Source organism: Sphingobacterium sp. UBA5639 (assembly GCF_002421245.1).
Classification (GTDB): domain Bacteria; phylum Bacteroidota; class Bacteroidia; order Sphingobacteriales; family Sphingobacteriaceae; genus Sphingobacterium; species Sphingobacterium multivorum.
Genome location: NZ_DIJR01000029.1, coordinates 397,854 through 455,524, shown reverse-complemented (window position 1 = coordinate 455,524; position 57,671 = coordinate 397,854). Strand labels below are relative to the sequence as shown.

The 57,671-nt window shown below is 39.4% G+C and carries 45 protein-coding genes (1 of these 45 only partly in view); 13 read left to right on the top strand and 32 right to left on the bottom strand.

Going from position 1 to position 57,671, the window contains the following annotated elements:
* A protein-coding gene (locus B4Z90_RS18755) for a branched-chain amino acid aminotransferase (RefSeq protein WP_115046575.1) crosses the window boundary here: on the top strand, positions 1 to 175 show its 3' end. 896 nt of this gene lie to the left of the window's left edge; the window shows 175 of its 1,071 coding nt (coding positions 897-1,071); the start codon falls outside the window, past its left edge; it ends in the stop codon at positions 173 to 175.
* A 181-nt stretch (positions 176 to 356) separates the two neighbouring features.
* Here B4Z90_RS18755 and miaA read toward each other — a convergent pair whose 3' ends face one another.
* The 4 genes from miaA to pdxA form a co-directional block, all read right to left on the bottom strand.
* Entirely contained in the window at positions 357 to 1,277 is a 921-nt protein-coding gene (gene miaA / locus B4Z90_RS18750; protein WP_286802961.1) for a tRNA (adenosine(37)-N6)-dimethylallyltransferase MiaA, read from the bottom strand.
* Between the two features lie 45 nt (positions 1,278 to 1,322).
* A complete protein-coding gene (locus B4Z90_RS18745) occupies positions 1,323 to 1,916 on the bottom strand; it encodes an IS1096 element passenger TnpR family protein (RefSeq protein ID WP_112374903.1) in 594 nt (197 codons plus the stop codon).
* A gap of 45 nt (positions 1,917 to 1,961) precedes the next feature.
* The gene (locus tag B4Z90_RS18740; protein ID WP_286802960.1) at positions 1,962 to 3,395 is read right to left on the bottom strand and encodes a CCA tRNA nucleotidyltransferase; all 1,434 of its coding nucleotides are present in this window, start codon (positions 3,393 to 3,395) and stop codon (positions 1,962 to 1,964) included.
* Positions 3,396 to 3,565: 170 nt separating this feature from the next.
* Positions 3,566 to 4,621 carry a 4-hydroxythreonine-4-phosphate dehydrogenase PdxA gene (gene pdxA, locus B4Z90_RS18735; RefSeq protein WP_286802959.1) on the bottom strand — a complete coding sequence of 352 codons (1,056 nt, stop codon included), beginning with the start codon at positions 4,619 to 4,621 and terminating at the stop codon, positions 3,566 to 3,568.
* An 81-nt stretch (positions 4,622 to 4,702) separates the two neighbouring features.
* Between pdxA and rsmA the strand changes: the two genes are divergently transcribed.
* From rsmA to B4Z90_RS18720, 3 genes are read left to right on the top strand one after another with little or no spacing between them, the layout of a single operon-like run.
* Positions 4,703 to 5,482, top strand: coding sequence for a 16S rRNA (adenine(1518)-N(6)/adenine(1519)-N(6))-dimethyltransferase RsmA (gene rsmA / locus B4Z90_RS18730; RefSeq protein ID WP_046671619.1), 780 nt, complete (start codon positions 4,703 to 4,705; stop codon positions 5,480 to 5,482).
* A 1-nt stretch (position 5,483) separates the two neighbouring features.
* The gene (locus B4Z90_RS18725; protein ID WP_286752642.1) at positions 5,484 to 6,668 is read left to right on the top strand and encodes an FAD-dependent monooxygenase; all 1,185 of its coding nucleotides are present in this window, start codon (positions 5,484 to 5,486) and stop codon (positions 6,666 to 6,668) included.
* Between the two features lie 58 nt (positions 6,669 to 6,726).
* On the top strand, positions 6,727 to 7,659 hold the full coding sequence (locus B4Z90_RS18720; protein ID WP_112374906.1) for an NAD(P)-dependent oxidoreductase: 933 nt from the start codon (positions 6,727 to 6,729) through the stop codon (positions 7,657 to 7,659).
* Between the two features lie 134 nt (positions 7,660 to 7,793).
* Here the strand turns inward: B4Z90_RS18720 and B4Z90_RS18715 are convergent, their stop codons facing one another.
* Positions 7,794 to 8,672, bottom strand: a complete 879-nt coding sequence (locus tag B4Z90_RS18715; RefSeq protein WP_112374907.1) for a hypothetical protein — start codon at positions 8,670 to 8,672, stop codon at positions 7,794 to 7,796.
* Positions 8,673 to 8,856: 184 nt separating this feature from the next.
* Here B4Z90_RS18715 and acs point away from each other — a divergent pair, with 184 nt between their 5' ends.
* Positions 8,857 to 10,773, top strand: coding sequence for an acetate--CoA ligase (gene acs / locus B4Z90_RS18710; protein ID WP_286802957.1), 1,917 nt, complete (start codon positions 8,857 to 8,859; stop codon positions 10,771 to 10,773).
* A gap of 150 nt (positions 10,774 to 10,923) precedes the next feature.
* Here acs and B4Z90_RS18705 read toward each other — a convergent pair whose 3' ends face one another.
* From B4Z90_RS18705 to B4Z90_RS18605, 21 genes are all read right to left on the bottom strand, one after another.
* Positions 10,924 to 11,916 (bottom strand): energy transducer TonB, encoded by a 993-nt coding sequence (locus B4Z90_RS18705; RefSeq protein ID WP_112374909.1) that lies wholly within the window; start codon positions 11,914 to 11,916, stop codon positions 10,924 to 10,926.
* A gap of 258 nt (positions 11,917 to 12,174) precedes the next feature.
* Positions 12,175 to 13,158 carry an energy transducer TonB gene (locus tag B4Z90_RS18700; protein WP_286802954.1) on the bottom strand — a complete coding sequence of 328 codons (984 nt, stop codon included), beginning with the start codon at positions 13,156 to 13,158 and terminating at the stop codon, positions 12,175 to 12,177.
* Positions 13,159 to 13,425: 267 nt separating this feature from the next.
* Complete coding sequence (locus B4Z90_RS18695; protein ID WP_201640092.1) at positions 13,426 to 13,857, bottom strand: nuclear transport factor 2 family protein; 432 nt, start codon at positions 13,855 to 13,857, stop codon at positions 13,426 to 13,428.
* Between the two features lie 231 nt (positions 13,858 to 14,088).
* Positions 14,089 to 14,871 (bottom strand): hypothetical protein, encoded by a 783-nt coding sequence (locus tag B4Z90_RS18690; RefSeq protein WP_286767781.1) that lies wholly within the window; start codon positions 14,869 to 14,871, stop codon positions 14,089 to 14,091.
* Between the two features lie 686 nt (positions 14,872 to 15,557).
* Positions 15,558 to 16,568, bottom strand: coding sequence for a hypothetical protein (locus B4Z90_RS18685; protein ID WP_112374913.1), 1,011 nt, complete (start codon positions 16,566 to 16,568; stop codon positions 15,558 to 15,560).
* 245 nt (positions 16,569 to 16,813) lie between these two features.
* The gene (locus B4Z90_RS18680) at positions 16,814 to 17,476 is read right to left on the bottom strand and encodes a hypothetical protein (protein WP_112374914.1); all 663 of its coding nucleotides are present in this window, start codon (positions 17,474 to 17,476) and stop codon (positions 16,814 to 16,816) included.
* 196 nt (positions 17,477 to 17,672) lie between these two features.
* Positions 17,673 to 18,536: a DUF4302 domain-containing protein gene (locus B4Z90_RS18675; RefSeq protein WP_112374915.1), complete on the bottom strand. Its 864-nt coding sequence runs from the start codon at positions 18,534 to 18,536 to the stop codon at positions 17,673 to 17,675.
* Between the two features lie 6 nt (positions 18,537 to 18,542).
* Positions 18,543 to 19,457 (bottom strand): zinc-binding metallopeptidase, encoded by a 915-nt coding sequence (locus B4Z90_RS18670; RefSeq protein ID WP_239468758.1) that lies wholly within the window; start codon positions 19,455 to 19,457, stop codon positions 18,543 to 18,545.
* Positions 19,444 to 21,057: a RagB/SusD family nutrient uptake outer membrane protein gene (locus B4Z90_RS18665; protein WP_112374916.1), complete on the bottom strand. Its 1,614-nt coding sequence runs from the start codon at positions 21,055 to 21,057 to the stop codon at positions 19,444 to 19,446. Before B4Z90_RS18665 ends, B4Z90_RS18670 begins: the two co-directional genes overlap by 14 nt.
* A gap of 3 nt (positions 21,058 to 21,060) precedes the next feature.
* Positions 21,061 to 24,639, bottom strand: coding sequence for a SusC/RagA family TonB-linked outer membrane protein (locus B4Z90_RS18660; RefSeq protein ID WP_286802950.1), 3,579 nt, complete (start codon positions 24,637 to 24,639; stop codon positions 21,061 to 21,063).
* A 258-nt stretch (positions 24,640 to 24,897) separates the two neighbouring features.
* Complete coding sequence (locus tag B4Z90_RS18655; protein ID WP_112374918.1) at positions 24,898 to 26,049, bottom strand: FecR family protein; 1,152 nt, start codon at positions 26,047 to 26,049, stop codon at positions 24,898 to 24,900.
* Positions 26,050 to 26,095: 46 nt separating this feature from the next.
* Positions 26,096 to 26,623 (bottom strand): RNA polymerase sigma factor, encoded by a 528-nt coding sequence (locus B4Z90_RS18650; RefSeq protein WP_112374919.1) that lies wholly within the window; start codon positions 26,621 to 26,623, stop codon positions 26,096 to 26,098.
* 479 nt (positions 26,624 to 27,102) lie between these two features.
* Positions 27,103 to 27,543, bottom strand: a complete 441-nt coding sequence (locus tag B4Z90_RS18645; protein ID WP_112374920.1) for a hypothetical protein — start codon at positions 27,541 to 27,543, stop codon at positions 27,103 to 27,105.
* Positions 27,544 to 27,572: 29 nt separating this feature from the next.
* Positions 27,573 to 28,133 carry a hypothetical protein gene (locus B4Z90_RS18640; RefSeq protein ID WP_146753068.1) on the bottom strand — a complete coding sequence of 187 codons (561 nt, stop codon included), beginning with the start codon at positions 28,131 to 28,133 and terminating at the stop codon, positions 27,573 to 27,575.
* A 282-nt stretch (positions 28,134 to 28,415) separates the two neighbouring features.
* Positions 28,416 to 29,459: a hypothetical protein gene (locus B4Z90_RS18635; protein WP_146753069.1), complete on the bottom strand. Its 1,044-nt coding sequence runs from the start codon at positions 29,457 to 29,459 to the stop codon at positions 28,416 to 28,418.
* 70 nt (positions 29,460 to 29,529) lie between these two features.
* Positions 29,530 to 30,861 (bottom strand): DUF4302 domain-containing protein, encoded by a 1,332-nt coding sequence (locus tag B4Z90_RS18630; RefSeq protein ID WP_112374923.1) that lies wholly within the window; start codon positions 30,859 to 30,861, stop codon positions 29,530 to 29,532.
* Between the two features lie 3 nt (positions 30,862 to 30,864).
* Positions 30,865 to 32,235, bottom strand: coding sequence for a substrate import-associated zinc metallohydrolase lipoprotein (locus tag B4Z90_RS18625; RefSeq protein ID WP_146753070.1), 1,371 nt, complete (start codon positions 32,233 to 32,235; stop codon positions 30,865 to 30,867).
* 4 nt (positions 32,236 to 32,239) lie between these two features.
* A complete protein-coding gene (locus B4Z90_RS18620) occupies positions 32,240 to 33,712 on the bottom strand; it encodes a RagB/SusD family nutrient uptake outer membrane protein (RefSeq protein ID WP_286802946.1) in 1,473 nt (490 codons plus the stop codon).
* Positions 33,713 to 33,723: 11 nt separating this feature from the next.
* Entirely contained in the window at positions 33,724 to 37,344 is a 3,621-nt protein-coding gene (locus B4Z90_RS18615) for a SusC/RagA family TonB-linked outer membrane protein (protein WP_172462405.1), read from the bottom strand.
* Positions 37,345 to 37,577: 233 nt separating this feature from the next.
* Positions 37,578 to 38,729 carry a FecR family protein gene (locus tag B4Z90_RS18610; protein WP_112374927.1) on the bottom strand — a complete coding sequence of 384 codons (1,152 nt, stop codon included), beginning with the start codon at positions 38,727 to 38,729 and terminating at the stop codon, positions 37,578 to 37,580.
* A 52-nt stretch (positions 38,730 to 38,781) separates the two neighbouring features.
* Positions 38,782 to 39,303, bottom strand: coding sequence for an RNA polymerase sigma-70 factor (locus B4Z90_RS18605; protein WP_112374928.1), 522 nt, complete (start codon positions 39,301 to 39,303; stop codon positions 38,782 to 38,784).
* Between the two features lie 380 nt (positions 39,304 to 39,683).
* Between B4Z90_RS18605 and B4Z90_RS18600 the strand changes: the two genes are divergently transcribed.
* From B4Z90_RS18600 to mnhG, 7 genes are read left to right on the top strand one after another with little or no spacing between them, the layout of a single operon-like run.
* Positions 39,684 to 41,993, top strand: a complete 2,310-nt coding sequence (locus B4Z90_RS18600; RefSeq protein ID WP_286802944.1) for a putative monovalent cation/H+ antiporter subunit A — start codon at positions 39,684 to 39,686, stop codon at positions 41,991 to 41,993.
* A gap of 56 nt (positions 41,994 to 42,049) precedes the next feature.
* The gene (locus tag B4Z90_RS18595) at positions 42,050 to 42,472 is read left to right on the top strand and encodes a Na+/H+ antiporter subunit B (protein ID WP_046671608.1); all 423 of its coding nucleotides are present in this window, start codon (positions 42,050 to 42,052) and stop codon (positions 42,470 to 42,472) included.
* A complete protein-coding gene (locus tag B4Z90_RS18590) occupies positions 42,472 to 42,828 on the top strand; it encodes a Na+/H+ antiporter subunit C (RefSeq protein WP_046671609.1) in 357 nt (118 codons plus the stop codon). Before B4Z90_RS18595 ends, B4Z90_RS18590 begins: the two co-directional genes overlap by 1 nt.
* Entirely contained in the window at positions 42,825 to 44,333 is a 1,509-nt protein-coding gene (locus tag B4Z90_RS18585) for a proton-conducting transporter membrane subunit (RefSeq protein ID WP_112374930.1), read from the top strand. Before B4Z90_RS18590 ends, B4Z90_RS18585 begins: the two co-directional genes overlap by 4 nt.
* Before the next feature lie 19 nt (positions 44,334 to 44,352).
* Positions 44,353 to 44,811 (top strand): Na+/H+ antiporter subunit E, encoded by a 459-nt coding sequence (locus tag B4Z90_RS18580; protein WP_227550155.1) that lies wholly within the window; start codon positions 44,353 to 44,355, stop codon positions 44,809 to 44,811.
* Positions 44,808 to 45,083, top strand: a complete 276-nt coding sequence (locus B4Z90_RS18575) for a monovalent cation/H+ antiporter complex subunit F (RefSeq protein WP_046671612.1) — start codon at positions 44,808 to 44,810, stop codon at positions 45,081 to 45,083. Before B4Z90_RS18580 ends, B4Z90_RS18575 begins: the two co-directional genes overlap by 4 nt.
* Positions 45,076 to 45,426, top strand: coding sequence for a monovalent cation/H(+) antiporter subunit G (mnhG, locus tag B4Z90_RS18570; RefSeq protein WP_046671613.1), 351 nt, complete (start codon positions 45,076 to 45,078; stop codon positions 45,424 to 45,426). The genes B4Z90_RS18575 and mnhG overlap by 8 nt, the downstream gene beginning before the upstream one ends.
* Positions 45,427 to 45,484: 58 nt before the next feature.
* Here mnhG and B4Z90_RS18565 read toward each other — a convergent pair whose 3' ends face one another.
* Positions 45,485 to 46,576: a lactonase family protein gene (locus B4Z90_RS18565; RefSeq protein WP_172462406.1), complete on the bottom strand. Its 1,092-nt coding sequence runs from the start codon at positions 46,574 to 46,576 to the stop codon at positions 45,485 to 45,487.
* Positions 46,577 to 47,056: 480 nt separating this feature from the next.
* Between B4Z90_RS18565 and B4Z90_RS18560 the strand changes: the two genes are divergently transcribed.
* Positions 47,057 to 48,406 (top strand): peptidylprolyl isomerase, encoded by a 1,350-nt coding sequence (locus B4Z90_RS18560; RefSeq protein WP_112374932.1) that lies wholly within the window; start codon positions 47,057 to 47,059, stop codon positions 48,404 to 48,406.
* 80 nt (positions 48,407 to 48,486) lie between these two features.
* On the opposite strand, the gene B4Z90_RS18555 is transcribed toward B4Z90_RS18560, so the two are convergent.
* From B4Z90_RS18555 to B4Z90_RS18535, 5 genes are all read right to left on the bottom strand, one after another.
* Positions 48,487 to 49,461: a DUF4440 domain-containing protein gene (locus B4Z90_RS18555; protein WP_239468760.1), complete on the bottom strand. Its 975-nt coding sequence runs from the start codon at positions 49,459 to 49,461 to the stop codon at positions 48,487 to 48,489.
* 30 nt (positions 49,462 to 49,491) lie between these two features.
* A complete protein-coding gene (gene cysS, locus B4Z90_RS18550; protein WP_112374933.1) occupies positions 49,492 to 50,958 on the bottom strand; it encodes a cysteine--tRNA ligase in 1,467 nt (488 codons plus the stop codon).
* A 21-nt stretch (positions 50,959 to 50,979) separates the two neighbouring features.
* Positions 50,980 to 52,281, bottom strand: coding sequence for a ribosome biogenesis GTPase Der (der, locus tag B4Z90_RS18545; RefSeq protein WP_112375434.1), 1,302 nt, complete (start codon positions 52,279 to 52,281; stop codon positions 50,980 to 50,982).
* 169 nt (positions 52,282 to 52,450) lie between these two features.
* Entirely contained in the window at positions 52,451 to 54,196 is a 1,746-nt protein-coding gene (locus tag B4Z90_RS18540; RefSeq protein WP_112374934.1) for a RagB/SusD family nutrient uptake outer membrane protein, read from the bottom strand.
* Positions 54,197 to 54,219: 23 nt separating this feature from the next.
* Positions 54,220 to 57,309 (bottom strand): SusC/RagA family TonB-linked outer membrane protein, encoded by a 3,090-nt coding sequence (locus B4Z90_RS18535; protein ID WP_286802939.1) that lies wholly within the window; start codon positions 57,307 to 57,309, stop codon positions 54,220 to 54,222.
* Positions 57,310 to 57,671 lie beyond the last annotated feature (362 nt).

Below are 57,671 nucleotides of genomic sequence, written 5' to 3'. Positions count from 1 at the left end.
AGCTGGTACTGCAGCCACAATTACGGATATCAGCCGTATCGGTTTTGAAGGACAAGATTATCACTTGCCACCAGTAGCGGGCCGCGAGTTTTCAAATCGTGTTTTGAATTACCTCAACGACTTGCGTTATGGTAAAGTAGAAGATCCATTCGGATGGAACTATTTAGTGAAGTAATTTCCAAGATGAAATAAAAAAAGCCTTTGTTATGAATAACAAAGGCTTTTTTTATTTCATCTATTTAAATTGCCTGTATACGATAGGTATGCTTTGAAACACAGGCCATATGCTTGGTTTGAATCTGCGATGCTTCATTTGAATCTTCGCGGATAACCCCAAGTTCTCTCCTATCAGATCCTTAGGAATGTTCTCCCCTCAGCTCCTTTTGAATAAAATCAATGATAGCGGCAGTTTCCTGGGGTTGGAACCAGTGTGTATTACCGTATTTTTTAAACCATGTAATCTGTCGCTTGGCATAACGTCGCGAATTTTGTTTGATTTTTTCGGTCGCTTCCGCCAAAGACTGCTTGCCATCAAGATAATCAAACAACTCGGCATAGCCAACAGTGAGCAATGCAGGCTTCGTTCTGAAAGGAAGTAAAGCTTTCACTTCGTCCAGTAAGCCATTTTTCATCATCAGATCGACACGTAAATTGATCCTTTCATACAACTTTGCCCGATCCATATTCAAGCCAATGGTAAGAATATCAAAAGGTCTTTTTTCGACATCTTTCTTATGGTAAAATGACATCGGTTTACCAGTCGCCTCAAAAACTTCAAGCGCCCGGACGACACGTTGCGGATTATCGATGTCCGCCGTTTCAAAATATGCAGGGTCAATACTTTTCAATCGATCTTTTAAGGCCTCCAATCCCAATACTGCAAGTTCATGATTAAGTCGCTCGCGCACTTCATCTCCGGCCTTGGGTAGATCATCCAATCCTTCACATAGGGCCCGTACAAACAAGCCTGATCCACCTACCATAATGACGACGTCATGCGATTGAAATAACTCTTCTAGTTTCAGTAAAGCCTCCCGTTCAAAATCTCCTGCAGAATAATCCTGCGTGATGGAATGTGAATCAATGAAATAATGGGGAGCAGCAGCAAGTTCCACTGGATCTGGTTTAGCCGTACCAATAGACATTTCTCGATAGAACTGACGGGAATCAGCCGAAATGATCGCTGTTTTAAAATATTGTGCCAATGAAATAGCCATTGTAGTCTTACCAACAGCAGTTGGCCCCACAATGGCTATCAATGTTTTTTTATTTGCCATAATATAGCACTTCACAGGCCGAAAGAACCTGTAAAGTCTTCTTAATTAATATTCGTCTTCGTAGCCGCTGGATTCTTCACGCTCTTCACCTTCTTCGCCCTCTTCCTCATCGTCACCATCACTGTCGAAGCCATCCAGTTCGTCTTCATCATCGACCCCATATTGCGTATCGTCTTCCTCCACATAATCGTCCTCTTCAACAGCATCTGAGACCGGAAAATTAGCAGCAGTCATTGTTTTGGGAACCTGACCAATAGACTTAAACAACGCCGGATAGTCCTTTCCATCCTCTTCCTTCAAGATCTTGATCAATTCAACCTGGAAATCATAAGGGCGATCAAAATTGTAAACGTAGTAAAATTTCTGATGTGGATCATCGATAAACTTACTTAAACGGATATTCTCCATCAACAATACCTCAGCATCTTTTTTACGTTGTGTAGGCTTGAATGCAATCTCTGTTCCCTTTTTCCACTGATCATTGCTCACATAGAACGAGGAAGATGCATCTGCAGCATAACCTGTTGATTTATGGATTTCCTCATGTAGGTCTATAAATGTACTTTTAGAAGGCATGTCGATCTCACGATATACATCTTCATAATCCTCAAAAGTAACTCTAAATCTATAAATTGCCATCTCTGCTATTTTCTTCTTTTAACCCTCTAAAATTAATACTATATTTTAAGAATTGGAAATTTCCAATGGGATTTCTTCTTTGATCGTCAGGTTCATTTCCCCTGCTTTTTTCACCAAAAATTGGTATGCCTCTACTCTGGAATTTGGAATCTCGCCCTCTAAAATAGCCTCGCGAATCAAATTTTTCAGCAACCCTACAGTACGCCCTGGTGCCAAGCCAAATAGGATCATGATATCCTCGCCACTGATCGGCGGCTGCCAGTTCCGAACCTTGTCCCGCTCTTCGACATCCTTCAATTTTTGTTTGACAAGTTCAAAATTCTGACGATATTTCTTCTTTTTAAACTCATTTTTTGTGGTCACATCAGCATGACATAACATCATCAGGGCTTCAATATCATCGCCAGCCTCAAACAACAGACGACGTACAGCAGAATCTGTTACGATATCCTGCGCCAAGACAATTGGCCGAAGATGCAATTGTACCAGCTTTTGCACAAATTTCATTTTCTCATGGAGCGGCAACTTTAGTTCGGCAAAAAGCTTTGGTACCATACGGGCACCACGATCTTCGTGCCCATGAAAGGTCCAGCCGAGCTTTTTATCGAAACGTTTTGTTGCCGGTTTGGCAATATCATGCATAATCGCTGCCCAACGTAACCAGAGGTCATCAGACAATTCACATACATTATCCAGCACTTCCAAGGTGTGGTAGAAATTATCTTTATGGCCTTTGCCATCAATGACATCAACCCCGTGCAAATTATACATGGCCGGAAATATCAATTCCAGGAGACCGGTATCAAAAAGATATTTAAAACCTACTGACGGTTTAGGTGAGAGAATAATCTTATTGATTTCATCGATAATACGTTCTTTCGAGATAATCTTTATTCGCTCTTTGGTATCGCTAATCGCTTTGATTGCATCAATCGTGATTTTAAAATTTAGCTGTGTCGCAAAACGGATAGCCCGCATCATACGCAGTGGATCATCAGAAAACGTTTCTATCGGATCTAGAGGCGTTCGAATAATACGTTGTTCAAGATCTTGCACGCCGTCAAACGGATCCACCAAAGCACCATAATCTGCTTTATTCAATGAAAACGCCATCGCGTTGATCGTAAAATCACGTCGATTTTGATCATCGGATAAGGTACCGTCTTCCACAATAGGCTTACGCGAGTTGGCACGATAGGATTCCCTTCGGGCACCGACGAACTCCACATTGAGTCCTTCATAAACCAGCATGGCTGTACCAAAATTCTTGTAGACAGCAACTTTAGTATGTAGCCTATCACCCAGTAAAGTCGCAAATTCAATGCCGCTGCCGACGACAACAATATCCACATCATTCTTAAAAGGCCGCTTCATAATATAGTCGCGAACATACCCCCCGATGACATAACATTCTGTATTTGTTGTCTCGGCGAGTACCTTAATGATTGAAAATATTGGATGTTGTAAATTATCGTACATAGTTAGAACAGCAGGTAAAAAACCAAACAGTTTGCAAAAGTAACAATTTTTTTTGTATTGGAATTAGAGACAATTGAACAAGGATCAAAGACGCTGACACTATAAGCGGCGAGCTTACAGATTAAATCAACCCTCTTTATCCTTGTCCCTAAAAAAGTAAGACGGAATATTTAGTCTCTATCTTTGGATAACTTACGGAAAGCAAGTGGATTTTTAAGTAATTCGGCTTGTTCACGGCGGCGTTTTACAATATGTAAAGCCGAGAAAATTGCCTCTATAAAAGAGCTTTCAGAAGCTAAGTTTTTTCCAGCAATATCATAGCCTGTACCGTGATCTGGCGAAGTACGTACAATAGGTAAACCAGCTGTAAAGTTTACACCGGCACCTTTGGCAATATGCTTAAAAGGGATTAAACCCTGGTCATGGTACATCGCGAGTACCGCATCGAATTTCTCATAAGCAGCTTTTGCGAAGAATCCATCGGCAGGATATGGACCAAAGCAGAAGATCCCCTGTTCGTTTGCTTTTTCTACGGTAGGTCTAATGATCTGATCATCTTCGGTACCAATAATCCCATGATCGCCAGCATGTGGATTTAGTCCCAAAACTGCGATCTTAGGCTTTTCAATCCAAAAATCTTTCTTCAATGAGTCATTCATGAGGGCTAGCTTTTTAAGAATAGCCTCTTCGGTAATATTCGCCGCAACCTCATGCAGTGGAATATGACCTGTTACCACGCCAATACGCAATTCATCACAAACCATAAACATCAATACATCATCAGCCTCTACTTTGGCCTGCAAGTATTCGGTATGGCCGGGAAATTGAAATCCTTCCTGTTGAATATTATGCTTATTAATTGGGGCAGTCACTAAAGCATCAATCTTGCCGGCTTTCAGGTCTTCAACAGCTTTCTCCAACGAAAGGAAAGCATATTTACCGCCGATCTCGTTTTCTTCACCCAACGAAATCTTGACGTCTTCCTGCCAGCAATTGATCATATTTGCTCTTTTGGAATGCGCCTGCTCAGCATCATTGATCACGTTAAAACTAAAATCATTTACACCGATCGCTTTACGGTGAAAAGAAGCCACCTTTGTATTTCCGTAAACCACTGGCGTAAAGAAATCGCACATACGCTGATCTACCAAAGATTTAATGATGACTTCAAGTCCAATGCCGTTAATATCGCCTACGGTAATTCCGATTTTTAATTTATCGCTCATTCTGTTTAAATGCTTTGATTCAAAAATAGGGATTTTTTTCTTAGAATGACTTTTCACTTATTTATTTTTTACTTTTGCACTATGAGCACAGTAAGAGCAAAAAAACATTTAGGACAGCATTTCTTGAACGATAAAAATGCTGCACAAAAGATTGTGGAAGCATTGGATCCTAAATTGGGTTTTAGCCAGGTGCTTGAAGTTGGCCCGGGAATGGGGGTACTTTCAGATTTTCTCTTGCAGAAGGAAGATTATGAAACTTATTTGATCGATGTGGATGATGAATCCATTGCTTATTTGGACGATAAATATCCCCAATTGGGTAAGCGATTGATCCACGGTGATTTCCTGAACCTTGACTTTTCACAGTATTTTGGCGAGAAAATGGCCGTTATTGGCAATTTTCCGTACAACATCTCCTCTCAGATTCTCTTTAAAATTTTGGATGAGCGGCATCGTGTTGTTCAAATGGCGGGGATGTTCCAGAAAGAGGTCGCTGAACGCTGTACTGCCAAAGCAGGAAGTAAAGAATATGGCATCTTGAGTGTCTTTTTACAGGCGTATTATAAAGTAGAATACCTGTTTACTGTAAAGGCGGGAGCATTCAATCCGCCGCCAAAAGTATTGTCGGGCGTGATTCGCATGACACGCAACGACAGGGAACAATTGAATTGTGATGAGAAATTATTTTGGCGCGTTGTTAAAGCAGGTTTCAATCAACGTCGTAAGACCCTCCGAAACTCACTTTCGGGTGTTGTTCCGAAAGATAAAATGTCTGACAACCCACTGTACGAGCTACGCGCAGAACGACTAACAGTAGATGATTTTGTCGGCTTAACAAACGAAATAGCAAACAGTCTCTAATATGCATCCGACCGGCAGCACATTTATGATTATTGGCGGTGGTATCGCTGGATTATGTGCCGCAATAGGGCTTGCAAAAGTAGGTATTGAAGCACATGTCTATGAAAGCGCCATTGAACTCAAAGGCATAGGTGCTGGATTCGGGCTCGCGGCCAACGCCATGCAAGCTTTGGAACATCTCGGATTGAAGGATGAAATCGTCCCGATAGGGCACTACCTTGCATCCTACAACGTCTTGGATCAAAAAGGAAATATTCTTGTTGAACCAGACACTAGGTCAATCAGCCAGAAATATCAACAGGACAACTTCGCTATCCATCGGGCTGATCTGCATCAGTTTCTCCTATCCAAAATCCCCACTGAACAAATTCATCTCGGCAAACGCGCCATTTCCTTTGAGCGAGAGGGGGAAGATATTCAAGTTTATTTCGCAGACGGAAGTCATGTACGCGGCCAGGCTCTTTTGATTGCTGATGGCGTACACTCAGCATTACGACAACAGCTCATACCAGGCTCGGCCCCTCGTTATTCAGGCTATACCTGTTGGCGGGCAACCATTGACAATAGCAGCATACAGCTCAGTAAAGGAACGGAGACTTGGGGCAGCAAAGGACGCTTCGGAATGACCCCACTTGTCAATAACCGCATCTATTGGTACGCCTGCATCAATACAGAAGCACAGAATCCGGTCTTAAAAAACTGGAAAACAAAGGAGCTCCTCGAAAATTTTAAAGATTATCATGCCCCTATTCCAACGATCCTGTCGGAGACAAAAGATAGCGAACTAATCGCAAATGACATTATTGACATCACACCACTTCAACAACTCGCTTTTGGCAATATCTTGTTATTGGGTGACGCTGGACATGCGACGACGCCCAACTTGGGCCAGGGAGCCTGTCAGGCTATTGAAGATGTTGCTGTTCTCGTGGATGAGCTCCAAACCTCAGCTTCCGTTAATTTGGCTTTCCAACGATTCGAAAAAAGACGATTGGATAGGGTAAATTATATCTGTAATACTTCCTGGAGGATAGGAAAAATAGCGCAATGGGAAAATCCTTTCCTGATAGGAATGCGAAATTTTGGCATGAAAATAATGCCCAATCGCATGAAACAACAACAGTTAAATAAATTACTGTCTGTAGATTTTATGCAGATCAACCATAATCATGACGCTGGGATCTAAATCATCGTACTACACAGCAACGGTATTCACTGATCAGTGCCACATAAAAAAAAATTGAATGAAAACTACTATTTTGATCGTCGACGACATTCATGAAATCATGCTTGAGAAATTCGAACAGGCGGGGATCGCCTACAATTATCAACCTGATATCAGCCGAGAAGAAACTGAAAAAATCATCGCTAATTACTCGGGTATGGTTATCCGTTCCAAATTTCAGGTAGATAAAGCTTTTTTTGACTTGGCACCAAACCTCCGCTTTATCGCTCGTGCTGGTGCTGGGATGGACAATATCGACGATACAATTGCTGCGCAAAGAGACGTGCTGTTAATTCCGGCCAATGAAGGCAATCGGGATGCTGTAGGTGAACATATGATCGGTATGTTGCTTAGTCTAATGAACAATTTGAATCGTGGTGACCAACAAATACGATCTGGGCAGTGGCTGCGTGAGGCCAATCGTGGATATGAACTTAAGGGGCGTACTGTAGGTTTGATCGGCTATGGACACAATGGTGTGGCCATGGCAAAAAAATTATCCGGCTTTGATGTACAGGTACTTGCCTATGATAAATATCGAATCGACTATACGGATCAATATGCATCGGCAGCAGACATGGAAAAGATCTGCAAAGAAGCCGATGTGATCAGTTTCCATATCCCCTTAACGGATGAAACAAGAGGTATGATTGATGTGGATTATCTGGCAAAATTTGAGAAACCCATTTTCTTCTTACTTGGTGCCCGAGGCGGTATTGTACAGGTACCTGCAGTATTAAACGGCCTTGATTCCGGTTCCATTATCGGAGCAGCATTTGATGTGTTGCCCGTAGAAAAGTTCCCAAAACTCGCCGAACAGAGCTGGTATGCAGATCTTATCCGTAGAGACAATGTAATCTTGTCGCCGCATGTTGCCGGATGGACCTTTGAAAGTTATTATAAATTGTCGGAAGTCGCCGCAGATAAGATCGTCGCCTTTTTGACGTCTTAATTTTGGCAAAGAGTTATTTGCCAAAATCTTCAATCAATCATGCGAGCAAGCGAGCAAGTAATCAATTAAGTACCCACTATTCATACAGGTGCAGGAGATTAAAGTAAGCCATTGCTCTTGAAAGCTCTAAAAAATCAGGTTCCAGGGCTAAAGATACCGACAACAACAACAATCAGAAACTGAAGCACCAAGCTACAGTCCAGTAGATAAGCGTAGTGGTAATGGTCTTTTGTTTTGAAAACAGCCAACTTAAGCAAGGCAAATATGAGTACGTTGGTCAGAATCAATCCGATTTTAATAGGTGCTGTATAAGGCACGGTCAAGATCAAAACACAATGCAGGCCTAATAGTCCATAGGTTAGATTTTTAGCTTTTTGTTCGCCCAGCATATTAGGTAAAGTGCGTAGATGATAATAGGAATCCTGTTGGATATCCCGAATATCGAAAGGCAATGTACAGATAACCAAAAATATAAACTTCAATCCGCAGAGCGCAATAAAAACCCACTGATCTATTGTGACACCGATGTTGGCTAGTTCCACATAAGGGAGCACCACACTGCTGCAGACCCAGACCAGGGCAATGTGAAAAATCTTGGCCCCGGGTATCTGTCGAAGCCCCACTTTGCGGTCACGGAAGGTAAATAGAGGCATTCCGTATAGTAGACTCAGGATTCCAATAAATCCCAAAAACAAAAAGGAATACACATGAATAAACCACAAGCAATAACCAAGCACAAGCAAAGCGATACCATTGTTTAACCACATGACCCATTCATGATTAAAGATCCAGCGTGTCCGGGGGAATTTTGATTCTTTTGGGTGCTTCGGTTTGGACCACCACAGGCTAAAATTATAGAGTAGCAAGGTCGCCGTTCCTTCTGCTAAAACGATATACCAATTGATAGACCGTTCAAATATGATATAAGTCAATGCGCATTGTGCCATGGCCGCCATGGCGATCAGAAGATTTGTATAGATTGTAATATAGAATAGCTTTCTTAGAAAAGACATCTTGAAAAATCTTGATGCAAGATAACAATCTTATAGATAAAAGTAGTTTAACATTATATTAAACATCAATTTTTTGATAAAATGGGCAAAAACCGCTAAATTGTACACCGAAATCGAAATATCAAAAACAATTTCGCAACGATAACAATATAAATTAAAATAATTCATAATAATCCTAATAACGATGAGCCTACAAATAAAATCATTTGAAGAATATCAAAGTGAATATAAGCGAAGTGTAGAACAACCTGAGGAGTTTTGGGCGAGCATTGCAGATCATTTTTTCTGGAAGAGAAAGTGGAATAAAGTGCTGAACTGGAACTTTGAGGAACCCAATGTCAAATGGTTTGAGGGTGCTAAATTAAATATTACAGAAAACTGTCTAGATCGCCATATTTATGCTAATGGAGATAAACCAGCCATCATCTGGGAACCTAATGATCCCAATGAAGCGCACCGCATTCTTTCCTATAAGCAATTACTACAAAAGGTAGAGCAATTTGCCAACGTACTTAAAAATAATAACATCAAAAAAGGAGACCGGGTATGTATTTACTTGCCAATGGTTCCTGAATTGGTTATTGCTGTATTAGCCTGTGCTCGTATCGGCGCTATCCACTCGGTGGTGTTTGGAGGTTTTTCAGCACGATCTATCGCGGATCGTATCATCGATGCGGAATGCAAACTGATCGTCACTTCAGATGGTAGTTACCGCGGCAATAAAACCATTGGTTTAAAAAACATTGTGGACGATGCTTTAATGCAATGTGACACTGTTGAAAAAGTAATTGTTTTAACACGTACGCGTACACCGGTATCGATGATCAAAGGACGTGACGTATGGTGGGAAGATGAGATCAAAAAAGTAGAAACACAGGGAAATCCAGCATGTCCAGCAGAAGAGATGGATGCTGAGGACAATTTATTCATCCTTTATACATCGGGATCCACAGGTAAACCTAAGGGTGTAGTACACACTTGTGGTGGTTATATGGTGTATACAGGCTATACCTTTATGAATACCTTCCAATATAAGCCAAACGATGTATTTTTCTGTACAGCGGATATCGGCTGGATTACAGGACACAGTTACATCGTTTACGGACCGTTATCACAAGGAGCTACTTCTTTAATGTTTGAGGGTATTCCAACATTCCCGGATGCGAGCCGTTATTGGGATATCGTTGATAAGTTCAAAGTCAATATTATCTATACATCCCCTACTGCTTTGCGTTCATTGATGGCTTTTGGGGACGAATTTGTCGACAAAAACGACCTTTCATCTTTACGTGTTTTGGGATCTGTAGGCGAACCAATCAACGAAGAAGCCTGGAACTGGTTTAACGAAAAAGTTGGTAAAAAGAATTGCCCTATTGTTGACACCTATTGGCAGACAGAGAATGGAGGCCATTTGATCACTTCATTGGCCGGAGTAACACCAGAAAAAGCAAGTTATGCGATGTTCCCGATGCCGGGCATTCAACCCGCTTTGATGGATGAGAATGGAAAAGAAATCGAAGGCAATGACGTAACTGGCAATCTGTGTATTAAATTCCCATGGCCAGGTATGTTACGCACGACATGGGGCGATCATGACCGCTGTCGTCAAACCTATTTCTCGACGTATAAAGATATGTATTTTACGGGCGATGGATGTTTCCGTAGTCCAGAGGGCTATTACAAAATCACAGGCCGTGTAGATGATGTATTAAATGTTTCGGGTCACCGCATTGGTACAGCAGAGGTGGAAAATGCCATCAATATGCACGCTGACGTTGTTGAATCGGCCATTGTCGGATATCCGCACCCAGTAAAAGGACAGGGTATCTATGCTTATGTCATTGCGAATCACCACACCGATGCAGAAGCCACCAGAAAGGATATCATGGAAACCGTTTCACGTATTATCGGTCCAATTGCTAAACCAGACATTATCCAATTTGTTGATGATTTACCAAAAACACGTTCAGGAAAGATCATGCGTCGTATCTTACGCAAGATTGCCGAAGACGATATCGCCAATGTAGGAGATACTTCAACACTTCAGGATCCTGCCGTTGTAGAAGGAATCATCAAAGGCGCTGCGGCTTTGAAAAAATAGTCTATCTTAAATACTTTATACCTAAAAAGGGCTTTCCAAAAAATTGGAAAGCCCTTTTTAGGTATTTTAGCACTATCCCGCTAGAATTTCATTTCAAATATGCGAGAGATTACATTTAATATCTCCTTATTTAATGCTATCTAAACAGTTCTATCGCGATGTGTTCAAGCGGATTGGGAGCGAATACTTCACATTTAGTTTCTCTCCACGTTGTATTCCGGGCTTCCATTTGCCTGCTTTTTTTATAACACGGATTCCTTCCTCCCCTGTTCCAAAACCTAAATCTTTCTTTACTACCGGATTTTTTATGTTACCATCTTTGTCTATCACAAACGCTATCATGACCACACCAGACACCTGATTACTAATCGCCTCCTTTGGGTAGACATAATTGCTCGCTATAAAGCCCATCAGTCTAGAAATTCCACCGGGGTAATCAGGCGGACTCATAAAGTTAGACGAATCATATTTAAAAACCTCTCCGTCAACCTTTGTTTTAGTCCCTGACACTAATTGATTATTCGAGTACGTTTCAACAAAGCTATCCTTTCCCATCTTTCCTTTCCATTCACCTTCGCGCAAATTGTTTTTCATTTGTCCCTCTTCATAACTCCACCCATAATTTAGCCGAATAAATCCGTTCCCATTTTCCAACGTTTTGTTGTTAAAAGAATCATAGTACACAACATAAATGGGATCTTCTATTTTCAGTTTTCCTTTTTTATCGAGACTACTCGGATAAAAAACAATCTTCTCCAATTTATTCCCTGGATACAGATAAAAAGCAGAATCTATAAGAGCACTTTCGTCGCTGTAGTTTTCTAAGCTTTTTAACGTTCCCTGTTCATAAAATTCGTACTTTCGCCCGCGAAATTTAAATGGATAAAGCGCATTTGTACTGATGCCACTGAGTTTGATCGAATCATTGCGCGTGTAAAACTCCTCTACACGATAAACTTTATCCTTTCCCGATGCATCAACATGAATTGTCCGCATATAATAGGCCGAATCCGCTTGTTTTGTTTCATCGCCATCTTTCTTATGATAACTTGTAAAAGAAACCTGAGCATAAAGATTTGATAAGAAAAAATTGAATAACAAAAAACAGACGGTTGAGCCCCAAAAATGTAAATAATACTTCATAATAATTGATAATAATAACAAATATCCTGGTTAAATAAAAAATTAATCGATTAAATAATACTTATTTCTATTTATGGTCAACATCATGCTGTAAAATCAAGTTTTCCACATGATGTTAATAAGATTGTTAATAACCCAACTTGTCACCAAAATTGAGGACTTCATTTATTCACAGAACTTCATTTTAGTCTTCACTATAGGAACGGAAGAACAACTACACTCCAAAAACACAATCAGTCTTTTTGAGCGGACCATCAATCAAGGATTGGCATCTAACCGAATTGGCATCGTGAACATTACACCGATAGGCTCTCCACGCTGTATTCCCGGTTTCCATCTTTCGGCCATTTTTAACACACGAATACCCTCCTCGCCCGTACCAAAGCCCAAGTCTTTTTTCACAAAAATATCTTCTAAATATCCTTCCTTATTCACAACAAAACTAATTTCCAATACTCCCTTAACATTATTTCGTTTAGCTTCTTTAGGCCATTTATAATGTCTAGAAACAAAGTTCATCAATTTTGGCATTCCTCTTGGGTAAACGGGATCAACCCAATAGGTCGTTGAATCATAGCTAATGGTCGTTCCATTTTCTTTGGTTTTGACACCAAAGAGCAGCTTGCCTCGCGCAAAGACCTCGGTAATTGGCAGCTTAGACATTATACCCTCCCATTTACCTTCACGTCGGTAATTTTCAATTTCTCCCTGTAGGTAATCGTCATGATCATACTCAATGCGAATAAAACCGTTTCCATTTTCAAGAGTCTTATTGCCTAACGAATCGTAATGTGCGATATAATATGCGACACCGCCCTTTATTTTATCGTTAAATGGGTAATGTGAAATTGTTCTTAACTTCCCATTCGGATACCAGTAAAATGCTGAATCAACACGTACATTTTCTGAATTAAAATTTTCTAGACTTCGCTTTTCACCATTTAAATAAAACTCCTCCAGCCTCCCAAAGAATTTTAAAATAATACCTGTATCCTGCACTGTTCCATTTAGCTTAATGGTATTATTCGGTAAATAATGCTCTACGATCTTAAAGTATGACATAGGCTGATCTGTCATATGAACTATGGTTCTGGAAAAAAAGGCTGAATCCTTTAGTTTAGTTTCTCGCCCTGCCTTTGTATAGTATGCTGTTCTCTCATCCTGAGCACTCGCATTAAATATAAATAGATTGAATAGCAAATAACAAATCAGCTTTGCCGCTAAATACAAGTTGGATTTCATAAAATTTGTTAATAGTATTGCAATAATAACAAATGGAGCAGCCAAACAAGAAATAAACAGGTTAATTAATTATTACTTATAACAACTATCGCTGCAATTGAGGAAACCAGGTTATCAACATAATGTTAATAACTCTGTTGATAACTTAAAAACGTTACTCATGTAAGTAATAAAGCCATTTCAGATTCGCTAAGAGATTGTAAAACAAAAAAAGCCACATCATCCCGACGTGGCTAAAATAAACATATGAATTTAATTAAACAGTTTCTATTTATAGGAGTTTACAGAACTTGCGACCTTCCAGGTTCCCGATTCATTGATCAATGTAACCAAATCTGTTTTCGTGAAATCCTCAAATTTCATAGTGATACGTGCCACCATATAGTTTTCAGATTCCTCGAGTACTTCGGTACTTGTGCTGCAGTTCAATTTTTCACCTTTTTGCTTTTTTAGGAACGAAATGACTTCCGAACGGCTATTGGTGCGTGCAGCTTTTCCCTGAACTTTTTGATTGAATTCGGATGCGAACAATTTTTCTACGCCCTGAGATGCACCTTCTGTCATTACCGATACATAGCTATCGATGGCCAAATCGGCTGTGGAAAGGTTCAATGCTTTACCAGGGTCAGTTGCTGCCATTGCAAAAGTTGATAGTGTAATCAATGCTGCAGCTGCGAATGTCTTTACTAAAGTTTTCATAATACTTTATTTATATTGTTAGTTTTTTTATCTCTTTTCTTATTGTCGCAAGGAAGTTGATTTTGTTGCATCATTTCCTTTAAGATTCTGATTCAAAAGTAAGACAACGCAGCATCCCATTTTATTACATTTAGATCAACGGAATAAAAAAGTCGGTAAATGGAGGTAAAGGAGCGGTAAATGGATATCCGCTCCGGTAGGAAAAAACAAAGGTATGGGTTAACGTTACCTTTATAACTGGAAAGCAGCTAGAATAGTTGCAGGCGTACAATCAACTTCATTCAGCACATTGCACCGTCGGCCATTTTTATGAAGATATATGATCGTAAATCCAACCAGGATGGGGGTACCAACAAATTCCTTGCATGGAATGCTGATCGTCTTGGCCGAAATTGGATCCTGTCCATAGACGATATCAATTTCCCATTCTTCATCTTTTATCTCAGTGAACTCCCTTTCTTTGAAATTGAAAGAAAAGGCATGGAATTTAAAGGCGATAGCATTACAATCTTTGGGCAGCAGCAATGCTCGGTTAATGTCAAATATTGGAAATGATATTTCGATCTTGCTCTCCTCGGTTAGGTTAACCATTGGATCGATATTCAGCGCATCCTGCATATGGAAATTTTCGTTGAATTGGAAATTCACCAATCTGTCGAGCTTACAGTTGTTTAGGCAAAGTGTTCCCCTATCGTCATTGATATTTGTCTTCATTGCCCTATAAATCTGTCTATTCAAGCGATTGCCCATTTGTCCATCATGCAGTTCCTGATGCACTAAGCCAAAAGCCTGCCTAATTGCGGCGCCCGCGCGACTTGCCTGTCCAAAATCTTTACCAGCATTCTTCGTGTCGACGTTTTGTTTTACACGGTGTGGTTTACTTTGAATGTAGTTCTTTGTTCCTACCTTTCTGCTTACCAGTGGGCCAACCAGTCCACGGATATAGCCATTATCATTTATTCCCATACAATAAATATACCACCAAAACGACCCTATGTCAAGTATCTTGTTCATTTTTAAGGATTTCGGAAGCTGCAGCAAATAGCAATTATAAATTTGAAAATTTAGTGATACCTTTTTGGGGATTAGTTATAACCAATTCCCAACCACCTTCTAATTGCAAGCAAGATGCAAACAGGATGTCTGTACAGTGAAAGCACCCTTAAAAGGTGGACTCAACGTGGACTCACTGTGCACACAAGGTGGTTACAGTACGGAGTTGATCGCAAGTTGGTATGGAGTTGGTGTCAGGAAAATATAATTATTTGCGCCGAGCGGCTGTATTGAACTTTGAGAATAATGTAATCACAATAGAGCTTGATATAGCCCCCACGAACAAGGAATCGGGAATGGACGATTTCTCATCTAGGAAATAGTATACAGCAGCTGCTATTGAAAAGCAGACGATGAAGGACAATATTAAAACAAGTATAAATTTGGTTTTCATTAGTCAAGGGTTAATATAGTACAACTTAATATACAAAAGACATCTAATATATAAAGGTAAATTCATTTAATTTATACCATTAATCCATTTCAGCAACTAGGAACACTATTTAACTACTCTGGAGTGAGAACGTTTTCCACAATGTTATTAACAAACTGTGGAGAACTGCAAACACATCAAATTTTACTCGGAAAATAGGACGATATACTATGTTCTGTCGAAAGTTTTTTACGATGTAAATAAGAGATACATATTATTGTTTATTCAGCAGCCGAATAAAGCTACCATTTGCATAATCGAGTTTCTGCACATAGTAGTTTGTTTCAGGGCCTGCTACCAACACACCTCCTATTGCACCTAGCAACACGGAAGCTACAACAACATTGGTTGCAGATGCAGTTTCCATAACGGGACCCACAAAAATAAAATCATCATCTTCCTTGATTAAAGCATAAAACTGATCCTGACTTGAAATAAAAGGATTACCAGCATGCACTACTGCATAATAATCTTTCGGGTTTACCTTTTTAAGTTTCCCTTTTTCATTCTCTTTAAAGAAGCCTAAGTTTAAATCCCCCTCTCTTAATTGGGCCTGCCCACCTGACGGTGTTTGAAGGGCAAATTCTTCGTAGGTCAGATATAACCCATCTTTATATGTTTCCGTGTTATAAAGTGCCAATTGTTTCTTTTGAATATCGTCGTAATGTTCGATTTCACTGAGACTATAGCTTTTTGTGGTATCGCCGTTTTTGGTTAATGCATCAAGGATCAGGTTATTGACAACGTCGCTGGCGCGTGCCAAAGTCGCTTTGGTTACATCCATTCCTTTAACGACGATAGCTGTATCAGCTCGGGCTAGCTGTAAATATTCTCCATTAGCCTCTTTTGAGAATAAGATTGCTCTAAAATCCAAAAATCCCTTTTCAGAAAAAGCTCCCGTCAATTCCGCTATACAGAATTTTTCCAACCGCATCAGCAATTCACCATTGCCTTTACGACCGGTTATTTGTTCCAATTGGCTCTGTAACTGTTTTTCCAATGATGGCTCCGCCACCAACAACCGGTTTGCGTTCATCATACCTACTTGTATGACACCCAGATTATCTTTTATCTCCCTTGCGTCGTATAGGCTTATTTTACCATACTTAGCGTTCTCGACGATCTTATGTGGTTTCGTAAATAGAAACGCTCTGGTCTTTTGTTGCGCTTGCACAGCAACAGCCTTTATAAGAATAATGAATAGGAGGAAAATAATCCGTTTCATGGTAAGTAAATTTCAGAAAATAGGTTACGCTAAGTTATCGCATTATTTGCTTTTCTGCAACACCTATACTTCTTTATGGATCATACACTTTCTCTCCTATTCACCATCTATATGTTTTACAGCAAGTTCAAGTAGGGCATTCACAAAAGTATAACGATAAGTTAACTTATGCGGTAAGGTGCTAACTAAAACGTCCGAACATTAGATTAAATTTATAACTGCATCCGCTATTCCTTGTTTTGCTTTTATCGTCCAATACCCCAAGCCAATTGCAGATAGAAATGGCCCAGTCTATCCTTCGGAACATTCGAAACTGTAGCATTCACTACTTTCCATTCATTCTGTGCAATAGACGATTTATAACCTATTCTACATTCCGGGCGAAAGCTAGTGCGTTCGGAATTGGATGTTTTCAACGTAATACTTAAATCGACAATAGCAGCATCATGCTCCATTTTAGTTTGATTGGACTGCGTGGTCAAAAAGTCTCTAAATTCTCCATTCAGATTTTTCTTTTGAACCGTAAAAGTAGTAGACTGTTTACCGACTCCCAGCTGCGGACTAAAGATCAATCTGCCTGTACGTATCGCATTGGTAGATACATAAACCGTAAAATCTCCTGTGTTCATTGTATTGTCGTTTTTACTGCTTGTCGACAAGCTAAAATTCACCCCAATAAGGGTTTGTTTCATCCTGTATGCAAGTCCAGCTCCAGCATTCCAGCCAAACCCAGGTACCTTTCCGGAATCATAATCTTTCAAAATCCTATTCAAATTGCTTGCATTGTTAAATTGAACACCGGCAAAATAGATCGTCTCAAATGGCAGATGTTTAGTCTGACTGGTTTTTTGTTGCGCAAATAACTGAGCTGCAAAAACAAATAAAAGGGCACTAAAAAAATACTTCATAAAATTTACATTTTGGTTTATTTCAATTAAACTAATTAAGGTAAGGCCTACACCTTTTAATTATGACAACTAAATCAATAAATTCATTACATGGAAAAAAATATTTACAAAAAAGCCCCTCCAAAAAATATTCTGAAGGGGCCATTAAATAAACATATGAAACTTTCTCCCTGATTCCGTAGGGAGAAAATTGCTTTTAACTTTGTGGAACTAACTTGATCGTACCCGCATCGTTGGTAAAATACCCTTTGGTATACGCTCCTGTTGGTTCTACATACTTCAATTCTCTAAACTTCACTCCATTTACTTCATATTCTGTGTAAAATTCGAGTCCAGTAGGCGTATAACGATAAGCATATGGTTTAGTATTACCTGCAATCAATAATGCTCGTTTCGTTGCTGCGGTTGAAAATGTTGCTGCGAAGGATTCTGTCCCAACTTCAAATTTGTAATTTGAAAATGCATGGAATTTTGTAAGCGCAGCGCGGTAGGTCGCTATAATTGTAGAAGCCTCTGAAGATTTAATCGGGACCATCACAACCTTATTGTACGATTTTCTACCTTCCATGACAATGGAATCAGCTGATGCCTTTGTTACCAAGAAATCATTTTCACCTTTCATCCCCTCGTTACTCGCACCAATTGATGCTGTAAGGAAACCGGGTAATTGATATGCAGGCTCTCTATTAAAGACTGCAGGCAATGCAAAATAATGAAATATGCGATTATAGGTATCGAAGGTCAAAATTGCGCCAGCACCAGGTGCGACAGTATAAGTACTTACCTGTGCAGCAAGTGTTGTAAAATCACCTTCAATACTAACGTCAGTGGTATTATTAAATTTGGCAAATAAGGTATATCCTCCAAATTCTAATCCGCTGCTTGGAAAATACTTGATTATCCAGCCATCTTTATTCGCTTGTAAAGTAGAGTATACATTAGCCACGCTCGCGTTTAGACGGTCACTCGGACTGTCTTCAAAAATACGATCCATCTTCTTCTCACAACTTGCGCCCAAAGACAAAATGGTTATTCCTAAAATAAATAGTTTAAATTTCATTTTTTCTTAATTTAAAGTTGTTTGATCAAACGTGTTAAGATTAGGATAACGAGCAAGAATATTGGCTCTTAAGAGATCCATATCAATTCCCCACTCAGATTTCATATAGTTTTTCACAATTGCTAATTTTGAAAGGATCAAAGCCCTTCCCGCTGCCGTAGAATTTTCAACATTCAGCATGGCATCAAAATCAGCTTGACTCCGCGTAACATAGAACGAATACAGTTCAGCAAAATCCTCAGTATCGGCCTTAGAAGCATACGGTGAGATAAAGCCTGCTGCGATCGCGGCTCCTATACCTGTAGCATTGGCAGGATATTTCGCATTCCAGTCATCCTCCACGTAACTAGTACCTGTGATCTCCTTAAAATTACTTGGATAAGGCTTATTCTGATTTAGAATATGTTGAAACTCATGGTGAACTGTTTTGAAAAATCGGCCCGTCAGAAAAGCTGGGTTTTTACCATTGGTTTCATTTAATTCCAACAAATTATACAAAGATACTTTTGTACCTGATTCTGCTGTTCCCAAAATCATGACACCGTTTGTTTGAATTGGAGCTGAACCAGTAAACGTAATTAATTTTGGAAAGTTGTTTTTAAGGAACTCCTTCCCTCCAGTCACTTCTGAATATGGCTCCATAACAAGATAAAGCATAAGCTTGGACAATCTTATAGAAGATTCAAAAGGTGCAGGTACCAATCGATAGCTCATATCAGATTCTTTATCGACGTACTTGTACAGTATCTCGACATTGTAGGGTAGAATATAGTTTTTATAGAGGTAATTGTCCAAAGCGTTCTTTGGTATTGTTGAATCTACAAAAACACTATTGGGATTTAATTTATCCTCTTTGTTACATGCAGAAAACAACACTCCGCATGAAGCTAATAACATAAATAGTTTATTACTTAATTTCATTTGATCTAGGATTTGGTGTTAAACCTGCACTTACTACATCTTGAGGTAATTGAATTGCACGACGAGGATCTCGGATCGATAGCGTATTATCGGTAACCGTAAAAGTCATCGTTCCATTGTTGACCGCAGGAGCGACCCTTCTGGTTATTTCAATGCCATAACGTTTTACATCGAACCATCTTAAGCCAGTATGAAGAAACTGAAGGCGTTTAAGCGATAATACTGCATGGATCATATTTTCCTGTGTACCGCTTTCAATCTGAAAATCTGGGTTCAATTTCTTTTTCGGTGTTGGAGCTGTAGGAGTAAAATATGCAAATGAATTCGCCCAATTGTTAATCGAAGCTTCACTTATTGTCCCAGGCTTGCTAATGGTATTGTTATTAATATGGATTTGCATATCAGTAATGGCTGCCGCATAATTCTTAAGATGAATATTTGCTTCCGCCCTATTCAATAAAGCTTCTTCCGACGTGATCGGCGTATAGACTCCTCGTGAAAATCCAATTCCCGCAACTTGATCAGTATATTCAAAAATGTAGGCAACATGTGGAAAAATCACTTTATTTGCCGTCGTACTCGTATAGGAAAATGCACGAATTCTATAATCCGTTGATGTCGTAGCTTTCCCAAAAGGCTGAGCAGCAAACGCTGTCTCCGTCATTGCAATAGATCCACCGTGACTGATTCTGTTGTTGGTTGAATACCCCCCAAAAGTTGTCCCCATCGCCGAATAAGCCGTAGCTACTAAGAAATTAGCTTTCACTGAGCTCGCATTATACTCTCTCGTTGTATTATTGATCGCAGCAGAAAAAGAGGCAATCGTTGCATAATCACGTAAAGTCGCTGTTGGATTGTTTCCTAACGCTTCGGTGGAATACTCCACTGCCTTTGTCCAATCTTCCATAAATAATGCAACACGCGATGCAAAGGTATAAGCTGCCGCTCGGTTAAAGTGATATTTTGCAACACTAGAGTTGGCGTAAGAAGCGTCATTGATTAATGGTAAACCTTCTTCTATATCCTTTTTAATAAAATCGTAAACTTCCTGAACAGTATTACGTTCATATTTTGGATTTAGGGTAGTTTCTCCTTTCGTCATATAAGTAACACCCAAATCTGTTGTTGAATACTTTTTCGAATAATTCTGTGCAAACATATTTACAAGAATCCAATGGTTATAAGCCCGTGCCAACAACGCTTCACCACGCTGTGCTTTTAAGCTCGCTGGATTCCCCTGTTCATCAATAGCTTGCAAAGCAGCATTTGCATTAGCAATAGCTCCATAACACGCTCCCCAAATACGATCGATTCCATCATTACTCGTTTCAGTAATATCTTGCCATTTGTATATTTGTTCTATGAAGCGTGCGTAGTTTAAGTAAACTGGCCCAACATCATCCACATTGTCAGAAGATAACTCAGCTACCATAACATAAGCATTCTCTGGATAAGCCCCAACGAGCATTTTCCCAATTTTGTCTGTTGTATTTAGTTCAGCCCTATTATCGGGCAATTCATCCAAATATTTCTTACAGGAAGAAAAGCTTGTCGCTATTATTCCCGCTGCAATTAATATATATGATAATCTCTTTTTCATATGCTAGAATCCCATTTTTAAGGTTAATGTATATTGTTTCGCAATTGGTAATGCCACACCTCCTGAATTAACAAATTCTGGATCTTGCCCATTAAGGCGCTTATCCGCATAAATTAACCAAGGATTGATCACATTGAACCGTACACCAAGATTGCTCATCTTAAGAGATTGCACAAAATATTTTGGTAGCTCATAAGACAAGGAAATGTCCTTCAAACGAATAAAATCACCTTTTGCAACAGTTTCCGTTGAATAATTGTAGGCATTATAAGCATAATCGTATTGACTATTGTTTCGGATAAAACGTCTATCCAAAATCACAGGAATATTCGTAAATGCTTCCTCTCCAGGAACAGTCCAGGCATCCCAAAATTCCCTTGGTGTAGCATTTAAGTCGGAATAACCTGTTTTGTATGCTGGATCCAATCGAACTACATTTCCAAAAGAATAGGTGATAAATACATTGAGCTTAAAATTCTTATATGAAAATACGTTCCCAAAACTTCCCATATCGGTCGGTTCAGTTGGCCCCTCATACTTCAACCAGTCAATTTGCTTGCGTTCCTGAAAATAAACCCCCGTTGTTGTCTCTGCTCCATCGATGTAATTGTAGACGGGCAGACCATTCGGAAGAAGTCTATTAAATGGAATGGAAAATAGCGGTCTTACGGGATAACCAACCCGTCCATATCCGCCAGCAGCAATTAAGTCTGCAACTCGACTATTGTTTTCCAAAGCCGTAATCTTGTTTTTCGCTTTGGTGTAAATAAAGCTAGAAACCCACGAAAAATCTTGCTTTTTCAATATTGTTGCGGAAAGACTAAATTCCAATCCATGAGATTCCATATTGGCAACATTCCCGTACTTTGAAATCTCGCCACCAAGTCCCTGTGTATTGACAATACCGATTAAGTCGAAGTTCTTACGTTTATAGTAATCAACATCCAATGCGATCCTGTTCTTAAATAAACCAATGGAAGTACCTATATTTAACTCATGTTTCTTTTCATAGGTAAGTTCCGAATTTTCTAAATCAGAAATATTAAGACCTGTTTCTTTATCTGCGGTATTAGGACGCCATGGGTTATAACTTTGAATGATAATCTTCGAATTGGTTACAAAGTCGGGACCTCTATCAGCAGTCAAACTATAAGAACCCTTAAAACTCAGGTTTGAAAAAGGTGTCTCCAATTTCTTGAAGAAATCCTCTTCCATTACATTCCACATTCCTGAAACGTTCCATGTCGGCATCCAACGTGCAGAGGTTGTACGTCCTAAACGGTTGGTCCCTTCGTAGCGTAATGTACCATTAATAGTATATCGGTTGTCAAACGTATAATTTGCGGTTCCATAAAATGCTACTTGTCTGTTACGAGCAGGAGCTATATCACCATTTTTTCTTCTATCAATAGAATAATAATCAGCATTTTCTTCCTGGCTTTTCTTAAACAGCTTATAATCTATAAATGGAATTTCCCCTAAATCATATTGCAAACCCCAACCTCTAAACCAGTTCTGATTTCGATCCACAGAATTCGTTTCAGCACCGGCAAATGCGTATATCTTATGGATCTCTTTAAAAGTTTTGTCGAAAGCTGCTGTAAAACGGAAATCCTTTGTCAACATCTTATTGTCTGTACGATTATAGATACCGCCATATGGTAAGACAGAAACTGGCACTGCATAAGGATCACTCGGATCAGTATATAAGAAAGGATTCGCATCACGAATAAACGTAGTAGGCATCCAACGATAAGCTAATGCCTGATTTGACTGATCTTTAATATAGTGCTGTTGCGATGTTTGCTGATATCTTGTAGCGGCCAATAACCCCAATTCCAATGCCTTGATCGGCTTCCATCGCAATTCTCCTTGAAATTTAATATCGGCAGCATTTATATCCATGTAATTGTTATCCAATTCATGCAGGATATTAAATGGTGCATAATTCCGTGTATAGAATTCATTAGGATCAAGTGTCCGTGAAGTATTTAATGCATAACTATAAGGGTTAATGTCGAAATCCCGTTTAATTTCCATGGAAACTCGATCTACAGAAGAACCTAATGTACCAGGAGCCCGCTGATCACGATAGGATCCATTTGTTCGCAAATCTAATTTAAGATTATCAAATAAATCATAGGAAGCATTAAACATCCCTGTATAGCGTTTCACATCTGATTTACGCGCCCAGCCATTATCAAAAACACCACTAATGGATGTATAATATTGTGCTCTTTCTGTACCTGATGAAAGACTGACTGAGTGGTTCTGCATGATTGTCCGGCTGAACAATTGTTTAAACCAATCTGTATTTCGGTACTCTGCTTTCCTTAAATAAGCGTTTCTCGCTTCTTGTGTATTTTCTAATTGACCTGCCTTTATTAATTCATACATTTTCCCATAGACACCCGATTCGGATCTACTTGCCACATCTGCCATTGTCAACCATCCCCTTTGTTCAAGAACTTGATTAAATGCCATCTGCTCTTGAGAATTCATGATATTGAAATTATTATAAGAAGGAATCGCTCTTGAAGTAAACTCACCCACATAATTGGCGGAGTTCCGACCAGCTTTTCCTTTCTTTGTTGTAATAACAATAACACCTCCCATAGCCCTAGCACCATATATTGAAGTCGCAGAACCATCTTTTAGCACGGTAAACGACTCAATATCATTGGCATTTAAGCCGGCGACAGCAGAACTGATTAGGGTCAATGCATCTCCCGAAGACAGATCATCTGAAGAGACGTTTGACACATCTTCTATGATAATCCCATCAATTACCCAAAGCGGTTTTGAACTACCATAAATTGACGTTGCACCACGGACTCTAATTTTTGGAGCTGATCCAAAAGTTCCGGTTGTGTTTTGAACCGAAACCCCAGCAACACGGCCTTCCAAAGCTCTTGATGGATCAGGAAGTCCACCAAGTTCAATATCTTTCATATCGACCTTAGATGTAGCCCCTGTAAATGTTCTTTTGTCTATTTTAGCTCCAAGTCCTGTTACAACAACTTCGTCGATTTGATTGTGGTTAGAATCCAATACGATCGCGATGGAACTTCTATTATTGACACTAACTTCAAGATTGCTATAACCCACATATCGGACAACCAATACCGCATTTCCCCCAGCATTTATCTTAAAATGTCCGTTTGAATCGGTTTGCGTGGAAATGGAAGTTCCCTTGACGGTGATTGTAGCACCAGCCAACGGATTCCCCTCAGCATTTTTAACTGTTCCAGCGATCGACTGTTGTGTCCCCTCGACAACTACGTCATTCTTTCCATTACTATTGACAGAAATTGTATTTGCAATAATTTTGTACTCGATATTTTTATCTCTTAAAATCGAGTTTAACGCCTCTTCTACAGACGCATTTTTTAGATTGACTGTAACACGAGATTTAGCGTTTAAGTTTTCGCTATAGAGAACACGCAAGTTGGATTGTTTAGAAATCGCAGAAAGCGCTTCCTCAATCCGTGCATTCCTCATTTTCAAGGTAACTTTTTGGGCTGTTCCTTTAGCATGAACACCGGTTACAAATGCGAATAAAAGGCATGTACTAATTTTCATAATACGTAAGGGTTTGCAAAACCTATGATCTTGGGGTAACAAGGACCAGGCTTTGCTAAATGGTAAGTTATTCATACATTTACATTTTGTGGTTAATTAGGTAATTAATAGTTCACTTTTAAGTTATGAGCCCTTTGATCACATTTCTGAACAGGGATGCGCCAACATTCCTGTTCTCTTTTTTTGGGGCACTTTAATGATTGGATAGTAATATTATATCATAAGCCTTGCTGAATTAGTTTTATATTTTAAAATAAGTTAGCTTTTGTTCTCAATAATCAATTCCTTACCGTGAACTTCAAATCGAAGGTCACTGACATACGATAACATCTCCAACACTTGAGAAAGTTTTACATCGCGCTGTATACTACCGCTATATTCTTTGCTGAGTTGCACATTGCCCCTAAATTTCACATCCAGATCGTACCATCGGGACAGTTGATGAGCAATATTTACAATCGTTTCCTTTTTAAAGTAAAATTCATTGTTATGCCAAGCTAAATCCTGCTGAATATCAGCATTCCCCTTTATCATATTATTTTTCGAAAGGGAAGCAAATTCACCTGGATTCAATTCTAATTTATTTTCCTTTTGTCGCACCTCTACTTTACCTTCGACTAGCGTTGCACGGATATCATCGTGGTAAGCGAATACATTGAAATGCGTACCCAAAACCTTGATTTCTCCAGCTTTTGAATCAACGTAAAAAGGCTTTTTAGCGTCATGTGCCACTTCAAAATAGGCCTCTCCCTCTAAACTCACCCTTCTTTCATCTGCTGAAAATTGCGCCGGAAAATTTAATTTCGACTGTGCATTAACCCAAACTTTGGTACCATCGCTCAAAGTGATTTTATAATAACTTGCACGTGGCACTATGAGCGAATTCAAACGAGATACTTGCTGGTTTTTATCGTTTTTAACGATTAATTCCGCGCCATTTCCAACAAATGTCTTATTTGTATGGTAGGTTTTGGACGTCTTGTTATTAAGCACAACTTTTTCACCATTGGACAAATGTAAAATAGCCCCACTCTGTGCGGGTTCGACATCCTGCTCCAAATTCAAAGTTAGATTATGTACAGCATCTTCATCTGTCTTCAAATAACTGCTCTGCCATAGATAGAAAAATGTGGCCAATAGAAGTAACGATGCGGCAATACTGATAAACCACTTATAATTAGATTTATTATTCCTGCTGTTAAGCTTTTCCCAAGCTCTATTTGCATCCAATTGCTTAACAACAGCTAAATCTTGTTCAATACTCTTTGCTTTTCGAAATGATTCTAGAAGCCGTCTGTTTTGGTCACTAGCTTGTAGCCACTCTTCAAATTGTTTTTGTTCTAATTCGGTCAATTGACCAAATAAAAATTTTTGAAGCAGCTGAGAGATATGCCCTGAGTTTTCTTCCATATTGTACAGTAAAGAAACTTAAGGCAGGAAAAGGGGTGACAAGAATTTAAATATTTTTTAACAAAAATATAATAAGGGGTAAAAACTCAGGATTTAGTCGTTTTAAAAGCATTTTCATACCGCGCTGTTTTTGGGTTTTTACGGTATTGATGCTAATTTTCAATTCCCGGGTTATTTCAAGATTAGACAAGCCATCTAAATAGCCAAGGCGAAAGACTTGTTGACAAGAGGTTGGCATCTGTTCGATAATTCTGTAAATTTCCTGGATAGCCTCGCTATGAATCATGTTCAATTCAAGGGCTATATTATCCTCTTCTGTAAAACCGACAACATTCCAATATCTTTGTTGTACTTTTTCGTGGCGAATATGATTGTAACAGGCGAAACGAACCGAACTATACAAGTAATTTTTAACGGCAATCTCATTGTCGCTGACCTGATCGGTGTTTTTAAAATAAGCGACAAATGAATCTTGAACCAGGTCTTCAGCTACAGCTAAATCACCAACAATTTTCCAAGCAAAGTGGCACAACCCGTTATAGTGTGTTTTAAATAATACTTCTTCCTTCTGCATCGTTAAAGATCCCGCGACTACAAATTGTACTTCGTAGCGGATATTTTAGGACATGTATGTGCACTTACATGTAAGTGCTTAATAATTGTTTGGTAAAAGTGCTAAATATTTTTTACTATTCACACAAAAAAGTTACCAAGCAGAATTTCATACTCTCTTTTTTCCTTATGAACTTAGAAAATCGGCAATGAAAAATAAAAGATAATTGCTTAAAAGGAAGTAAAAACAAAGAATAACACACAAAATGAGTTTGTTCCCAAAAAGCCAATTTGTATTGTAACAAGAATTGTACTGTTATCCTTTTCAGCTTATATTCCTAAGGAATAGCTACAATCTACTATACAGGACGCTCTATTTATGGCGATTTATCGACTATATCACTGAATCTCCAATTAGAAGGAAGCCAGAGTCGTTTAGCATAAGTAACTTTAGAATCTAACAACAGATTTGGTTCGATATAAGTGACTCAAAACGGTAAACTATTTACCTGCTATGACATCGATATTCGGTGCAATCTGTTTTAATTTATCAATAAATTCGGTAGGATTTTCTGGATCAACGAATATATCGTCGATCTTATTATAGTGCAGTACCATTCCTTTTCTATAAGGCCTTAAAATTGTAAGTCTCATCGTACCAAACCAGTCTACCTTATCAGTTTCTAATTTACATATAGAAGTAATATCTACAGACTTTGTACCCGAGACTGTCTTAATAAAAAGCTTATCACCTTCAATCCAATACCTTTTATAAAAGAATGTAAAATACCAAGTTATCGCGAATACGCCAAATAACAATAGTGTGCCTAGATACAGTCCTTTTTCAAGACCTCCATAAGATAGCATCACGATAAATATAATCATCGCAACTCCCCAGATATAACTACCGAAGTTTATCTGTGTTTTAAAGACTTCTCTCATAACTAATGATTTTTAATAGGTCTATTATTTTAATTACTATTGGCCAAATTCTGTCTCACGTTAAATTGAAACAAGTTATATATTTCACGATACCGTTCGACATCTTCTTTATTGTTTAACTGAATTTGATAAATACGATGAATGACCTCATTGTCAATATTCTCTTTCATAAAATCGATTTCTTCAGTTAACAGTTCGTTCTTCACATCAACCAACCAGTCTTTTGATAAGAGCTTTTGTATTCGACCTTCTTCTTGCAAGAATCTATGATCACTATAACGTACTGCTACTTGCTGAAGACTATCTTTTTGATGTCTGTTTTTATCCTTATAACGATCCACTAATGTTAAGTATTCATTATATAACTTGTTGTTTTTTCCACCTGATACAACCGCCATTTTAATAGATTCGCTTCCATTTTTAGCCAACAGTAGTTCTTCTAACTCCGCTTGTTTACCAGGACTTTCAAGCAAGAACTTATATTTTCCGGACTCATTGGGATCGAGCCAAAATATAGTTGAAATATAATACTTTGGTGTACCAAGTTCAGGCTGACGGGCAAATCGCTCAATCTCCTGCGGCTTCACCACATTCCGCTCCCACGAAAAAACTATTTGATAAATCCCCTTTGGGAGCGATTTACTAGTTAAAACAAAATCTTCTTAATCTAATGTATCAGACATCATCTTTTCACCTGTCTCGAAACTATATAAATCGATATAGAAGGGAGCTGATATGGGAAGCTTTCCTATAATTTCAGTCTTTATCACATGAGTATGCCTATAACAAGCACAAAAAATAAGAACTGAAAAAAAGATAAGTAGGTTAAGAATTTTTATCATAATCTTGCTCACTTGGCTTAGCCGTATTATCTAAGATTTTCCAAACTGCTTATAGATCTCACCATTTTTTATTTCAACAATAAAATGATTCTTCTCATACAAACTTTGATGCTCTGCTGGTAATCTATATAAGCCATCTGGTACATATTGGGTAAAGCTACTATTGGAGTACAGTTTATTGTTAAAACCATTAAAATATATGCTAGTACTAGGCATAGGCTCTATTCGCGGATCTTGATAAATCTTTTCCCAAGTTGGTGCATATAAAGCGAAGCTAGAATTATAATTTATCTGTACAGTTTTTTGAACCTCAGGAAGAATATTTTCTTGGTTCGGCCCGCCAGTGTTACCTATATATATCCAACCAATATTTTGAACAACAGGATAAACAATGGTTTCATTTGAATTACCAGCAAAATATTGATTATAGATCTGTTCACTAATGTCTCTTGTTCCTACCAAGGTCTGTATCGCTGCTAAAAGATAAAATCCACTCCAAGGATCATAATGTGGTAAAGGATTAATATAGACATTCTCATAGCCATCATTTACGACCTGCTTAGAAAACAACAAAGTTCTTTCATTGATATCACTTACAATCAGGTTCTGAGCTATAAGAGATTTGTACGAAGAAATCAAACATTTCATTGTCGTCAAATTGGAAGAACCGATATAATGCGAAGGATTATCTAAATAAGTATAAATTACATCAGGAGTATAATCTATATTCACGTCGATTGGCTTGGGAGTCCATGGCTGAGGTCCAACAGGTGTATTCGGTGATGTTGAAGCTGAGCATGCCAAACCTGATTGAATCAGCTGCGACATTTTCGTTGCAAAGTCGTAATTTGACACGTCATGTGTACCAGCATATCTCATATATCGCATCGTAGAATCATTGTATTTTTCTGCACAAGAATTAAATTCTGTAGCTGAAACAACTACCTTCTCAATAAACTCGTTGTCTTTACTAGCAGCAAATTTTTGCGACCTATTTGGGTCTAATGAATTTTTACCACATCCCCCAATAAACAGTAATCCAAGAATTAAAATACTTTTATAAAATTCTTTCATAGCAACATCATTATAAATAGAAATATCAGTATCGACCCGACCACCGCCCGATCGATACTGAAATAAAACATTAATTATTTTGACCTGTAAAATAAAAATCAGGATGCTCAACGCTCTTAAATTGAGACATGACTTCTCCGGTTTCGGAATTCACAAAGTACCCCAGTTCAAACGTGTCAACATTAATCCGCTCCTGCAGTAAATAGCGAACATCGTTGTAAAGTGCTCCATCATTTCCCGTAGGTGTCCCACTTAATGTAAATTTAAATTTACCATTTTCAACTGTATAGGTATAGTTATAGGTTAGGTTGAATGTCTTCGAACCTTCGTATGTCGTATTAAACACAACAGACATCCTTTTATTAACCGATTGGAACTTAAAATCTATAGTCCTTAAAATAAAGAAATTAACCCCGTCGAATGCCCATCTATTAATTCCTGCTTTTGCTTGCGCTTTACGTGTTGCAAAATTTGTACTCCAGCCATTATACGTCGTCACATCCGGAATTGTAATCACAGAGAAACTTGCCCCTAACGCTGTAAGATACGGAACCACAGAAGAAGAATTAATTTTCAACGGATATTCCTTACCATCTTTGTCAAGACCAACAAGAGAATTTTCATCTTTCCATATGAAACGCTGTAGTTGAATATTATTTATCAGCACGCCGCCAACGATTTCAATACCGTCAATTGTATTACAGAATTCAACAAAAGAAGAAGAAAAGCTTCCATCAGAATTGGCTGTAATAATAGACATTCTTTTGGTTCGAAAACCAAATGCCAATTCTGCTTCCACATTGCCCACAACAATGGAGGTCAAGGGGTTTTTCTTAAAAAATGCTTTGTTTTTATTAATTACATCAAGATAGCCCTTCGAAGTATATTTTTTTGCTTCATCTTCTTTTGCTTTAACCAGAATAAGCGGTTTAATAAACTTCCGTCCCTGAAAGAACAAGGTATCGCCATGGGTCTTCACGTAATCGTATTCATTATCACTACCATGTCCCTTCCCAGCTGTTCCACCAAAAACACTTGGATCTGGGTCTTGCAACATAGTAATATAGTTATACGTGTCAAAAGAAAGCGTAGCATACATTATCTGACGTATGCGATAGGTAGACTCTTTTATTACGGAAGACGTAGTCTCGTTCAAATCCGCAACCATCTTTAATCGATCATTTTCACCAAACTGCATATAGAAGCCATATCCCCCTTTGGATATCTCCGTGGTTGTATAAGCTTTCCATCCATATGGTGCATCTACCAATGTCTTTTTAACATACAATAATGTATCGGAAATCCTATCATCGGGATTGCCGAATATGGGATCCATTTCTTTTGGTTTGCTACAACTGAAAGCCAATAGGACCAAAAACATTAAATAAAATATCTTTTTCATAATCTAATACTTCCTCAAATTTACTTTGCCCATAAATGTTGCATTTGGATCCTTTGTATCTTTTAAGATCATAAATTGCAGATAATCGCTCGGATTGACCGACAAATCAACTTGTTTCCAGTCGGCCGAAAAACTAGTACTGCCCAAATAATCGATCAGGGGTTTCGTATCTTTTAATACCCAGTCAATGTTACCATTACCATAATTATTGCCTGTCCCTTGGGTCGCCGACTTAGCGATTTTAAATGTATTGTCTGTATTTTTTACAATATCAAAATCGTAGGATGCCGTGTAGGTTACACTATTATCGCCAAAACCGATGTTTAATGTCGCCTTTGTGGCGGAGACAAACTGGAAGGTCATTGATTTGGTGGTCCAGCCTCCGAGCTCATCCAAAATTGCCATAAATAATGATCTTTGCTTGCTGGAAATCGTGTTTTCTAATCCCCAGGTGTTTCGGATATCCCAGTCCAACGAACCAACATAGTCATTGCTCAATGCTGTTGTGGCGGAATACCGGCTAGATTTATATTTTTCCGCCATGACGCGCTGAAATTCAATCTGCAATTGCGTTACATCGATGTTAAAATTCTGCATCATATAATCCCGTACAATCGCTTCTTTTTGTTTAAACTTGGGATAAGCATCCTTTCCACTATCGTAAGCAAAATCGTCATAATACAATTGACCAGCGACGATTAAATGTGATAAGACTTCAGCAAAATCTTCTCCTATCGACTTTCTCGAATAAGGTGTAATGAAGCCCAATGATCTTGCTTTTGCCTGGTCATTCTCCTGTGCAGTCCAATTCGAATAATAATCACCTGCACAGATTTTTCCGAACTCAGCAGGGATAAATCTCATCTGATTAAGGATATGGGTAAATTCATGGTGAATAACCTGAAGGTTACCAGTTACAGAATTTGAATTCGCAATGTCAAAATTATTAACCCCATACAATGTGATCCGTCTACCTCCGTCTGCAGTTCCACCTTTTACTGAACCATCCACATCGTAGTCACCTGATCCAAATAAAGCAAACTGTTTGGGTGTGTATGTTTTTATAAAGGGTACTCCCCCAATTTTCTTATAAACATCCAAAAAACCATTAATTACCACATCCATTTGTGGAATAACCTTGGATTCGTCTGCCGGTGCTATATTTTTATTGATATCATGCATATTTCGCTGATACCGATAGACTACTTCAATATTATAGGGATCGGTCAAATTCTTTGTAATCCATTCGTCAATAGTTCCTGGAACAAAGGTGTCGTAATTTTCAATTTTAGTATTCAGCTTCTCCTCTTTTACACAGGAATATAAACTAGCGAACAGACCGACTATTATACATGTTTTTGTTATCGTTTTCATAAAATTACCTTGGATTTTGTTCAACACCTGACAACTTCGCTTCTTGTGGGATCTGGAAAACACGTCTTGGATCCTCAGGCTTTAATTCGATATAAGACTCACTCTCATCGTTGGCAATAACAAGATGTCTTACTGTTATGCCTTTACGAATAATATCGAACCAACGTAAACCCATCGACATAAATCCAACTTGTTTAAATTGTAGAACCGTCTGAATAAGTGCTTCCTTATCATCTTGAACACCAAAAAATGCTTTGGATTTTGCAGCTGTTACAGCATGGTTTGTAGGATTGTAACCATCTATTCGATTGCTTGCCATTAAATTCATATCGGCAATACCAGCTGCATTATTTCCCAATTCCAAATAGGCCTCTGCTCGATTCATTAGTGCCTCATCTGTAATTAATACCGGGACCATAAGCATAGGAAATCCTGTATTTGCGGTTGCATTTGTTACGTACCAAAATTCCTTCCAGATATAAGTAGTATAGTGTGGAGCACCATAGGAGACACCGAAATTATAAAACTTCGCTCCTGCAGCCGTAGTACCATTATAAATCTTTTGAAACACATTGATACCCATAGCATAACGATTATTCCACCAGCGTTGATAACCACTGTAAGTTTCGTTAATCAGCAAGCTATAAGGTTGATCGGCTTTGGAAAAGACCGTATGCACCTCCTCGAAGGTCATTTTCTTGAATGTGGAATTATAGGGGATTAATTTTCCTGCAAAATTTCCTCCTGCAAAAATTTTGTTGGCATTGTCAACCACTTTTTGCCATTCGCCTGTAAACAAATAGAATCGAGATGCAAAGGCATGCGCAGCAGCTGGTGTAAAATGGTATTTTGGTACATTCCATTCTGCTGGATTCCCGTCTAAAAGTGCTAATCCCTCTTCCAGATCCTTCCGAATATTATCATAAACAGATTTCACCGTTCCACGATCATACTTCTTAATTACAACTGTCTCAGGTTCAGTAACATATGGAATACCAGGTGAAGTATTAGCCTCCGGATTTTTATAGTCGTAGACTTTTGCAAAGAAATTGACGAGCATAAAATGTGCATACGCCCTTGCAACTAGAGCCTCGCCTTTGAACGCTGCAATCTCTTTTCCGAAGTTATTCGTTTCAATTGCTGCCAAAGCATGGTTTGCAGCTGCAATTGCTGCGTAACAATTATTCCAGTAGCTATTGGGGCTGTCTGTATCATTGTTGTTGATGTCTTGCCAAAAATATAAGAAAGGAACTGGCTGGTATAGACCGCCTACCCCTTTATCTTCCACATTATCTGAATAGGTTTCGGCCATAGCAAGATAATTACCAAAAGGGTAAGCTGAGGTAATCAGTCTTTTGACTTTATCAACCGTATTGATCTCGGCGCGCATATCCGGTTGCTGATCCAGATATTTGTTACAACTGCTGAGTAGCAGCGTAGAAGAAATGAATAAATATTTAAGATTTGTAAGTTTCATAATTTAGTCGTTTAAAATCCCAATTTTACAGATAGAGTTACTTGCTTCGGAACGGGTAAGGCTACCCCTCCATTGTTATAGAACTCAGGATCGACTCCATTTAATTTTTTATCGGAATAAATCAGCCAGAGGTTATTACCCACCAAATTTACTTGCGCAGTTCTAAATTTAATTTTACTGACAACAGATTTGGGAATATTATATCCCACGGAAATTTGCGATAAACGTAGATAATCACCTTTTGCTACACGTTCTGAGGAATAGTTGTAAGCATTATAAGAATAAACAGATGCCGTACGGTCACCAGCAGCATTCTGGACATCAAATTCTGCAGTTAACCCATCGAGTGTAGAAGGAATTACTGTTAAATATTCGTCGCCTTTGTAAATAAAACGATTGATCAGTTCCCTTGATACATTATACATATCTAGATATACAGGAGAATAATTAGGCTGTAGACGAACCATATTGCCCAAACCAAACTTCAACAAAAAGGAAAAACTAAAATTTTTATATTCCAATCGGTTGTAGTAGCCTCCGGCAAGCGTCGGATCCACAGGTCCTTCATATTTAAGAAATTCCGTTTGATTGTCCTGAAACCAGAAATAAGTTTCACCTGGAGTACCATCCGTACCGATATAGGTCGGATAACCTCCATTGGCGGCCAATTTATCAAAGTCTAGAGAATACAAACCTCTATGAGGTTTGCCGACCATTGCTCCACCTTCGCCTGAAATCAGATCCCAGATATTGCGGGTTACATTTAATTTGGTAATTTTCGTTTTGTTAAAACCAAGTGTAAGCTGTGTACGCCAGGTAAAACCATTCGGGTCTTTAAATGGATATCCGCCAAGCTGAATATCAACCCCATGACCTTTCATATCAGCGTAGTTTGCTAATTTCTCAAATTGTCCACCAATCCCTGAAGTACGAATTGGCCCAATTAAATCAAATATATTACGCCTATAATAATCAAAATTCAGATCGATTCGATCGTTCAAAAATCCTAAATCTGTACCAATATTAAGTTCGTACATTTTCTCCCAGGTTAGCTCGGAATTTTCCAGGCCATTTATGCTAATCTTGCCTTCTTTTTCTCCGTCGTAAGGTCTATAAGTAATAGCATTATAGAAAACAGCCGAAGAATTAGAAGCATTCCCCATATTAGCAACCAGACCATAAGTTCCCCTTAACCTAGCGCGTGACAAGATCTTATTATCTCTATTAAAGAAATTCTCTTGATCGATATCCCATGCTCCAGATACGTTCCATGTAGGTAACCACCTTGCGACATTCGTACGGCCCATTTTATTGGCCCCGTCATAACGGGTTGTAAAGTTAAATGAGTATTTATCTTTATAATTATAAGCACCGCGCAATGCATAAGCGAGTTTACGGTCGTAAGTATAATTCATCGCAAATGGCGAATCGCCGGATTCAATCTGCTTTTTATAATACCGATAGGCAGGTAAAACCAGATTGCCATTTCCATATTCGATTCCTGGCCCATTAAAATCGTGGCTCTGCTTATCTGCATATTGGAGTTCATAAGTTCCAAACAAATTCATGGTATGGTCATTCCACTTTTTGTTGAATTCCAAATTGTGCCGCATATAATAACTGATCATATTGTTATTGGCTACATTAAAAAATCCTCCATTGGGAAGAATAACATATTTATCGGTATTTGGAAAATCGGGGTCAGCGTAAAGAAAGCGATTTCCGCTATTGACAGTTTGGTCTTGGTTTGCCCGATAGGCTTTAGAAAGGTTGGCATTCTCCGTGATCATATGTTGCCTTTCGGAATTATAATAACGATACATTCCGGTTGCTGAATAGGTCAAGGAGGGCAAAATCTTATACGTTAAACCCGCCTGAACTTTAATATCCATCAATTTTAGTTTGATGTAATTGTTATCGAGTTCATTGAAGATATTAAATGGCGCATAATCTCGCGTAAAATACTCCAGGTCACCATTTTCATCGTAAGGTGTAATAATACGGCTGGTATTGAGCGCATAGGAATATGGGTTAATGTCAAAATCCCGGGAATAACTACCATAAACTGCATCGGAGTTACGATTTAGAGTTCCAGGCGTACGTTGATCACGGATATTTCCCTGAAAAATAAACTCTGTACTCAATTTATCATTGATCTTATAGTTATTACGAATATTCGCCGTAAAACGTTTTGCCTGATTGCCAAGCGTATAACCAGGATCATTCATAAAACTCGTTGAAGCATAGGTCTGTGCCTTTGCAGTTCCGGTACTCATACTTAACGAATGGTCATGTACAAAACTGTTTCTAAACAATAGGTCAAACCAATCTGTATTTACATTTGCATAACGTTGTAAGAAATTATAACGAGAAGGAGCATCATTTCTGAGTTTGAAAGAATCAGTGCTAGGATCATACTCATACATAAGGTTATACATTTTGGTAAATACCCCTCCTGTTCCAGCTCTCGAAACCTGAGAGTGATTGAGGTAACCTTTGTTTTCCATATCAATTACCAACTGCATCTGCTCAGCAGAATTCATGATATCGAATTGGTTATAGTTGGGTTTAATATAGGTCGTAAAGTTTCCAGAATAATTAAAATGTACCTGCCCATCTGTATTTTTACCTTTTTTTGTATTCACGACGACCACTCCATTCATCGCAGCAGCACCATACATCGCAGTTGCGGCAGCATCTTTCAACACAGTAATCGATTCGATGTCGTCGGGGTTTAGCCCTGCTACAGAAGACCCTAATAATGTATTAGCATCTCCTGTAGATAATGCTTCGTTGGAGATATTGACGGCCTCATCCAAGATAACACCATCAATTACCCATAAGGGTTTATTATCCCCAGTTAATGAGGTTGCGCCCCGTACCCGAATTTTTGGTGCTGCACCAAATGTCCCAGATACGTTTTGAACAGAGACACCCGCTGCTTGGCCTTCCAGCATCCGGGAAACATCAGGAACCCCAGCTCGTTCGGCTTCTTTCGCATCAATTTTCGTGGATGCCCCCGTGAAAAACTTACGATCAAGATTCTGATATCCGGTCGCAACGACGTTGACTTCGTCTAATTTTAAATCATTAGCCGTAAGTGTAATATTTACGGTTGACTTACCGTCCATTGAGACTTCCCGGGTGCCAAATCCTACATACCGAACAACCAAAACAGCCGATGTAGAAGCATTGATTTTAAAATGGCCCAAGTCGTCAGTCTGTGTTGAAATAGAGGTTCCTTTTACGGTTACTGTTGCACCGCTCAACCCTTTTCCATCCTGACTCTTAACAGTTCCAGAGATACCCTGTTGCAGCGCATTTCGATCCGAACGACTGCCTTCCTCGCCATTAACTGAAATCGTATTTGCTATAATCTTATAGTCTATATGATTGTTGCGTAGGACAGAATTCAATGCTTCTTCTACTGAAGCATTTTTTAAGTTCACATTGACCCTCACCTTAGAATCAATATTCTCCCCATAAAATAATTGCAAATTGGATTGTTTGGAAATCGCATTCAATGCTTCTTCAATCCTTGCATTTTTCATCTTCAAAGTAACTTTCTGTGCAAGGCCATTGGCTTGAACTCCGGTCACAAAGGCGAAAAGAAGGCAGGTACTAATTTTCATAATACGTAAAGGTTTACAAAACCGTGGGTCATGAGGTATCAGTCGCCACGTTTTGCCAAATGGTAAGTTATTCATACATTTACTCTTTGTGGTTAATTGGGTTTACTTAATTCGCTTTAAAAATTTCTAGGCCTTTTGATCATTTCGGAACAGGGATGCTGCAACATTCCTGTTCTACTTTGCATGTAAGACCTTTAGGTTAGGTATTATTTCTCTTACATAAGCACTCCTTTTTATTTGTTTTCGACAATTAATTCTTTTCCTTGAAGCTCAAATTTCAAATCACAGACGTAAGTCAACATTTCCAAAACTTCGGACAGCTTAACATCGCGTTTAAAATTACCGTTATACACCTTATCCAGCGCCACATCTTTCTTAAATCGAACCTGAACATCGTACCATTTAGATAGTGTAGAGGCAATCTCTACGATCGTTTCTTTCTTAAAATAAAACTGATTATTATGCCAGGAAAGATCGTGATCTAAGTCTGCCTTCCCTTTGCTGAGAAGTTCACCTTTGAGATTCGCATACTCTCCGGGCTCAAGAACAATAATATTTCCTGAATGGCTAACTTGAACTCTTCCCGAGGATAATGTCGTACGGACATTACTACTATAAGCGTTAACATTGAAATGTGTCCCCAGCACCTTCACTTCGCTTCCTCTAGATTCCACAACAAAAGGACGCTTAGCTTCATGAGCGACCTCAAAGTAAGCCTCTCCCTCCAAAATGACACGACGCTCATTTTCTTTAAATTTTACAGGAAATTTAAGCTGAGAGTTGGCATTTACCCAAACCTGGGTGCCATCTTCTAAATTTAATTTATAAAAATTACCCTTAGGAACAACCAGCGTATTAAATTGTATTCGAGTCTCTGCTTTCGGATTATTCAGTTGATCAACACTGTCTTTATTCGTTAAGGCAACTATTTTCGGGTCAACTGCTTTGTTAGATTTCTCCAAAGGCATGATCGATCCATCCGCCAGGACGAGTAAAGCTCCAGATTTCGCCGGTGAAATATCCCCTTTTACAGGATGTACAATTGCTACTTTCTCTAAAACTTTACCTTTCTGCTGAAGGATATAAAAGAGCGATGTTCCCAGCAATATCACGAGAATGGCTGCCGCATGAAGAAGTGGTCTATAATTTCTCTTTGCTTTAGCGGAAACATGTTGAATTTTATGCCAAGCACCATCTTCATCCAAATTGTCCAAAAAGATAAGATCCTCCTCAATATTTTTTGCGTCTCGAAAGCTTTCAAGCAAATCATCGTTACTTTTGTCCGATTTCCGCCATTGCTCAATAGCATCCCGATCCGTCATGGTTTCTTGACCACGAAGCAACTTATTGATGAGTTTGGCTATGTAATTGGTATTAGCTTTCATATCTATAGGTTAGAAACCCTATAGATTCGTCAAGGGTGACAGGAAATTAAAATTATTTTAATAAAAAAATAATAAAGGGTAAAAATTCGGGGTGTAGCTTATCTAATAAAATCTTCATACCACGCTGTTTTTGCGTTTTCACTGTATTTACGCTGATCTGAAGTTTTTCAGTAATTTCAAGATTCGACAATCCTTCCAAATAACCCATCTTAAAAATTTTCTGACAAGCAACTGGCATTTCAGCAATAATTCGATAGACTTCATTGATCACTTCAGTATGAATCATAGAAAGCTCAACTGAATGCGCATCTTCCTCAATGAACTTTACTCGGGTCCAATACTTTTCCTTTACTTTTTCATGCCTTAAATGCTTCAGACAAGAAAACCGCACCGCAGTATATAAATAGTTCCGTACAAAAGTTTCGGATTCATCCATTCGTTGCTGCTCTCTAAAGAATGTAATAAATGCCTCTTGCACCAAATCTTCTGCAATAGCAGATTCTCCTACAAATTTCCATGCAAAATGACACAAGCTTTTATAATGCGTTCTAAATAACTTCTCTTCAGGGCCCATAATTCCAACGGGTATAACAAAATTGATTAGAAACAGTCCTTGGCGGCTGATTAACTACTCTAAAGATAGAATTTTTAAATTTTGTTTAACAAGATTTAACATTTTTATTACATTAAATATGAATATCATCGCGTAAAAATCATATTTCTCAATAAATTAGTGTTTTTTCATTCATTTTTTTAAGAATTTTTAACCTTGATTTTTCCCCCGAATTCAAAACAAAATCCCCTCTTTCATCCTTTATATAGCGGGAAAGTGATCAAAAACTAGCATTTTTTCGCTTTTTTTTATTATATTGTAAACTTTCAAAAAACCTTCATCGCCATATAAGCATTGGCAACGATGAAATAGTGAAGGTTAAAAATTAAAACAAAGACTAAATGCTATTTACTGTTCTGTCAGGATTAATAACATCGAGCCTTATTGTTCCATTTGGTCGGTTCCTAAAAACCAGATGGGGTTTTATTCTCGCATTCTTACCGGTACTTCTATTTTTATACTTTGCACAATATATTGTACCTATTGGCCAAGGCTCCTATTTCGTGCAATCAACACCCTGGGTGCCCTCCTTAGGCATCAATCTGGATTTTAAATTAGATGGACTATCCCTACTTTTCGCCTTATTGATCACTGGGATTGGAGCTTGTATCTTCTTCTACGCGAATGCCTATCTCAAAGGTCATCGGTATATCGACCGGTTCTTTGGCTACCTCTGCCTTTTTATGTCGGCTATGCTGGGGTTAGTCCTGTCGGACAATATGCTGTTGCTCTTCATCTTTTGGGAACTAACCTCGATCAGCTCATTTTTTCTCATTGGATTTAACAATGACAAAAATGATTCGCGCAAAAGCGCATTAACTGCACTTTCCATTACTGGTCTGGGTGGTTTTTTTCTACTGGCAGGTTTTATTTTGCTGGGTAATATTGCGGGTACTTACCATATTACAGCACTCATCGACAAAGTATCCCTCATTCAGCAACATCCACTATTTCCCCTGGTCTTTGCCCTCATAACACTTGGAGCAATTACGAAATCAGCACAATTCCCTTTCCATTTTTGGTTACCCGGTGCCATGAAGGCGCCAACGCCAGTGTCGGCCTACTTACACTCGGCAACGATGGTTAAGGCAGGAATCTATCTTTTGGCCCGTTTTTCACCAATACTTGGGGGCAACCCGATCTGGACGTATTCCCTCATGGCCATTGGTGGTTTCACGATGCTTTATGCTGCATTCCATTCGCTTTTTAGAACAGACCTCAAGGGAGTACTCGCCTATTCAACCATATCCGCCCTCGGTATTTTAGTATTCTTGTTGGGACTAGGCACCAAGGATGCCGTTATCGCAGTAAGTGTCTTTATACTCGTACATGCCTTGTATAAAGCTGCCTTATTCTTGATTACGGGGATTATAGACCATGAAACGGGAACGCGGGATCTTACCATCTTACGGGGGCTACGTAAGGTATTAATGCCTGTCGCTATAGCAGGTTTCCTAGCGGCACTTTCCAGTGCCGGTATTCCACTTACATTTGGGTTTATTGGAAAGGATTTGATTTATGAGGCAACACTACATGCCACACCTGATTTATTTCTCTATTTGACCGTCGCTGCAGTAGCAACAAATATACTCTTAGTCTCTGCTGGATTTATGGCCGGTATCAAACCTTTTATGGGTAAGTTGCCCGAGCAATTTCATGAAATCCACCTACCCTATAAAGCCATGTGGATCCCGCCTTTACTTTTAGCCGTCCTCGGTGTTGCTTTTGGCTGTATCCCCGGACTTATCGGCGACTGGATTGCAGGGCCAACCGCGGTAAGCATACTTGCAAAACCGGAAACTTTTCAACTGAAAATCTGGCATGGCTTTAATTTAGTCCTGCTATTAAGCGCTATTACAATTGCCGCGGGTACCTTACTTTATTTCGCAAACAGACCCAGTGCTAAAAAATTGGCTTGGATTGCAAATTTCAATAAGATTTCGCCTGAATATATCATTCGATTATGTGCTCAGGAAATTGTTTTATTCTCTACTTTTTTCACCAGCAAAATGCACAACGGCTATTTGCGTTCGTATCTGTTGAAAATTATCTTATTTGCCGAATTACTCATCGCCTACCAACTATACCTGGGTGGGCCACTCCATATTAAATGGGAAACCTTATCTCCGGTGAGTTTCTACGAAGTCACCACAGTCTGCATTTTGATCGGCGCCATTGTACTCACCATCCGCACCTCATCCCGTTTAACAGCCGTAGTAGCCACCAGTGTTGTAGGTTATGCTATATGTCTTATTTTCGTGTTTTACAGTGCTCCAGATCTAGCGATGACACAGTTTACCATCGATACCCTTACTGTGGTACTCTTCGTATTGGTACTCTTTAAACTACCTTCTTTCCTGAACCTGGCCAACCGGCGCACCATCATTCGTGACGCCATTGTCGCTATCGTTTTTGGAATTTTGCTTTCCATGGTCGCACTTCGAGTTCTGCACGAACCAACAACCACAAATATCAGTGATTTCTATGGCGATTACGCCTATGTGCTTGCTAAAGGAAAAAATGTCGTCAATGTAATACTTGTCGATTTCAGAGGTTTTGACACCATGTTTGAAATTGTGGTATTGAGTATCGCTGCACTGGGGGTATATAGCTTATTAAAATTACGTTTAAAGTCCTCTGACAAAGAATAATGAAAGATAAAGGTGATGCACAAATGAGCGGACAACTCATTGCTAAATAATAACAAATGAACAGTACAATATTACAGACCGCTACGCGGTATTTATTACCAATACTTTTACTTTTCTCGGTGTTCCTTCTACTCCGGGGGCATTATTACCCAGGCGGAGGTTTCGTGGGCGGCCTGGTTGCTTCGATTGCTTTTGTCCTGCATAGTTTTGCCTTTGGCCCGCAAAATACCATGAAATTGATTCAATACAAGCCCCTGTCGCTCATCCCCATCGGACTGGGAATTTCGGCCATCAGTATGTTCCTACCTGCATTTTTTGGTTATCCCGTCATGACCGGTCTTTGGCTGGAAGAGAAAATTCCCGTCATCGGGATGATAGGAACCGCCTTATTTTTTGACCTTGGTGTATACTTTGTTGTCATTGGCGTCGTCCTGACGATTTTATTTACAATTGCTTTAACGACAGAAGAAGAAGAATAATGGAACTGATACTCGTACTCTTGATCGGCATCCTTTATGCTGCCGGAATATACCTCATCCTGCGTCGAAGCATGGTGAAATTGTTGCTGGGTATTATGTTACTGGGCAATGGTACCAATATATTGATCTTCTTATTGGGAAATATTATTAAAGGTAAACCACCCATTATAGGTCCCGATTTGAAGGTATTCACCGATATTTATGCGGACCCGATTCCGCAAGCCCTTATTTTAACGGCCATCGTGATCAGCTTTGGCCTGACCTCCTTTGCCATCGTTTTACTCAAGCGTGTATATGCATTGCTGGGTACCGATGATCTGGATGATTTGAACACGCCTGAGGAAGAAGATATATGATAGACAACCACATTATTGCCACGATTATCGTGCATTTATTTATTGCTATTGTCCAACTGATGTTGTGGCGCAAATCCACTGCACAACGTTTTCTGAGCGTTGGTGGAAGCTTGCTTGCACTCATTCTTGCCTTTAAACTATTCTTCAAGGTTTATGACGGTGGTATTTTGACCATGAATGCGGCCAATTGGAAAGCTCCTTTTGGGATTGTTTTTGTTGCCGACCTATTCAGCAGTACCCTTGTTCTCCTGACTTCAATCGCAGGGCTGGCGGTCTCCATCTTTTCCTGTGTCGGTGTGGGACGCCAGCGCATCCTCTACGGCTATTTCCCGATCTTTCACTTTTTGATGATGGGACTTAACGGCGCCTTTCTGACAGGTGACATCTTCAACCTGTACGTATGGTTTGAAGTCATTATTATTTCCTCTTTTGTACTGATGACCTTAGGGGGTAGAAAATCCCAATTGGAGGGGGCTGTAAAATATATGGCCATGAATATCCTGGCCTCCACATTTTTCCTAACCGGAATAGGAATACTTTATGGCATTTCAGGTTCCTTAAACATGGCCGACTTGGCACTGCGTATCCCCAAAATACAAAATCAGGCATTAGTAGAAATTACAGCAACATTTTTCCTGATCGGTTTTGGCATTAAATCCGCCGTTTTTCCACTCTATTTCTGGTTACCCTCTTCTTACCATACGCCGCCTTCGGCCGTAGCAGCGACATTTGGGGGCTTATTGACCAAAGTTGGGATTTACGCCTTGTTCAGGGTCTTTTCCCTATTATTTATTCCCAATCATTTTACCAAAGAACTCCTTATCGTACTGGCTATATTGACTATTCTGACGGGCGCTTTTGGTGCATTGATCAAATCCAATATCCGGAGGTTATTTTCCTATTTGATCGTTTGCCATATTGGTTTTATGATTGGCGGATTAGGTTTGTATAGCAAATGGGCCTTATTGGGCGCCGTTTTCTATCTGATCCATGATATTATGGTCAAAACGAATTTATTCCTCATCGCCGGTGTTATACGACAACTCCGTGGTACCATGGATATGAATAAACTGGGCGGACTTTATGCGCAATACCCAAAGATCTCATTGCTTTTTGCCATTGTTCTTTTTTCACTGGTGGGCATCCCACCGCTCTCGGGCTTTTGGCCTAAAATCTATCTATTCAAAGATGCCTTTCACCTAGAGAAGTATGCTTTCGCGGGAGCTCTGATCATTGGCAGTTTTATCACCTTGTTTGTCATCGCCAAAATGTGGGCACAGGTATTCTGGAAAGATGCCCCCGATCCGGAAATCATTGAGGATAAATTTGCGGGCATGATCGGCTATAAAAGAACAATGCTCATACTTCCTGTCGTTATTTTGGCATCAGCGTCCCTGTATATCGGACTCAACGCCGAATCAATTATCCATGTCGCAGATCAGATCGCTACACAATTATTGGACACATCACCTTACATAAACGCTGTATTAGGAGGGCAGAAATGATATGATTAAACAGTTTTTAATGAACCTCATGTTATCCTTTATCTGGGTCGCACTGACGGGATCGATGTACTATACCAACTTCCTATTCGGCTTTATGTTGGGATTTGGTATCCTCTGGTTGATGAACAGAAATGAGGTGGATCAACGCTACTTTTATCGGGTACCCAAAACATTGAGTTTTATTCTTTTTTTCCTGTGGGAAATGATTGTCGCCAATGTGCAGGTTGCCTACGACGTGATAACACCCAAGTTTTTTATCAAACCGGCGATTGTTAAATACCCCATGGATGCAAAAACCGATTTGGAAATAAACCTGCTTTCAACCTTTATTTCGTTGACACCCGGCACACTTATCCTCGACGTAAGTGAAGATAAAAAAACGCTCTTTATTCACGTCATGTACATGAAAAGCAAAGAACAGTTTGTTTCTACCCTTAAAAATAATGTTGAACGAAGACTTTTAGAACTCTTAAGATGACTTTAAATAGCTACTTTGATTATGTGATCCTTCCGATCCTGACTATTTCAGTCATACTGGCTTTTATTCGTCTGTATAAAGGCCCTCAGATATTTGATCGTGTGATTGCCCTCGATCTCATTATCACCATCGGGATCGGCATTATTACCGTGTATAGTATACGAACGTCGCAGGAAGTGTTTTTAGACATTGCCATGATCTTGGCACTGATCGCATTTCTTGGCACGATCGCGTTTTCATTTTATTTAGAAAAACAAAGCAAAGATGATTGATATTACTTTAGCCATACTCAGTACCATCGGGGCATTGGCCATACTATTTGCGTCTATTGGCATCTTGCGGATGCCCGATTTTTATTTACGCCTTTCGGTTACGGTAAAGGCAGCAACGCTGGGTGTGGGACTTTTACTCATCTGTGCGGCCATGACCTTCCCGGATGTATCCGTAACAACCAAGGCTATAGCCATTGGATTTTTTCTGATCCTAACGGCTCCGGTTGCCGCACACATGATTGGCAGAGCAGCTTATATACAGCGTGTGAAAACATGGAAGGGTACCACCTTAAATGATCTCGAAAAGGAAGGTAAATTAGATTGTCGAAAGGAAGATTTTTAAGAAAAGCCTATACAGTTATTCCTAAAAATCTTCTTCTTATTAGAACGTCCTTTCTGGATTAAAATATAATACAAACAGGAGCTGGTACAGCGATTTCTTTTCCAGTATCTGTCAACAAACCCGTTTTGGCATCCCGGCTAAACAAAACAATGTTATTGGTATATTGATTTGCGACCAAAAGATATTTCCCGTCCGGAGAAAGGTTGAAATTGCGTGGTCCTTTGCCTTTCACTGAAAGATTAGAAATTTTCTTCAATTCGCCGTCCTTCTCTACCGAAAAAGTAGCTATTGTATTGGCATCGCCGCGGTTGGTCGCATACAGAAATTTTCCATCAGCGGAGATCTTAATATCAGCTCCACCGTTACTTCCTTTAAAACCTTCGGGGTTGATATCAAAAGTACTTTGATACATCCATGCATCTCCATCTTTCTTATACGATGCAATTTGACCGGTCATTTCCAGGACGACATACAGGAATTTCTCTTTCTTATCAAACACGATATGACGTGGTCCTCCTCCAGCTGGAGTAAAGACATCTTCCGATTCATCAGCAAGACTATAGACATTTCCCGCTTTATTCACCGGATAAATAGAAATCTCATCCAAACCAAGATCTTGGACGTACAACTTATCCCCTTTATTGGAGAAAAAAGTAGAATGTACATGTGGCTTTTCTTGGCGTACGGGATCCACCCCCTTACCCTCGTGTTGTATTAAACGCGCTCTTTTGCTTAACACACCATTACTTTCTAAATCAAACAAAGCTGCAGAGCCGCCTGTATAATTTGCCACAGCGAGCAAGCTACCCTTCGGATGTACTTCAACAAAACAAGGCGACTCCCCTCCAGAAGGAAGTGAGTTTAGAAAAGTTAAATGACCGTCCTTAAAAGAATAGGCAGAAACAGTCCCCTCTTGATTTGGAACCTCATTAACGGCATAAATAAAGTTATTATTTCGTGCTAAAAAGGACGGATCTTTACTCTCTTGTGTGCTCAACAAAGTTGTTTCACCAGTTTTAACATCAAAATTATAAATATAGATACCCTTGCTCGCGGTTTTACTCGTATATGTTCCCACAAACATGGGAATCTGTTGGGCAAAACTAGCCAAAGGTAAAATCGTCATCAAATAAACAAATGCTTTTTTCATTGAAATTATTTTATAAATGTAGCTACTCATTTGTTGAATGAGCCGTTACATCAAGTTTGTTTCTAAATTATACGAGATCCCACTCAAATTTCCCCATTCATTCCGCAGTGTGAGGATCTAAAACCCCGCCATTTTATAGGCGTAAATATCGTCAATAGACTTGTTAAATTTGGTTAAAACCGTCCTTTCTAATAGGCAAATGCGTATTTTAGCACATCAATTTTAACAATTCCAAAATCACCCATTTAAAATATTGGGAATACAAAAATATTGTTAAATAAAAGTACGAATAATTCATATAATCTGATAATTTTGTGCTGTTGTTCAAAAAAGTATATATTGAACACAAATACTACGCATACCGCCGAAGGCAGCGTGAATGCTTGTGACAAAAAACAAATGATGAACAAATAACCGAGTGAAACGAGTTCATTTATATAAATGAAGATCACTCATAAATATCATAAATAATTTATACGGATGAAAAAAAACATTTATATATTGTTTTTATTGCTGTTTGCATCAATTCAGGCCAGTCTTGCGCAACGTCAAGTTATTGATCGCGTTGTAGCAACGGTTGGATCGGGCATTATCTTACAGTCCGACGTGGATATGCAATATTCTCAATGGTTGGCGCAAGGGAATAAACCAGATGAAAACTATAAAGATGGTATATTGGAACAGTTAATTGTCCAAAAATTATTATCACAACAAGCCGTAATTGACTCCATCGATGTAACCGAGACCGAAGTTGATGACAACCTCAATGCGCGTCTGCGCCACATGTCACAACAGGCAGGAGGGCAAGAACGTCTTGAAAAATTCCTCAACCGTTCCTTATTACAATACAAAGAAGAAATGCGTCCTAGTGTTTTCGAGCAATTAAAAGCACAGAAAATGAGACAAAACATCGTTTCCAAAATAGATGTGACTCCATTGGAAGTAAAGCGTTATTTTGAGGGCTTGAATAAAGACAGTCTCCCTTACTTCAATACCGAGGTAGAAATCGGTGAAATTGTCATGATGCCCAAATTGACCGATGCAGAGAAAAAGGAACAGCGCGAGAAGATTGAAGGTATCCGCAAACAGATTGTAGATGGCTCCGACTTTGGTACAATGGCTCGTATATACTCTCAAGATCCCGGATCTGCCCCCTATGGCGGTGATTTAGGCTTTGGTACACGTGATAATTATGTCAAAGAATTCTCTGCCATGGCTTTTAAATTAAAACCGGGAGAAATATCACCTATTGTCGAATCCAAATATGGCTTTCATATTATTCAGGTGCTGGAAAGACGTGGCGAAGAGGTACACACACGCCATATCCTGATGAAGATCAATCCTGGCCCTGCAGCATTAGAACGAACAAAAAATAAATTGGACAGTATCTATAAATTGGTCGTTGACAAAAAAATGGATTTCTATCATGCCGCAACAAATTATTCTGATGCGGAGGAGAGTAAATTCAATGGTGGTATGATCCTAAATCAAGAGGGTTCAAGCCGCACAACCGTAATTCCTATGGATGGCTTGGAGAAATCAGTATTTACAGCGATCGATCCGCTAAAACCGGGAGAATACTCCAAACCAGAGCAATTTACAGACAAAATGGGCGATGTTGGTTACCGTTTCAATTACCTGAAAACACGTATACCACCGCACAAAGCAAACTTGGACGAAGATTTCACAAAGATCAAAGAAGCCGCCGTTCAGGATAAAACCAATCGTAATCTGAGCAAATGGTTCGATGATAAATTGAAGACCACTTACATCAATATCAGTGATGACTTTGGTCAGAGTGAAGGATTGAAAAAATGGAAAAAACAATAAGTGTACAATACACTTATCCTATAAAAAAAGGGTTTGAATAGTATATATTCAAGCCCTTTTTTTATGTTGCAATCGTCCTATCATTTCTCAAACATCATCTCGATCAGAATATTCCAGTTCGCTTTCTTCACATCATCCTTCGCTAATTCACTCAATTGCCAGATACGAATATAATTATACTTCACCACCTTATCCTTTTGTCGCACCGTTGCAGTTCCCTTGGTATAGGCAAAATCGCCACTATATGAACGTTTTACTTCTTCGGGGACTGTCTCTATCGTCATGCGTTGTTTTTTGAGATAGGCCATCATTTTAGCTTTTCCTTCCATCGGATTGGTCCAAGGGAACAAAAACCGGACATCCTCACTTAAAAACTCCTTATATGCGGTTGGATTGTCGGCTTTCAAAACGGTTGACATCAATTTGTCTGTCTCCAGGACAATATCTTCACGCTGGTTTAAGCGTACTTTAGAACGATGCTTCAGATACCACGAGTCGGTAGGTTCGATATATTCAAGATCAAACTCCCCGTCGTTCCCGTTGTTTTCAACTTCGGCACGAATATCGACCAGCCACTTACCTTTTTTGTTGCGTTTCCAGACAGTCAAGTATTCTCCATGACGCAATCTTGCACCTACTTTCTGAAAGTCCATAGACCCCGAAGTCACACCAAACTCCTGACTTTTAGCAATCAACGCAAAGGTAGGCTGCCAATTTAAAACATCGGGAATATTTGGTCTATTATTCAGATAGTTATAGGCATTTACTGCCGATGGGACATAAAACGTAGATTCCTTATCAATGATCGAAAGAAACGCCTGGTGTGGCGTAGACGCTTTCGCCAAGGCAGCAGCATCCTTATCGGCCTGCAATAGGCTTCCAACTTTCTCAGGTATCTGCGCATATAGTGTTGTACCAGCAACACTCATCAATGCGACGACGGATAGCCTATTCCAAAAATTCATATGCAAAATGATCTTTCTTTTAAAGGTGATATGGAATATCCATTGGTTTCCACGATAAGGTCTTTTCCCAATAAGAATATTCCATTGCATTCCTCTTGTATAAATTCGATTTCTTATCTATCAAATCTTATTCCAAAGTGTTCCTTCTTTGCTATCTTTCAATTGAATTCCAATAGAATTAAGCTCATCACGAATACGATCTGAGGTGACGAAGTCTTTATTTGCTTTTGCTTCATTACGTAGCTTGATGACCAGATTCATGACGTCATCGATATCATCGGATGCTGAAGTCTGATCGTTTCGAAGGCCTAGAATATCCTCTACAAATTCTTTCATGAATAGTTTAAGGCCCTCCAATCCTTCTGCCGTTACTTTCGCTTTACCATCATAAATCGAGTTGATGATACGTACAATTTCAAATAATTCAGCAATGAGTACAGGGCTATTAAAGTCGTCATCCATAGCCGCGTAACATTTACGGCGAATTTCAGCCAAATTGAATGAATCAGCACCTTTCGACACCTTCAATTTGTCTAATAGACTGATTGCAGTCATCAGCCTTTTATACCCCTTGTCGGCCGCATCCAGCGCCTCATTGGAGAAATCCAACGTACTTCTATAATGGGCCTGTAACATAAAGAAACGTACAGCCATCGGCGAATAGCCTCTATTCAATAAGGGATGATTTCCAGTAAATAGCTCGCCCGGCAAAAATCCATTCCCTGCAGATTTGGACATACGCGCACCGTTGACAGTCAACATATTCGTGTGCATCCAATATTTGGCAGGGCTCGTATGGTTACATGCTTCGGACTGTGCAATTTCATTGGTATGATGGGTTGCTGCCAAATCCATTCCACCGCCATGAATATCAAACTGATCACCTAGGTACTTTCTGCTCATGGCCGAACATTCGATATGCCAACCTGGAAAGCCGACACTCCAAGGTGCGGGCCAACGCATAATCGTTTCAGGTTTTGCTTTGATCCACAAGGCAAAATCCAAACGCCCTTTTTTCTCATCCTGACCACTCAATTCTCGGGTATTATTGAGCATATCCTCCAATTTACGATTGGTCAATATCGTATAATCGTATGTTTCAACGTATTTTTCAACATCAAAATAGACTGTACCATTCCGCTCATAGGCATAACCATTCTCGATAATCTGTTCGATCATTTCGATCTGCTCGGAGATATGTCCTGTCGCAGTAGGCTCAATACTCGGTGGCAACGTATTGAAAAGACGCAATACGTCATGAAAACCTATCGTATACTTTTGAACGATTTCCATCGGCTCCAATTGTTCCAATTTTGCTTTTTTTGCAAATTTGTCATCCCCTTCATCACGATCGCCTTCCAAATGCCCCGCATCTGTAATATTGCGCACATAACGCACTTTATAACCAAGATGACGCAGGTATCTAAAAATCAAATCAAAAGATACAAACGTCCGACAGTTACCCAAATGCACATCACTGTATACGGTGGGTCCACATACGTACATACCAACGAGGTTGGGATGAATAGGTTCGAATTTTTCTTTTGTTCGCGAAAGCGTATTGTATAAATAGAGATTATGGTCCATGTTTAATCGCTGCTTGGAAATCTATTTTTGTCTGAAATATATTTGAATTGGCACACCTGTAAAGTCAAAGTGCTCACGCAATTTGTTTTCAATAAAACGTTTGTATGGATCTTTGATGTATTGTGGCAGATTACAGAAGAATGCAAACATCGGCGTCCGTCCAGGCAACTGTGTTGCATATTTAATTTTGATATATTTACCCTTTAAGGATGGGGGTGGATAATTCTCGATAATATCCAACATCACTTCATTCAACTTGGAAGTCGGAATCTTTTTGGTCTTGTTGGCGTATACCTTATCCGCAACTTCCAACACCTTAAGGACACGTTGTTTTTCGGTTACGGAAGTAAAGATAATAGGCACATCTGTAAATGGTGCTATTTTCTCTTTGATACGATCTTCGAAAGCCTTCATTGTCTTATTGTCTTTTTCGATCAAATCCCACTTATTGACAACAATGACAATACCTTTGCGGTTCTTCTCCGCCAAGTTGAAAATATTAACGTCCTGCGCTTCTAATCCATCCTGTGCGTCAAGCATTAAAATTGTCACATCAGAATCTTCCAAAGCTTTGATGGTACGCATCACCGAATAAAACTCAATATCTTCATTTACCTTGGACTTACGACGAAGACCTGCTGTATCGATCAATAAAAAGTTATGTCCATATTGATTGTAATGTATACGGATTGAATCACGTGTTGTCCCGGCCATTGGCGTTACAATATTGCGATCTTTGCCGATCAAGGCATTTGTCAAGGAGGATTTACCCACATTCGGGCGCCCCACGATGGTATATTTCGGTAAAGATTCTTCTTCTTCCTCTTCCACTTCAAAATGAGAAACAACAGCATCCAACAATTCACCTGTACCGGATCCTGTAGCCGACGAGATATTAAAAACCTCACCTAAACCAAAAGCATAAAACTCTGCCGATTCATGGTGCAATTTAGCGTGATCGACTTTATTAGCCACGACATACACGGGCTTAGAACTTCTTCTCAGAATATCAGCGATTTCGTCATCCAAGTCGGTAATGCCAGTGGTGACATCCACCATGAATATAACGACCGAAGCTTCTTCAATAGCGATATAGACCTGATCACGAATAGCCTCTTCAAAGACATCATCCGAACCATGTACAAAACCACCTGTATCAATTACTGTAAATTTCTTTCCGATCCACTCGGCTGTTTCATAATGACGGTCGCGCGTCACCCCGCTAAAGTCATCAACAATCGCTTTTCTACTTTCTGTAAGACGATTGAATAAGGTAGATTTACCAACATTTGGACGACCAACAATTGCAACAATATTTGCCATATTTATTTTATTTGATCCACCCACTATCACAGCAGGTGGCACTTTTATGCTAAAAATATACTTAAGGGAACAAAGATACGGATTCGAAAGGGATTATCGCGACACAAAAACAAAAATGGCTTTACCGTGAAGTAAAGCCATTTATAGGGTTTAAATTATCAATATTCGCCTAATTAGACGTTGGATTCTGAGTCAATTTCCCTGGATATGAATTGATCGCATCCTGTGGAATAAAATAAGTCACTCTAAAATCTGTCGGCACAATATCCTCAAATTGTTTTTGTGGCCCAGGATAAGTTCTATTTAACGGCAAGCCATTACGAAACACATCATAACTGCGTTCAGCCTGGTAAGCCAATTCCAACTGACGCTCTTTGTCGATCAGTTTACTTGCATTGGTAGCATCAATTGAAGTATATCCCCCATTGACAATAGAACGATTTCTGATGGTATTTAAATCATTTAGCGCAGCACCATAATTACCTAATTTTGCATTAGCCTCTGCGCGATTTAAATAAATTTCACCCAAGCGGCTGATTACAGGTGAGTGCAATTGCGACTCCTCGCCTTCACGTGAGCATTTCACAATATAGAATTGTGGATAAGCACGGTTTAAGGAAATATAGTAATCGATCATACCGGAGTAGGTATTGCCATCTTCATAAGTAATTGAATAGGTCTGTTGATTAGCATTAATTGCCGTCAATGTATATTCTTTAACAACCTCATTATCACCTATCTTTTTGACTTCTCGTGCAACAACAGTATTTCCGTTAATTACAACTGGAATTTGCAGATAGCTCATTGTTTTAGGATCACCGGCTTTCGCAGGTATATCTTGTTTGATAAATCGAAACACAGTTGAGTATTTGCCGGCCTTATCTTTGGAATAAGTAGGTTCAATAAAGGCCGAACGTGCATCGACAATCGTATAATGATCAGGTCTCCAGTCATTGCGACCTGTTTCATTTAATAAATCAATGTACTTGGCACTGGAATACATCTCGCCCCAGCCCATACCACCGATATTGGAGTACATACCACCAATACCATAATAGTGATCATCACCTGAAAATTCAGAAGCGACACGTTTCACCGCAAAGATCGTCTCTTTGTTATCTTCTGGTCTAAAGGTATTGTATTTCATGAATTGCTCACGAGCCAATAGAACATATTTACCTGAATTAATCACCTTGTCTGCGTATTCTACAGAAAGACGTGCATATTCTGCATTTGGATTTTTATACGTGCCGCTCATATACAGGTATATACGGGAAAGCATTGCTTGTGCCGCCCCCTTTGAAGCATACACTGCCCCTTTATCGATCTTCAATAAAGCTTCTGCTTTCTTCAGATCACTGATTGCTTGCGCATAGGTATCTTTTACAGACGCACGGTCTGGCAAGTTCAAATCATTGAATACATCTTCAGGTGTACCGTTGACAATTGGAACACCCAAGTTTGTCTCGGGACTTTGGTAATAAGGCTTCCCGAACGCACGGCAAAGGTAAAAATACATCATTCCACGGATGTAATAACATTCACCCAATTTATTATCCATCTCTTCACTTTGACCTTCGGCAAACATCTTAATGACGTTCGAAGATTGCGCGATAGCTTTATAACCGCTATCCCAGAAGTTCTGCAAACGGTAATTATTAGGTGTTCTCGCATAGGAGATAAATTCGTAAAATGCGTCTGTCGATGACCCGCGGATCATCATATTATCACCAGCGTATTCACCAAGACGGTGCATTGGGTCGGACCAAGCTTTTAACTGCGCATAAGTACCTGTTACCATGGCATCAGGATTACTCACAATATTCTCTTCGTCCATCGAAGTATAAGGAAGACGATCGATATCGCAGGAGGATACTGCCGATGCGATCAAAAGTCCGATTAATATCTTTTTCATTATTGATTTTCTAAACGTTAAAATTAAAATGTCACACTTGCGCCGAACATGTATTTGCGAACCATTGGATATACAGAGACGCCTGTAGATCTGATCATTTGACCACCCCCGCCTTTACCATCTGGTTCAGTCAATGGAAGCTCCGGATCAACACCCGAGTAGTTTGTAATCGTAAACAAATTCTCTCCAGCTAAGAATACACGTAAATTTTTGATGTTATACTTTTTCAGATCGAAGTTGTAACCCAAAGTCAAGGATCTCATTTTTAAGAAATTGTTACTTTCCAAGAAGCGTGTTGACGGTGAATTACCTTTATCTTGGTTATCGTATCTTGCTATCGGATGAGTAGCAACATCACCGGGTTTTTCCCAGCGGCTCCAACCATCCTGTAACTTCATCTGATTACGATCGGTATAAGTTCCATCCGAGTCAAATTCTTGGCGCGAATAATTATACAACTTACCGCCCAAAGAGAACCCGAACACGGCATTTAGATCAAACTGCTTATAACTTAAGGCTGTACTGAAACCGCCAAAGAGATCTGCATTTCCTTTTCCTGCATTACGGAAAGTTGCATTGGAATAGTTCGACGTCGTTGTCCTTGTTTCATTGCCATTGACATCTGTCTCGTATCTGTACCACATTGGCAAACCATTATCAACATTGACACCAGCCCATTCTTTTAGATAATAGGTATCTACCGGATAACCAGGTTGAAGCAAACGTTGCGCCGATCCAGCTATCCCTGATCCGTCCCCTGCGATAATTGGTTTCGAAACAAGATTACCATTGGCATCTTTTGTCGCAAATAGCTCCGTCAATTTATTCACATTGTGACTTAAATTAACATCCAAACTCCAATGTACATTATCATTGCGAACGATATCGCCACCGATGGTCAATTCAATCCCCCGGTTTTGCATCTTACCAATATTTTTCCAGATAGAAGTGACACCTGTCAGACCACTGATCGGCACTTGATAAAGCACATTATCAGTCTTCTTATCGTAATAATCAACATTAAGTCTTAGCCTATTCTTAAATAAGGCTGCATCCACACCAAATCCTGTTGTGTATGTTTTTTCCCAAGTCAGATCTTTATTACCGATTTGGCTAATTAATGCCCCTGGTATTCCATTATAGCTTGATGATGCTGATACCGAATAAAGGCTATATTGTGGATATAATGAGCTCGGTCTATTACCTACCGATCCATAAGCCGCTCGCAGTTTTAAGTTATCTACCCAATCAGCCTTGAACCACTCTTCTTTATTGATATTCCAGCCACCACTAACGGAAAAGAAGTTTCCGTATTTCGCATTGGTACCAAAATTGGATGCCCCATCACGACGGAAAGATACCTGTGCCAGATATTTATTATCGTATGCATAGTTTGCATTCGACAAGAATGACTGTACTGCCCATTCGGAAATTCCACCTTTCGTACGTTCTGGTTTTGCAACAACATCCAATACCTCGAAACCATTGACAATACCCGTTCCGTAAGCATCTAAGGTTTTGGTCCAGTAGTCGTTAAATTCGTATGCAGCCAATCCATTCAGGCTATGTTTATCCCAAGTCTTGTTGAAACGCAAGATTTGGTTGGTATAACGACGTGCAAACTCCATGCGGTAATCCGTTACACGACCAATTACACTTTCACCGCTGTTTGATCGCGGATCTTGATAACCACTGTCAGAATACGTATTGTAGCGATAATTGTTGACAGAGGAGAAGGTCAACCAATCCGTTAATTTGACATCGAAATCTAAGTTACCCATAAATTCATAATTGGTATTGGCACTATGATTCCATTGCAAGTCATACAAGTAATTCGTGCTTGCATTATTGACCCAGCCACTATAACGGTGTGGCACTAAATTTCCATTTGCATCGTATGGACTATCCCAAGGTAGGTTTCCATACATGGCATTGACATCATATTGACGATCATCTACCGCACGTCTCGAACCGGCAATAGATGGCTTGATGGTCAACCAGTCAAAAGGCTTATAGTTGGTACGTAATCTAAAGTTATAACGATCGTAATCATACCCTTTTACCGCACCGGCTTCGTTGTAGTAACCTAAAGACAAATAAGACTGTAATTTATCATTTCCTCCCTGAATGGATAAATTGTGATTTTGGACAAATCCGGTCTTTGTTGCCAGCTTCCACCAATCAAAGTTGCTATTGCGCAAATCCGAATTCCAACGCGGGAATTTGATATCAGCGGGATTTGAAAACGAAGCAAAGTAGTCATAAAGTTCAGCCCCATTCATCATTTCCATGTTTCCATTGGAAAGCTGGTTGATACCCATTTTTGTAGAAAAGCTAATGCTTGTTTTGGATGCCGAAGGATTTTTTGTTGTGACCACAACAACGCCATTTGCACCTTGCGAACCATAAATTGACGTTGAGGCAGCATCTTTTAGAATCGTTAACGATTCAATGTCATCTGGATTGATATCACCTGGGCTTGAGCCGACGATAACACCATCAATAACCCACAATGGGCTCGTCGTGCCACTTAAGGTTGCCTGACCACGAATCACAACACCACCATTTGACCCCGGTTTGCCAGCCCCTGGTGCAACATATACACCGGCAGCCTTACCATTCAGCATGTTTTCAACCGATGGCGTAGTGACATCACGCAATTTGTTTCCCTTAACAGCTTGAAGGGCACCAGTCAAACTTTCTTTTTTCTGCTGTGATCCATACCCAACGACAACAACCTCCTGAAGTGCTTCACTATTGGACTCCAGATTGATGTTAACAACCGGTCCTGTCACCGTCACTTGCTGTGTCTTATAACCAACACTTGTAACGACTAGTACATCCCCATTTTTAGCATCTATGGTAAACCGTCCATCTACTCCTGCCGATGTCGACTTAGCGCTCCCCTTAACACTAATGGTTGCACCAGCCAATGGGCCGTCTGTTGACTGCACTTTTCCATTCACTTTTTGTTGATAAACCGCGTCATTCAACAAAATATTGTTGCCTGGAAACGTAAGACCATTAGCATTAGCCGAGTTGTGTGTACTTGTAATGAGTAAAGCTAATGATAACAGACTCAACTTGTGATTGTCGAGAATCTTTGAAATCATAATATTTAATAGTTAGTTTAAAAATTGATTAGCGTGCTAATCAAAATTTAGGTACATGAATGCTAAAACTAAAGGATGATGACAGTATATCAAAATTTAGCAGCAACGAAATCGATTGCGCCAATTAAACAAACGATTGCATAAACACACATTTTACAGTACAATCTACTATCAAAAAATTAGAGCGATTAACTAACAGCAAAAGACAGTTTTTTAACAACCTCAGGACAGTCGACAATGAGAAATTTAGACGAGCAGGAAAAAGATAATCCTGAAAGACAGGTGGTATTATAGCGTGATTTAGGATACAAAAAAAAGCCAAGATATTCACCTCGGCTTTTTTCTTTTAGTAGCGGGGACCA

What these genes read in the sequence shown, in the direction of transcription:
- B4Z90_RS18555 (WP_239468760.1), bottom strand. Translation starts at nt 49,461, where the DNA reads ATGCAATGGAATATTCTTATTGGGAAAAGACCTTATCGTGGAAACCAA.
- B4Z90_RS18630 (WP_112374923.1), bottom strand. Translation starts at nt 30,861, where the DNA reads ATGAAAAAGATATTTTATTTAATGTTTTTGGTCCTATTGGCTTTCAGT.
- mnhG (WP_046671613.1), top strand. Translation starts at nt 45,076, where the DNA reads ATGATTGATATTACTTTAGCCATACTCAGTACCATCGGGGCATTGGCC.
- B4Z90_RS18705 (WP_112374909.1), bottom strand. Translation starts at nt 11,916, where the DNA reads ATGAAGTATTATTTACATTTTTGGGGCTCAACCGTCTGTTTTTTGTTA.
- B4Z90_RS18605 (WP_112374928.1), bottom strand. Translation starts at nt 39,303, where the DNA reads ATGGGCCCTGAAGAGAAGTTATTTAGAACGCATTATAAAAGCTTGTGT.
- B4Z90_RS18655 (WP_112374918.1), bottom strand. Translation starts at nt 26,049, where the DNA reads ATGGAAGAAAACTCAGGGCATATCTCTCAGCTGCTTCAAAAATTTTTA.
- B4Z90_RS18695 (WP_201640092.1), bottom strand. Translation starts at nt 13,857, where the DNA reads ATGAAAACTTTAGTAAAGACATTCGCAGCTGCAGCATTGATTACACTA.
- B4Z90_RS18725 (WP_286752642.1), top strand. Translation starts at nt 5,484, where the DNA reads ATGCATCCGACCGGCAGCACATTTATGATTATTGGCGGTGGTATCGCT.
- B4Z90_RS18740 (WP_286802960.1), bottom strand. Translation starts at nt 3,395, where the DNA reads ATGTACGATAATTTACAACATCCAATATTTTCAATCATTAAGGTACTC.
- B4Z90_RS18720 (WP_112374906.1), top strand. Translation starts at nt 6,727, where the DNA reads ATGAAAACTACTATTTTGATCGTCGACGACATTCATGAAATCATGCTT.
- B4Z90_RS18540 (WP_112374934.1), bottom strand. Translation starts at nt 54,196, where the DNA reads ATGAAAAAGATATTAATCGGACTTTTGATCGCATCGGCAGTATCCTCC.
- rsmA (WP_046671619.1), top strand. Translation starts at nt 4,703, where the DNA reads ATGAGCACAGTAAGAGCAAAAAAACATTTAGGACAGCATTTCTTGAAC.
- B4Z90_RS18680 (WP_112374914.1), bottom strand. Translation starts at nt 17,476, where the DNA reads ATGAAGTATTTTTTTAGTGCCCTTTTATTTGTTTTTGCAGCTCAGTTA.
- B4Z90_RS18715 (WP_112374907.1), bottom strand. Translation starts at nt 8,672, where the DNA reads ATGTCTTTTCTAAGAAAGCTATTCTATATTACAATCTATACAAATCTT.
- B4Z90_RS18585 (WP_112374930.1), top strand. Translation starts at nt 42,825, where the DNA reads ATGATAGACAACCACATTATTGCCACGATTATCGTGCATTTATTTATT.
- B4Z90_RS18700 (WP_286802954.1), bottom strand. Translation starts at nt 13,158, where the DNA reads ATGAAATCCAACTTGTATTTAGCGGCAAAGCTGATTTGTTATTTGCTA.
- B4Z90_RS18625 (WP_146753070.1), bottom strand. Translation starts at nt 32,235, where the DNA reads ATGAAAACGATAACAAAAACATGTATAATAGTCGGTCTGTTCGCTAGT.
- B4Z90_RS18665 (WP_112374916.1), bottom strand. Translation starts at nt 21,057, where the DNA reads ATGAAAAAGAGATTATCATATATATTAATTGCAGCGGGAATAATAGCG.
- B4Z90_RS18615 (WP_172462405.1), bottom strand. Translation starts at nt 37,344, where the DNA reads ATGAAAATTAGTACCTGCCTTCTTTTCGCCTTTGTGACCGGAGTTCAA.
- B4Z90_RS18745 (WP_112374903.1), bottom strand. Translation starts at nt 1,916, where the DNA reads ATGGCAATTTATAGATTTAGAGTTACTTTTGAGGATTATGAAGATGTA.
- der (WP_112375434.1), bottom strand. Translation starts at nt 52,281, where the DNA reads ATGGCAAATATTGTTGCAATTGTTGGTCGTCCAAATGTTGGTAAATCT.
- B4Z90_RS18610 (WP_112374927.1), bottom strand. Translation starts at nt 38,729, where the DNA reads ATGAAAGCTAATACCAATTACATAGCCAAACTCATCAATAAGTTGCTT.
- B4Z90_RS18580 (WP_227550155.1), top strand. Translation starts at nt 44,353, where the DNA reads ATGAACCTCATGTTATCCTTTATCTGGGTCGCACTGACGGGATCGATG.
- pdxA (WP_286802959.1), bottom strand. Translation starts at nt 4,621, where the DNA reads ATGAGCGATAAATTAAAAATCGGAATTACCGTAGGCGATATTAACGGC.
- B4Z90_RS18620 (WP_286802946.1), bottom strand. Translation starts at nt 33,712, where the DNA reads ATGAAACTTACAAATCTTAAATATTTATTCATTTCTTCTACGCTGCTA.
- cysS (WP_112374933.1), bottom strand. Translation starts at nt 50,958, where the DNA reads ATGGACCATAATCTCTATTTATACAATACGCTTTCGCGAACAAAAGAA.
- B4Z90_RS18650 (WP_112374919.1), bottom strand. Translation starts at nt 26,623, where the DNA reads ATGCAGAAGGAAGAAGTATTATTTAAAACACACTATAACGGGTTGTGC.
- B4Z90_RS18565 (WP_172462406.1), bottom strand. Translation starts at nt 46,576, where the DNA reads ATGAAAAAAGCATTTGTTTATTTGATGACGATTTTACCTTTGGCTAGT.
- B4Z90_RS18590 (WP_046671609.1), top strand. Translation starts at nt 42,472, where the DNA reads ATGGAACTGATACTCGTACTCTTGATCGGCATCCTTTATGCTGCCGGA.
- acs (WP_286802957.1), top strand. Translation starts at nt 8,857, where the DNA reads ATGAGCCTACAAATAAAATCATTTGAAGAATATCAAAGTGAATATAAG.
- B4Z90_RS18670 (WP_239468758.1), bottom strand. Translation starts at nt 19,457, where the DNA reads ATGAAATTAAGTAATAAACTATTTATGTTATTAGCTTCATGCGGAGTG.
- B4Z90_RS18685 (WP_112374913.1), bottom strand. Translation starts at nt 16,568, where the DNA reads ATGAAACGGATTATTTTCCTCCTATTCATTATTCTTATAAAGGCTGTT.
- B4Z90_RS18635 (WP_146753069.1), bottom strand. Translation starts at nt 29,459, where the DNA reads ATGAAAGAATTTTATAAAAGTATTTTAATTCTTGGATTACTGTTTATT.
- B4Z90_RS18660 (WP_286802950.1), bottom strand. Translation starts at nt 24,639, where the DNA reads ATGAAAATTAGTACATGCCTTTTATTCGCATTTGTAACCGGTGTTCAT.
- B4Z90_RS18675 (WP_112374915.1), bottom strand. Translation starts at nt 18,536, where the DNA reads ATGAAATTTAAACTATTTATTTTAGGAATAACCATTTTGTCTTTGGGC.
- B4Z90_RS18645 (WP_112374920.1), bottom strand. Translation starts at nt 27,543, where the DNA reads ATGAGAGAAGTCTTTAAAACACAGATAAACTTCGGTAGTTATATCTGG.
- B4Z90_RS18595 (WP_046671608.1), top strand. Translation starts at nt 42,050, where the DNA reads ATGAACAGTACAATATTACAGACCGCTACGCGGTATTTATTACCAATA.
- B4Z90_RS18560 (WP_112374932.1), top strand. Translation starts at nt 47,057, where the DNA reads ATGAAAAAAAACATTTATATATTGTTTTTATTGCTGTTTGCATCAATT.
- B4Z90_RS18575 (WP_046671612.1), top strand. Translation starts at nt 44,808, where the DNA reads ATGACTTTAAATAGCTACTTTGATTATGTGATCCTTCCGATCCTGACT.
- B4Z90_RS18600 (WP_286802944.1), top strand. Translation starts at nt 39,684, where the DNA reads ATGCTATTTACTGTTCTGTCAGGATTAATAACATCGAGCCTTATTGTT.
- B4Z90_RS18535 (WP_286802939.1), bottom strand. Translation starts at nt 57,309, where the DNA reads ATGATTTCAAAGATTCTCGACAATCACAAGTTGAGTCTGTTATCATTA.
- B4Z90_RS18690 (WP_286767781.1), bottom strand. Translation starts at nt 14,871, where the DNA reads ATGAACAAGATACTTGACATAGGGTCGTTTTGGTGGTATATTTATTGT.
- miaA (WP_286802961.1), bottom strand. Translation starts at nt 1,277, where the DNA reads ATGGCAAATAAAAAAACATTGATAGCCATTGTGGGGCCAACTGCTGTT.